42 protein-coding genes and 5 pseudogenes (2 of these 47 only partly in view) are annotated in these 50,000 nt (G+C 59.5%); 17 read left to right on the top strand and 30 right to left on the bottom strand.

What is annotated here, in order from left to right; all coding sequences use genetic code 11:
- Positions 1 to 1,844, bottom strand: partial view of an AfsR/SARP family transcriptional regulator gene (locus G6R31_RS15975; RefSeq protein WP_017871809.1) — the 5' portion only. The gene continues 70 nt to the left of window position 1, outside the view; 1,844 of the gene's 1,914 nt are visible here — the first part of the coding sequence; it begins with the start codon at positions 1,842 to 1,844; its stop codon lies off the left edge, out of view.
- Between the two features lie 414 nt (positions 1,845 to 2,258).
- Here G6R31_RS15975 and G6R31_RS15970 point away from each other — a divergent pair, with 414 nt between their 5' ends.
- Together G6R31_RS15970 and G6R31_RS15965 are read left to right on the top strand one after the other, a co-directional pair.
- A complete protein-coding gene (locus tag G6R31_RS15970) occupies positions 2,259 to 3,404 on the top strand; it encodes a hypothetical protein (protein WP_152423813.1) in 1,146 nt (381 codons plus the stop codon).
- Between the two features lie 239 nt (positions 3,405 to 3,643).
- Positions 3,644 to 4,177 (top strand): hypothetical protein, encoded by a 534-nt coding sequence (locus tag G6R31_RS15965; RefSeq protein WP_152423812.1) that lies wholly within the window; start codon positions 3,644 to 3,646, stop codon positions 4,175 to 4,177.
- A gap of 418 nt (positions 4,178 to 4,595) precedes the next feature.
- Here the strand turns inward: G6R31_RS15965 and G6R31_RS15960 are convergent, their stop codons facing one another.
- From G6R31_RS15960 to G6R31_RS15945, 4 genes are all read right to left on the bottom strand, one after another.
- Complete coding sequence (locus G6R31_RS15960; protein WP_152423811.1) at positions 4,596 to 5,003, bottom strand: hypothetical protein; 408 nt, start codon at positions 5,001 to 5,003, stop codon at positions 4,596 to 4,598.
- Between the two features lie 83 nt (positions 5,004 to 5,086).
- Positions 5,087 to 5,488, bottom strand: coding sequence for a hypothetical protein (locus G6R31_RS15955; RefSeq protein WP_152423810.1), 402 nt, complete (start codon positions 5,486 to 5,488; stop codon positions 5,087 to 5,089).
- A 46-nt stretch (positions 5,489 to 5,534) separates the two neighbouring features.
- Entirely contained in the window at positions 5,535 to 6,581 is a 1,047-nt protein-coding gene (locus tag G6R31_RS15950) for a M12 family metallopeptidase (RefSeq protein WP_081608338.1), read from the bottom strand.
- 427 nt (positions 6,582 to 7,008) lie between these two features.
- On the bottom strand, positions 7,009 to 7,881 hold the full coding sequence (locus G6R31_RS15945; RefSeq protein WP_026138807.1) for a tyrosine-type recombinase/integrase: 873 nt from the start codon (positions 7,879 to 7,881) through the stop codon (positions 7,009 to 7,011).
- 122 nt (positions 7,882 to 8,003) lie between these two features.
- On the opposite strand from G6R31_RS15945, the gene G6R31_RS15940 reads away from it, so the two are divergent.
- A complete protein-coding gene (locus tag G6R31_RS15940; RefSeq protein ID WP_017871804.1) occupies positions 8,004 to 11,009 on the top strand; it encodes a Tn3 family transposase in 3,006 nt (1,001 codons plus the stop codon).
- A gap of 14 nt (positions 11,010 to 11,023) precedes the next feature.
- Here G6R31_RS15940 and G6R31_RS15935 read toward each other — a convergent pair.
- Positions 11,024 to 11,197: pseudogene (locus tag G6R31_RS15935) on the bottom strand (IS4 family transposase); the annotation flags it as partial.
- A gap of 223 nt (positions 11,198 to 11,420) precedes the next feature.
- Here G6R31_RS15935 and G6R31_RS15930 point away from each other — a divergent pair.
- Positions 11,421 to 12,405, top strand: a pseudogene (locus tag G6R31_RS15930) (IS4 family transposase).
- A 19-nt stretch (positions 12,406 to 12,424) separates the two neighbouring features.
- Here G6R31_RS15930 and G6R31_RS15925 read toward each other — a convergent pair.
- From G6R31_RS15925 to G6R31_RS15875, 11 genes are all read right to left on the bottom strand, one after another.
- On the bottom strand, positions 12,425 to 13,468 hold the full coding sequence (locus G6R31_RS15925) for a PDDEXK nuclease domain-containing protein (protein ID WP_017871901.1): 1,044 nt from the start codon (positions 13,466 to 13,468) through the stop codon (positions 12,425 to 12,427).
- Positions 13,465 to 14,358 carry an Abi family protein gene (locus G6R31_RS15920; RefSeq protein ID WP_017871900.1) on the bottom strand — a complete coding sequence of 298 codons (894 nt, stop codon included), beginning with the start codon at positions 14,356 to 14,358 and terminating at the stop codon, positions 13,465 to 13,467. Before G6R31_RS15920 ends, G6R31_RS15925 begins: the two co-directional genes overlap by 4 nt.
- Before the next feature lie 114 nt (positions 14,359 to 14,472).
- Entirely contained in the window at positions 14,473 to 15,621 is a 1,149-nt protein-coding gene (locus tag G6R31_RS15915) for an N-6 DNA methylase family protein (RefSeq protein WP_017871899.1), read from the bottom strand.
- Positions 15,615 to 16,994: an IS66 family transposase gene (gene tnpC, locus G6R31_RS15910; protein WP_081703140.1), complete on the bottom strand. Its 1,380-nt coding sequence runs from the start codon at positions 16,992 to 16,994 to the stop codon at positions 15,615 to 15,617. The genes G6R31_RS15915 and tnpC overlap by 7 nt, the downstream gene beginning before the upstream one ends.
- Before the next feature lie 32 nt (positions 16,995 to 17,026).
- Complete coding sequence (locus tag G6R31_RS15905) at positions 17,027 to 17,518, bottom strand: type I restriction-modification system subunit M N-terminal domain-containing protein (protein ID WP_081608343.1); 492 nt, start codon at positions 17,516 to 17,518, stop codon at positions 17,027 to 17,029.
- A 469-nt stretch (positions 17,519 to 17,987) separates the two neighbouring features.
- On the bottom strand, positions 17,988 to 19,418 hold the full coding sequence (locus tag G6R31_RS15900; RefSeq protein ID WP_017871895.1) for a replication initiator protein A: 1,431 nt from the start codon (positions 19,416 to 19,418) through the stop codon (positions 17,988 to 17,990).
- Positions 19,418 to 20,080 carry an HNH endonuclease gene (locus tag G6R31_RS15895; RefSeq protein ID WP_017871894.1) on the bottom strand — a complete coding sequence of 221 codons (663 nt, stop codon included), beginning with the start codon at positions 20,078 to 20,080 and terminating at the stop codon, positions 19,418 to 19,420. Before G6R31_RS15895 ends, G6R31_RS15900 begins: the two co-directional genes overlap by 1 nt.
- Before the next feature lie 8 nt (positions 20,081 to 20,088).
- Positions 20,089 to 20,445, bottom strand: a complete 357-nt coding sequence (locus G6R31_RS15890) for a hypothetical protein (RefSeq protein ID WP_017871893.1) — start codon at positions 20,443 to 20,445, stop codon at positions 20,089 to 20,091.
- Positions 20,442 to 20,792, bottom strand: coding sequence for a ParA family protein (locus G6R31_RS15885; RefSeq protein WP_017871892.1), 351 nt, complete (start codon positions 20,790 to 20,792; stop codon positions 20,442 to 20,444). Before G6R31_RS15885 ends, G6R31_RS15890 begins: the two co-directional genes overlap by 4 nt.
- Positions 20,793 to 20,944: 152 nt before the next feature.
- On the bottom strand, positions 20,945 to 21,655 hold the full coding sequence (locus G6R31_RS15880; RefSeq protein ID WP_164994036.1) for an IS6 family transposase: 711 nt from the start codon (positions 21,653 to 21,655) through the stop codon (positions 20,945 to 20,947).
- A complete protein-coding gene (locus tag G6R31_RS15875; protein ID WP_164994037.1) occupies positions 21,648 to 21,956 on the bottom strand; it encodes a MerR family transcriptional regulator in 309 nt (102 codons plus the stop codon). Before G6R31_RS15875 ends, G6R31_RS15880 begins: the two co-directional genes overlap by 8 nt.
- Before the next feature lie 154 nt (positions 21,957 to 22,110).
- Here G6R31_RS15875 and G6R31_RS16975 point away from each other — a divergent pair, with 154 nt between their 5' ends.
- Entirely contained in the window at positions 22,111 to 22,512 is a 402-nt protein-coding gene (locus G6R31_RS16975) for a hypothetical protein (RefSeq protein WP_225983063.1), read from the top strand.
- Entirely contained in the window at positions 22,464 to 22,598 is a 135-nt protein-coding gene (locus G6R31_RS17155) for a tyrosine-type recombinase/integrase (protein WP_225983062.1), read from the top strand. The genes G6R31_RS16975 and G6R31_RS17155 overlap by 49 nt, the downstream gene beginning before the upstream one ends.
- Before the next feature lie 74 nt (positions 22,599 to 22,672).
- Here G6R31_RS17155 and G6R31_RS15865 read toward each other — a convergent pair whose 3' ends face one another.
- From G6R31_RS15865 to G6R31_RS15850, 4 genes are all read right to left on the bottom strand, one after another.
- Positions 22,673 to 24,934, bottom strand: a complete 2,262-nt coding sequence (locus G6R31_RS15865) for a hypothetical protein (protein WP_152423826.1) — start codon at positions 24,932 to 24,934, stop codon at positions 22,673 to 22,675.
- Between the two features lie 63 nt (positions 24,935 to 24,997).
- On the bottom strand, positions 24,998 to 29,209 hold the full coding sequence (locus G6R31_RS15860; RefSeq protein ID WP_152423827.1) for an NACHT domain-containing protein: 4,212 nt from the start codon (positions 29,207 to 29,209) through the stop codon (positions 24,998 to 25,000).
- Positions 29,210 to 29,221: 12 nt separating this feature from the next.
- Complete coding sequence (locus tag G6R31_RS15855; protein ID WP_025567861.1) at positions 29,222 to 29,641, bottom strand: DUF6375 family protein; 420 nt, start codon at positions 29,639 to 29,641, stop codon at positions 29,222 to 29,224.
- Complete coding sequence (locus tag G6R31_RS15850) at positions 29,638 to 30,546, bottom strand: radical SAM protein (RefSeq protein WP_081608342.1); 909 nt, start codon at positions 30,544 to 30,546, stop codon at positions 29,638 to 29,640. Before G6R31_RS15850 ends, G6R31_RS15855 begins: the two co-directional genes overlap by 4 nt.
- Positions 30,547 to 30,706: 160 nt before the next feature.
- On the opposite strand from G6R31_RS15850, the gene G6R31_RS15845 reads away from it, so the two are divergent.
- On the top strand, positions 30,707 to 31,417 hold the full coding sequence (locus G6R31_RS15845; RefSeq protein ID WP_164994030.1) for an IS6 family transposase: 711 nt from the start codon (positions 30,707 to 30,709) through the stop codon (positions 31,415 to 31,417).
- 40 nt (positions 31,418 to 31,457) lie between these two features.
- On the opposite strand, the gene G6R31_RS15840 is transcribed toward G6R31_RS15845, so the two are convergent.
- Positions 31,458 to 31,988: a hypothetical protein gene (locus tag G6R31_RS15840; RefSeq protein WP_017872034.1), complete on the bottom strand. Its 531-nt coding sequence runs from the start codon at positions 31,986 to 31,988 to the stop codon at positions 31,458 to 31,460.
- A 1,845-nt stretch (positions 31,989 to 33,833) separates the two neighbouring features.
- Entirely contained in the window at positions 33,834 to 34,466 is a 633-nt protein-coding gene (locus G6R31_RS15835) for a hypothetical protein (RefSeq protein ID WP_017872033.1), read from the bottom strand.
- Between the two features lie 103 nt (positions 34,467 to 34,569).
- Here G6R31_RS15835 and G6R31_RS15830 point away from each other — a divergent pair, with 103 nt between their 5' ends.
- Positions 34,570 to 34,791 carry a helix-turn-helix domain-containing protein gene (locus G6R31_RS15830; protein ID WP_017872032.1) on the top strand — a complete coding sequence of 74 codons (222 nt, stop codon included), beginning with the start codon at positions 34,570 to 34,572 and terminating at the stop codon, positions 34,789 to 34,791.
- A 17-nt stretch (positions 34,792 to 34,808) separates the two neighbouring features.
- Here the strand turns inward: G6R31_RS15830 and G6R31_RS15825 are convergent, their stop codons facing one another.
- Positions 34,809 to 36,041, bottom strand: coding sequence for a transposase (locus G6R31_RS15825; RefSeq protein ID WP_164994043.1), 1,233 nt, complete (start codon positions 36,039 to 36,041; stop codon positions 34,809 to 34,811).
- Positions 36,042 to 36,360: 319 nt separating this feature from the next.
- On the opposite strand from G6R31_RS15825, the gene G6R31_RS15820 reads away from it, so the two are divergent.
- The 5 genes and pseudogenes from G6R31_RS15820 to G6R31_RS15800 form a co-directional block, all read left to right on the top strand.
- Positions 36,361 to 36,561: a ParA family protein gene (locus tag G6R31_RS15820; protein WP_081608368.1), complete on the top strand. Its 201-nt coding sequence runs from the start codon at positions 36,361 to 36,363 to the stop codon at positions 36,559 to 36,561.
- A gap of 20 nt (positions 36,562 to 36,581) precedes the next feature.
- Entirely contained in the window at positions 36,582 to 37,292 is a 711-nt protein-coding gene (locus G6R31_RS15815) for an IS6 family transposase (protein ID WP_164994036.1), read from the top strand.
- A 339-nt stretch (positions 37,293 to 37,631) separates the two neighbouring features.
- Entirely contained in the window at positions 37,632 to 38,600 is a 969-nt protein-coding gene (locus tag G6R31_RS15810) for a XamI family restriction endonuclease (protein ID WP_017872022.1), read from the top strand.
- Positions 38,597 to 40,165: an Eco57I restriction-modification methylase domain-containing protein gene (locus tag G6R31_RS15805; protein ID WP_017872021.1), complete on the top strand. Its 1,569-nt coding sequence runs from the start codon at positions 38,597 to 38,599 to the stop codon at positions 40,163 to 40,165. The genes G6R31_RS15810 and G6R31_RS15805 overlap by 4 nt, the downstream gene beginning before the upstream one ends.
- Positions 40,166 to 40,497: 332 nt before the next feature.
- A pseudogene (locus G6R31_RS15800) lies at positions 40,498 to 41,175 on the top strand (IS701 family transposase); the annotation flags it as partial.
- Between the two features lie 55 nt (positions 41,176 to 41,230).
- Here the strand turns inward: G6R31_RS15800 and G6R31_RS15795 are convergent.
- Positions 41,231 to 41,941 carry an IS6 family transposase gene (locus tag G6R31_RS15795; protein ID WP_164994035.1) on the bottom strand — a complete coding sequence of 237 codons (711 nt, stop codon included), beginning with the start codon at positions 41,939 to 41,941 and terminating at the stop codon, positions 41,231 to 41,233.
- Between the two features lie 36 nt (positions 41,942 to 41,977).
- On the opposite strand from G6R31_RS15795, the gene G6R31_RS15790 reads away from it, so the two are divergent.
- Positions 41,978 to 42,523, top strand: coding sequence for an ABC transporter permease (locus G6R31_RS15790; protein ID WP_318826280.1), 546 nt, complete (start codon positions 41,978 to 41,980; stop codon positions 42,521 to 42,523).
- A 208-nt stretch (positions 42,524 to 42,731) separates the two neighbouring features.
- Here the strand turns inward: G6R31_RS15790 and G6R31_RS15785 are convergent, their stop codons facing one another.
- From G6R31_RS15785 to G6R31_RS15775, 3 genes and pseudogenes are all read right to left on the bottom strand, one after another.
- Positions 42,732 to 43,160 carry a transposase gene (locus G6R31_RS15785; protein ID WP_081703145.1) on the bottom strand — a complete coding sequence of 143 codons (429 nt, stop codon included), beginning with the start codon at positions 43,158 to 43,160 and terminating at the stop codon, positions 42,732 to 42,734.
- Positions 43,161 to 43,175: 15 nt separating this feature from the next.
- Positions 43,176 to 44,374, bottom strand: a pseudogene (locus G6R31_RS15780) (IS3 family transposase).
- Between the two features lie 91 nt (positions 44,375 to 44,465).
- Positions 44,466 to 45,728 (bottom strand): hypothetical protein, encoded by a 1,263-nt coding sequence (locus G6R31_RS15775; protein WP_017872037.1) that lies wholly within the window; start codon positions 45,726 to 45,728, stop codon positions 44,466 to 44,468.
- A gap of 220 nt (positions 45,729 to 45,948) precedes the next feature.
- On the opposite strand from G6R31_RS15775, the gene G6R31_RS15770 reads away from it, so the two are divergent.
- Positions 45,949 to 46,659 (top strand): IS6 family transposase, encoded by a 711-nt coding sequence (locus G6R31_RS15770; protein ID WP_164994034.1) that lies wholly within the window; start codon positions 45,949 to 45,951, stop codon positions 46,657 to 46,659.
- A 59-nt stretch (positions 46,660 to 46,718) separates the two neighbouring features.
- On the opposite strand, the pseudogene G6R31_RS15765 reads toward G6R31_RS15770, so the two are convergent.
- Positions 46,719 to 46,856, bottom strand: a pseudogene (locus G6R31_RS15765) (IS6 family transposase); the annotation flags it as partial.
- 429 nt (positions 46,857 to 47,285) lie between these two features.
- Between G6R31_RS15765 and G6R31_RS15760 the strand changes: the two are divergent.
- Both G6R31_RS15760 and G6R31_RS15755 read left to right on the top strand, forming a co-directional pair.
- Complete coding sequence (locus G6R31_RS15760) at positions 47,286 to 48,593, top strand: replication initiator protein A (RefSeq protein WP_017872066.1); 1,308 nt, start codon at positions 47,286 to 47,288, stop codon at positions 48,591 to 48,593.
- A 144-nt stretch (positions 48,594 to 48,737) separates the two neighbouring features.
- Positions 48,738 to 49,970, top strand: a complete 1,233-nt coding sequence (locus G6R31_RS15755; RefSeq protein WP_164994033.1) for a transposase — start codon at positions 48,738 to 48,740, stop codon at positions 49,968 to 49,970.
- On the opposite strand, the gene G6R31_RS17060 is transcribed toward G6R31_RS15755, so the two are convergent.
- Positions 49,967 to 50,000, bottom strand: partial view of a hypothetical protein gene (locus G6R31_RS17060; protein ID WP_264149127.1) — the 3' portion only. The gene runs 89 nt beyond the window's last position; 34 of the gene's 123 nt are visible here — the last part of the coding sequence; its start codon lies beyond the right edge, outside the window — the gene reads right to left on this strand; it ends in the stop codon at positions 49,967 to 49,969. The genes G6R31_RS15755 and G6R31_RS17060 overlap by 4 nt on opposite strands.

Genomic DNA, 50,000 nt, shown 5'->3' with positions numbered 1-50,000 from the left:
CGGCGGAAGGTCTCGGCGCTAGTGAGGTACGACTGGTAGGCGGCGGCGCGGCCACGCGTTTCCAGGGTGGCCTGGATCAGGAACTCGTGCAGGGCCTCGTCCAGGGGGTCGAGCGGCAGCAGCCGCTCGGCCAGGCTCACGCACTTCTCGAACTGGCCCGTGCGGTACCAGCCATCCATCGTCTCCAACGCCACCTGCGTCACCCACCTTCGCAACCGTTCACGCTCCTCCGTCGCCCAGACGCTGTCTGCGTCCTTCAAAAAGTCCAACTCGTACCGCTCCAGAATCTTCAGGAGAGAATCCTGCGGTCGGGCCAGCTCCGCCGTCAATAGTTGAACATCCCACGTTAAACGTGCGCCCTCAGAGCGTACCGCATAGGTTCCACGCACTTCATCAAAAGGGACGCTCAGCCCCGGAATTCGTTCCTTGATGTGCAGTCGGATCTGGTGGAAGTAGCCCTTGGCCTGCGCGGGCCTCACATCGGGGAAGAGGTCACGTTGCACCTCCGCCAGGCTCGCTCCCCCACTCTTCAGCAGGTAGGCCAACACCTCCACCACCCGTTTCAGCCGCAGACGAATGCTCTGCCCATTGATCAGCACCTCCGCGCCACCAAGGGTCTTGAGGTTCACCTGTCGGAGGTTCTGAACGTCCTCCTTCAGCAGGTGGAGGCGCTCATAGGCTCTTGGCGGAAGACTCTCCAGTCGTGCGGTGACACGGGGCGTCAGGCGAAGTTCGGCTACCAATGTCGGCGGCGTCTCGAAGGCGGCCACCAGATCGGCAGCTTCGCTGAGCGAAGCTGCACAGGCTTCCCCCTGTCCAAACCGCTCCTGCGCCTCAGCCAGGTGAAGCTGTGACCAGAGGGCCTCCCGCCTCAGCTCCCGATCCTGAAAGAAGCTCACCGCCTCCTCCAACAGGCCCAACCCTCCCCGATCCCCCTGGGAGGCCCACCAACTTCCCTCCCGCCACTTCAGGAAGGCCTCGTCACGTGGTGCCCTGACCAGCCGCCTGGCTCGGACGAGCGCAGTTCGAGCCATCGCCTCATCCTCGCGTTCGGTGGCCAGAGCGAGCAGTCCGAGTTGGGCATGCAGTTCGGTACTGGGGCGCATCTCGGTCCGGGCCAACGACACGGCCCGCTGGAATGCAGAGAGCGCCTGCTCATCCGCTCCCTCAATCCGGAAAAGCTGCCCCTCATGATAGGCCAGCACGGCTTCCAGCATGGGGTCATGCGCGCTGGCCTTCCGCACAGTATCGAGCAGTGCGCGCGCCTGAGAACCTCCCCCCTGGTACACCGCACAGGCGGCGAGTGTGGCAAGGGCATAAGTCCGCCGTACGGAGTGCCCGTGTTCTGCGGCAAACTCCAAGTAAGCCGAGACCCGGTGGTCCTCCCCGAAGCGGGTCAGGTGCATGCCGTAGGCATGCGCCACCGAGGCCTGCATAGCCAGTGGGGCATCACTGGCAGTCACCCAGGCCTGCTCGAAGAACCCCAGCACCGTTGGCATCCCCTCCCCCAGCTCATGGCCCACAATGGCCCGTTCGCGGTACCACAGGGCCTGGTCCAACAAGGGCAGCAGAGGCAGGGCCTCCTGAACGAGCGCGAGAGAAGTCAGGGCCTGGGCAAATTCACCTGCGGCCCGGTGCAGGCTGGCGAGGTCGATGCGGGCGGCAGGACAGCCTCGCTGAGCGGCCTGCTCGAGCTGCTGCTGGGCCTGCACGACCTGGCCCTGCTGAGCAGCACAGACCCCGGCCCAGCGGAGGTCTTCTGCCTTCGGCTCGGTGAGCCGGTCGTACTGCTCCAGGCCCCGCCCGTACTCCCCGGCCAGCACCGCCTCCCTCACTGTGGTCATACAAATATGATAACCGTCCTGCCGAACCGCTTCCTGCGGTGCGGATATAAGGCCATAGGCTGGGCAGAATAGGTACAAATGCGGGTTTGCAGCCTACCGCATAAGTCTGCAATACGGCTGCAAACCGGGGGTTGGGTAACGTCAGGTCATTCAAGGAGGTGATGAATGAACCGGTAGCCGCTTGCCCTTGGCGTACTGATTTGCTTTGGAGTTGCCCATGCCGAGCTGGAATGCGGCGCTGGCCCCAGCTTGCCGAATATAGCTAGGTTGGGGTATCCCACGCCCACGCAGCCCTGTCTCACTCAGACGGCAGCCCAGGAAGATCGTCGCCAAGCTCGCGGATGACCTTTTCTGTACCCGCTCGCTACTTATGCCTGCTGTCAGACCCAACACCCCTTACTCAACTCTAAGGAGATGATTGTTGTGCGTCATGCTCAGTTCGCTTCCGCTGCCCTTACCCTTGCCGTTCTGCTAGCCTCTTGCGGTCAGCAACCCACGGTGTCACCCTCAACATCGTCATCACAAAACAGCGGCCAGACCAACCTTTCCACGCAATCTGCCGCTGAAAAGTTCAGGCAGTTTCGCGCCAAGGTTTATGAGGAGAAGAACCCTGTTCTTCTTGCCAAGATTCAGAAACTTCCGGAGAGGATGCGGAAGAACGTCATCTTTATTGATGGCGAGAGGATGTACTCCAACAACAGCCAACTGTTGAAGGAAATGCAACAGTTCAAACAGCTTGAAGGGGAGCGCTGGGTGGACGAGCAAGGACAGTCTACCCAGATGCCCGCTTTTGCCCCCACGCCTGCCAGCTTGAGCGGTTCTGGCACCTTGGGCGCTCAGGCGACCAATGTCCGATGCAAAACGGACAACTCCGGTCCCTTCTCCCGCGTCTTGGCATACCCCGGATATTCGTGGTTCATTGGTGACGTGACGCTGCCTGACAGCTACAATGCGCAGCAAGCCACAGGCGACAGCGTTCACCTCTATACGGGCGGTTGGAGTACCTCGGCGGCTGTTGACGGCGGGTATCAACGGAATGCAGATGGGCGCTATCAGGCCATCTTGAGGGCAACGTACACAGGCTATAGCGGCTACGCAGCGGCCACGCCTCATCATTTCCGGGCCGGTCGTGGGAATCTGGAGTTCTTCACTTGGACTGATGGGTCGGTGTGGCTGCATGCTTACGGCTACTGGGAAGAACGCGGGATCTATGACACGGTGACCATTGGGTTTAGCAGTGTGCCGGGTTTCAACGCGGAAGGCAACGGTGTCCAACTCAAGTTCACGACGAGCATTGCGCAACCCGCCAACACGGAGCCCACCCGCTTCACGAACGGGTCGTACGTCTATTCACAGTGGAGCAACCTGTACCTGGGCGACTACAATCCCAGCAACGGGTACTGGAATCAACACCAGTGGACGCGGACTTCGTACGACACGGAGGAAGTATGCAGCAACCCCAGTCCGCAAACCTACCCCTACGACTCCCGGTACTGGAACAGGGTCTCCAGCGCCTGGGCCAGCGACACAGCGTACAACATCAACATCAATCTGCGCTGATACAGTGGGGCAAGAGGGTCCTCTACCCTTCTTGGCGGCGTTCGGCGCTCCTGGCACTCTGTGCAGGCACCCTGGTACCCGCACAGGCAGGGGGTGGTGCTGAAGGGAATCGCGGCACCGTGACAGTGAGTGCCCAAGCAGGCCGGGTGGTAGCACGGGAGCAGGTGGGTAACAGGGTGTTGTGGTCAGTGCCAGTGCCTTCCAATAGGACGGTTCACACAGCCATCAGGGACCACACGGTGCTCATCGTCACGGCCCAAAACCGCCCCTGGGATGCCACAGCAGCAACGTACGATCTCCGCAGCGGAAAGCGGTGGTGGACGCAGGCACTTGGTGGTCTGTTCACACGACTGTATGTCAAGAACGACACCTTCTTTATCGAGTACATCAGCACGGGTGGAGAGAGTCGAACAAACACCATCATACAACGAGAGAAGGCGAGCCGGCCTCTTGCTGAGGTGCCAGGGAGGATGCTCACGCAGAATGCCAATGCATTGTTATTTAGTTACGAAGGGCCGGTTAATCCATACGAGGCCGTGACACTGAATTACTTCCGGTACAATCTGGAGAAGCATCAACTGGTTCCCCTGAATTACAGGGTACCTCAACGCCCTAACTGTGGTGAGCTGCAAAAAGACACTACCAAGGTTACCGACCGCGTGACCAACCAGTATGTTTACGCAATGCGGAGCGACCTGTGCGGAACATTTGTTGCTCGGTTTGATTGGACGAAGCCAGCCGACACGCCTCCGGTAATCGAGCAAATCCCTTAACCCAGACTCCTGGCGCAGGGCGTCCCCATAAACGAGGGACGCCCATCATCACCCCCTTCCCTTAATGGGATTACTACAAGGCTCGATATCGTTGGCAGGCTCAGGAGTAGGCGATATTAGGCTAAGCCGATAGTTCAGTGCATATCTGATGCGCCTGCTTTCGTCTTCACCAATGGTGTTGCGATTTGCATGAAATCACAATCTAAGCTGGAAAGGTGTATGAGTATGCGGTTGTCATCTTGGGATTCCGATGCTCGTCACGCTTAGAGATGCTCCAGACTTCACGGACGGTCTCCCATCAGCTACTTAGTATGCGTTGTGTAGCAAGGGCCGCTCATGGCGGGAGTAGAAGTGCCGTGTCTATTCGGAGCTATGTCACTTCCACTCCCATAGTTGTAGGTTTAATCAGCTTGGTAATCTATTCAGCCTGGATTATGGGAAATACGCCACTAACGGTGGCCGTCTTGGTAAAAGCATCGGCGGCGGTGCTGCCCTCACTCGATCCGATATATACGTTCAGAGTGTTCGGCTTTACATTCACTTGTGAACGCCCCATCTCTGTCAGCACTCCGTTCTTCATCGCTAGACAATAAGCCGTAATCGTGGTCGGCCCTGGATTCGGATGACTGGTGAATACTCTCCGTGTCTCAGATTGGTCGAGCGTCGTATCAATGTTGCCGACCACAAGCCGAAGTGCAGTGCAGTCAGTGGTGAACGGCGAGGTGAGGCCCGGCATAGCCTGTGCGGTGTAACCTCGTACAGTCGAGTTCAGACAGGCGGTCAGCAGACTCACCAGCGGTAAGAGCAACCAAGCGTTCTTCATCATGTTCTCCCGGTTCGCAGAGTGACGTCTGGTCTGTATCTACGCCGTTATAGGTTCAATAGTAAACCGAGTAGACGCCCGAGGATTCAAGGTTGTCCGATGCGGAACTTGACCACATCGCTGGTCAGCGTTTTCTCCACGCCTTTGGATGTCCAGCGGATTCTGGCCTTGAGGTTATAGTCCGTGTCCTTCCGAAGCTCGATCTGCTTCTGGAATCTATAATCCCACGGGTTCTGCACGTCCGGTGCCAGAGGCTCGCGCTCGCTGGTGCTCCCCAGGACTGTACTGTCGTCCAGGAACTCCACCGTCGCGGGAACGCCCCCCATCGGGCCATAGTCCACGAGCGCGGTCATGTTCACGGTCGTCGAGCCAGCACTGGGCTGGGCAACCTGGAGTGAGATTCGGAACGGCTCGCCGACAGGATCGGTGATCGGCTGGTTGCAACTCGTGACCAACACAAGGGCAGAGCCTAAAAGAAGTCGCTTCATGGGTACCTCGGAAAAGCTGGAGCAGGACGAGCTTGGGCGGAAACCATCAAGGCCGGGGGTTCGAGGGGCTGAGGTAGATGCCGTTGATAGTCTTGATATCGCCCGCGCTCAGCTTGGACTTCCGAGGCAGGTATTCAGAGAATGTTCCCACATATGGTCCTTTCGGCGTGATGCCGTAGACATGTGGGGATTCATAGAGCATGATCGAATCATAGTCGAAGTTCTCGTAGTACCGGAAGTCTTCCCCGCACTTCTTCGCGGTATTGGCGGTGACTGTCACATAGTTGTCGCGGTCACACCGGTCCTGCTCGTGGGGCAGTCCAACGACGTGGCCCATTTCATGCTGCATGGTGCCTGTCCATGCATTCTCGCAGCCATAGCCAACATTGATGTTAATGTAGTTAGGGCCAGTAAAGGCCACTCTGCCTTGGTAACCCACGTATGCCTGCCCACAGTATTCCGTCACATTGACAGGATTCACGCTCACCATGTTGCCGTTAGGTGTGAATGACCTGTACCACTTGATGGCGGTGTTGGAGGCGTTCCACTCGGCAACCTGCTGTTCCAGTTGGTTGATCTGGCTTTCCGTGAAGCCGGGCGCATAGTAGTAGTCCACCCGCTTGCCAGCCCACATGTAGGCGGTGGTTCGGATCGCGCAGAACAGCGTACGCACAGAGCAGCCGTCCGGATTCAGGCCGATACTCTGTGTACTGATGGGCGTCTTGCCGGAAATGAAGTCTTCTACGTACTGGACATACTCCGGCATATTCTTGCTGGGCGCGATGACTTCATCGCCGTAGGCGGCGTACCCGCGCAAGTTCCTGTACAGCAGGGTTTCCCCATTGGAGAAGGTGTGTTCGACCCACCCCTCCGCCGTGAGCTTCTCGGCGAGGTCCGATGAGAGTTGCCGCAATCCAGCAGTGCTTGTTTTGGTTACGGGCATGCCTTTTGGACTCAGCATCACGCTTGCATCCGGCAAGGTGCCGTTGGAAGGCCCGGCCGCAGCGGGAGTGGAAACTCCCGCTTGATTACAAGAAGCCAGCAAGAGCGCCAAGGCCACCGGAATGGAACGGAGCAGGTTACGGTTCTTCATGTGTCCCCCTGGATTTGCCGGAGCCACGTAAGAGCCTCCGCACCCGGTGGATGACCGTGAGTGGCGTAGACCGATGCTCGTGTCCGACTGCTGTGTAACGTAGCTAGGGGGCGGTTTGCACCCGTATTGCAGTTGGCGGCCCTCACTGCAATACGGGTGCAAACCGGACGTTTCTTAGCCTCCAGGGGTCACGGAGGTTTCCCTTGAAACGACTGCTTTGCGCCCTCGTCCTGCTGTGCGCCGGGATTGCCCAGGCCGACCCCGGTGACGGCTCTGGCCCGCCCCTCACCCCTGTGCTGACTCCGATTTCTCAGCCAGCTCCCCCGCCTGCCCCCAGCGTTCCAGCAAAACCGGTGCCTTTGAGCACTTCCCACCCCTGACACCGCCGTTCACTCTCCCAGCCTGCTCCCACCGTCACAAACAACCGTTAGTGGCGGTGCCCCAGGTTTTTCCTCCGCCACTGACGCACTTCCGTATCCGCCGTCTGGTCGCTGACCTCCGCATACCGCAGGGTGGTCTGGATATGCTGATGGCCCAGTCGTTTCCGGATCGTTGCCAGGCTGACGCCGCCGTTCACTAGCTCGGTGGCGTGGCTGTGACGGAGCTGGTGCAGCGTGCAGACCACCCCGGCGCGCTCGGCATACCCCTGCCAGCGTTCCTGCACGCTCTGATAGCGCAGCGGTCCCCCACGCCCGTTCTTCCTGGCCTGAAACAGCGGCCCATGCGTATACCCCAGCGTTCGCAGGTAGCGCCGCAGCGCGTTCACCAGCCTGGGATCGTCCAGCAAGACCGTCCGCTTCCGGTTGCCCTTGCCGATCACCGTCAGGTGTTCGTCGCCCCGCGTCAGGTCGAGGTCTTCCACATGGATGCCCAGTGCCTCCCCGATTCGCAGGCCCGTCTCGAAGACCAGCCTGAACAGCAGGGCATCCCGCGTCTGTTCCGGCGGGATGGCCGCGAAGATGCGCTCGATCTCCTCCCGCCGCAGCCCTCGCGGATGAGGGGGCGGCAGGTGGGGATGTTCCAGGTGGAGGGTGGGGTCATGGTCGAGCAGGTCATGTTGCAGTGCCCAGCGACAGAAACGTTCCAGAGCCGTCTGCTTCCGGCTGCGCGTTGCAGGTGCCCAGTGCGAATGGACCGCGAAGTAGGTCTCCAGGGCCTCTCGCTCCAGCAGGTGTCCCGTTTCCTGCAACCAGCCGGTCAGGTGGCGCAGGTCCGCGCGGTACGCGCGGACCGTCTGCGGACTGCGCTTCAAGTCCGCCAGAAAGCGTTCCGCCTGCGTTTGCAAGGTAGTTGCCTGCATGCTTGCCCTCTCTTCCTGCGATAAGTGTAAAACAGGGGGTCCGTAGCAGGGGGACTGGAGCCGCCATCGATCGAGGAGCGGAATGGAGAATCCAGTGATAAGGCTATTTCTATCAGGAATCCATGCCCGTTGAATTCCTCAGCGACGAACAGGCCGCGAGGTACGGTCGGTACACGGGCGATCCCTCTCCCGAGCAGCTCGACCGCTACTTCCATCTCAGCGACAGCGACCACGCCCTGATCCTGCCCCGCCGCCGTGACCATAACAAGCTCGGCTTCGCTCTCCAGCTCTGTACGCTGCGCTTCCTGGGCGGCTTCCTGACCAATCCCCTGGACGTTCCCGAAAGTGTCGTCCGGACACTGGCCACGCAACTCGGCGTCACCACAGCGACGCTGCCCGCCTACCTCGGCCGTGAACCCACCCGCCACGAACACCAGCGCCTGATTCGTCAGGCTCTCGACTACAGCGATTTCGAGGGTCCGGAGGTCTTCAGCCTGATTCGCTGGCTGTACGCGCAGCTCGAACTCGGTGATCCCCGGCCCAGCGTGCTGTTCGACCTGGCGACCGCCCGGCTGGTCCGCCGTAAGGTCGTGCTGCCCGGCGCGAGTACCCTGGCCCGGCTCATCAGCCGTGTGCGGGAGCGCACCTCAACCGCGTTGTGGCGCACCCTGAGCCAGCAGTTGAGCCAGGATCAGACCCTGGCCCTGGAGGCCCTGCTCGTACGGCCCGAAGACGATCCGCTGACGCCACTGGAGCGGCTGAGAGCCACCCCCACCCGCACCACCGCTGCCGGACTCGTGGCGGCCCTGGAACGCTTGCAGGCCATCCGCGCCCTGGGGGTCGGCAACCTCGACCTGTCCCATGTCCCGCGTGCCCGGCTGGAAGCCACCAACCGGTACGTCCAGAACGCCTGGGCGCAGACCATCGCTCGCCTGTCCCCGGAGCGCCGTCTAGCCTCCCTGCTCTCCTTTGTGCAGTATCTGGAGCGCCGAGCCACGGACGACGCGCTGGACATCCTCGATCTCCTGCTCACCGAACTGGCCCTCCAGGGCGAGAAGACGCGGCGTGAGCAGCGTCTGCGGACGCTGCGGGACCTGGATCAGGCGGCGCTGAAATTGCGGGAGGTGACGCTGGTGCTGCTCAACCGGGAGGTTTCGGACGATCAGGTGCGCCGGGTGGCGTTTGATCTGGTGGACGAGGCGGCGCTGCGAGCGGCAGCGACGACCGTGGGGGACATGGCGAGCGAGGACGACGCGCCTGAACCCGAGGCGTGGCTGAGCCGCTACCACACGGTCAGGCGGTTCTTACCCACGCTCCTTAGGACGTTGGTCTTCGAGGGGACACCGGCCGGGAGGCCGGTGCTGGAGGGGTTGCGGTTCCTGGCTTCCCTGGAGGGGAAGCGTCAGCCGAGTCTGAAGGGGGCACCGCAAGCTGTGGTCCCCAAAGCCTGGCGGGGCCGGGTTTTCCCAGGACGCGGGGAGGTGGCCCGCCCCGCCTACACCCTGTGCGTGCTGCATGGCCTCCAGCAGGCATTGAAAAGGCGGGAGGTGTTCGTCAGCCGGAGTGAGCGGTACGGTGACCCGCGCTCTCAGCTTTTGCGGGGCGACGAGTGGCAGGCGATCAAGGACGATGTGTGCCGGGGGCTTGGCCGCGTACACGATCCGGAGATTGAACTGACGCTGCTGGGCACCGAACTCGACCTGACGTACCGTCAGGTCGCCGAACGCCTGCCCGGGAACACCTTCGTGAGGCTGGAGCGTGTGGGTGACCACGACCGCCTGAGCCTGTCCCCGCTGGAAGCGCAGCCCGACAGTCCCAGCTTGATCCACCTCCGCTCCCTGGTGACTGCGCCCCTGCCGAACATCGACCTCCCCGAGTTGCTGCTGGAGGAACACGCCCGAACCGGGTTTCTGGACGCCTTCACGCATGTGAGCGAGGGGGGCACCCGGATGGGAGGCCTGGCGATCAGCATGTGTGCGGTGCTGGTGGCCCAGGCGTGCAACATCGGCCTGGGGGCGGTGGCGCAGCCGCACGTCCCTGCCTTGACCCTCTCGCGCCTGTCGTGGGTGCAGCAGAACTATCTGCGCAACGAGACCATCGTGGCCGCCAACGCCCGCCTGGTCGAAGCCCAGTCCCGGATTCCCCTGGTGGAGGCCTGGGGCGGTGGGGAAGTCGCCTCGGCGGACGGGTTGCGGTTCGTCGTCCCGGTCAAGACCATCAACGCGCGTCCGAACAGCAAATATTTTGGTGCTGAGCGCGGCATCACCTACTACAATTTCACCTCGGACCAGTTCACGGGGTTCCACGGCATCACGGTGCCGGGCACGCTGCGCGATTCGTTGCTGATCCTGGCGGGTCTGCTGGAACAGCAGACCCACCTGGACCCCCGCGAGATCATGAGCGACACCGCCGGGTCGAGCGACGTCGTGTTTGGCCTGTTCTATCTGCTGGGCTACCGCTTCAGTCCCCGGCTGGCGGACCTGGCTGACCTGCGGTACTGGCGGCTCGACCGTGAGGCGGATTATGGCGTGCTGCAAGACCTCTCCCGGCATAAGATCGACGCGCGTTTGATCGCCCGCAACTGGGATGATCTCCTGCGCCTGGCGGGGTCGTTAAAACTGGGCAAGGTGGGAGCGCTCGACGTGATGCGGACCTTGGGCCGCAGTGCCTCGCTGGGTCGGGCGCTGGCGGAACTGGGGCGAATCGAGAAGACCCTGTACCTGCTGCACTACGTGGACGATGAAGCATACCGGCGGCGGATTCTGGTGCAGCTCAACCGGGGGGAGGGACGCCATAACGTGGCGCGCTGGGTCTTTCACGGGCGGCGGGGAGAGGTGCGGCAAAAGTATCGGGAAGGCCAGGAGGATCAACTCGGGGCGCTGGGGCTGGTGGTCAATGCCATCGTCCTCTGGAATACCCGGTACCTGGACGCGATTCTGAACCACTTACGCGACTCTGGGACAACCGTGTTGGCTGAGGATGCGGCGCGGCTGTCACCGCTGCTTTTCGAGCATGTGAACGTGCTGGGGCGTTATCACTTCGAGCTGTCGCCGTCGCTCGCCCACGGCGCGCTACGGCCATTCTCTCAACCGGATCGGCCAGGCGAGGGCGCGCTGCTGGAGGCTTAGCGTTTGTTTTCGCGCCACTGCTGGCGTGACCCCTTGTAGAGCTTCCAGGTCTTCCGAGCGCTGAAATCCGTGGCGATGATGACGAGGTCACCTGTAGGTGACCTCGTCGCGACCACCCGCATCAACTCCCCGAACACGAACACCTTTTCGCCAATCTCGTGAAAATGACCGTACTGGACGTGCTCAAACCTTCAGTAGATGACAACTTCGGTTCGATGCTGTCCCAGACGGGAAAAACCAACAGTCGGCCCCATCAAGCTTGATGGGGCCGACTGTTCGCGGTTTCCTGGGAGTGTGAAATCGACAGAATCCGCTGTCCAGCAGGCTACCGCACTTACCCGGCACTTCAAAACGCACGCCAGTCACCTCCGCGTCGACACGCTCCAGCGGCTCATCGATGTCCTCTTGGCGATGATTGCCGCGAGAAGCGTCAATCATCACGACCTGAGTGCCCATATGCCGGGGATGAGTACCCCGCAGGGCAAGACAGAGACGAGCAGACCGCACCTTCCGGGATGAGCAGCTGGATATGGGCTTTTTCATCGCTCTGCTCGTCGTCCATCTTCCACCGGGGAAGGTTTTGCTGAGTCTGGACCGCACCAACTGGGAGCACGGGGAGACGCCCATCAACTTTCTGGTGCTTGGAGCCGTGGTTCACGGCTTCACCCTGCCCCTGATTTGGGTGCCTCTTGATGACTCTGGGAACAGTCACACATACGCCCGAATGTGGCTAGTGTTGAAGCTCCTTCGGGCCTTGCCAGCGAAACGCTGGCTGGGTTTGGTGGCCGATCGGGAGTTCATCGGCGCGGAATGGTTCCGCTTTCTTCGTCGGCATGGTATCCGAAGGGCAATTCGTATCCGACAGACCGACATGCTGGACGACATGAATGGGAAAGAATGGTTTGGGCACGTCCAGCACGGTCATTTTCACGAGATTGGCGAAAAGGTGTTCGTGTTCGGGGAGTTGATGCGGGTGGTCGCGACGAGGTCACCTGTAGGTGACCTCGTCATCATCGCCACGGATTTCAGCGCTCGGAAGACCTGGAAGCTCTACAAGCAGCGCTGGTCGATTGAGTGCACCTTCAGCAGTTTCAAGAAGCGAGGCTTCGACCTGGAGCGGACTGGAATGACGGAAAGGAGCCGTCTACAGCGACTCTTCGGACTGGTGACACTGGCCTGGATGTTCTGTTTGCGCCTGGGGGTCTGGCTGAGCCAGACCTGGCCCATCCCCGTTCTGAAGCATGGTCGGAGAGCGGTCAGTCTGGTGCGGCATGGTGCTCAGCATCTTGTGGATGCCCTCCGGTGGAAACCCAAACAGTTCATGGCGGTCCTAGAGGTGTTAATCCAGGCTTTCTGCCCGCCAGGAGCGGCTGAAAGTGAAGTTGTCACCTACTGAGAATTTTATTTTTTTCCACTCACTCGCCATTTTCCCCACTCCCCATTTTCTCCATTTCCTTCTCCAGTTGTTCCACGCTCGGCAGGTTGCCCTGTAGCTCGGCGGGCAGGCTCCCCGCCAGCTCATAGGTACTCACACCCAGCGGCTTATCCACCCCGCGCAGGGCGTACTCGGCAATCACTTTGTTCTGCGTGCGGCACAGCAGTAGGCCAATGCTGGGGCCGTCCTGCTCGTGCCTCAGCAGGTCGTCGGCAGCACTCAGGTAAAAGTTCATCTTGCCCACGTATTCGGGCCGGAACTCGCCTATTTTCAGCTCCACCACCACGTAGCAGCGCAGTTTCAGGTGGTAAAAGAGCAGGTCAAGGTAAAAGTCCTCGCCGCCCACTTCCAGGTGGTACTGGCTGCCCACAAAGGCAAACCCCACACCCAATTCCAGCATGAAGTCGCGCAGGTGCGCCAGCAGCCCTTTTTCCAGGTCGCGCTCCAGGGCTTGGTCGTGCAGGGTCAGAAAGTCGAAGTTGTACGGGTCTTTCAGAAGTTGCCGGGCCAGTTCCGACTGCGAGGCGGGCAGGGCGCGGTCAAAGTTGGTGGTGGCCTGCCCCTGGCGCTCTATCAGGCGGCTGTCTATCTGGTGGGCCAGCACGTTCCGACTCCAGCCGTGCTGAATGGCGGCCTGGGCGTACCACTCGCGCTGGGCAGCGTCCTTAAGGCTTTGCAGCAGGATGATGTTGTGTCCCCAGGGAATTTGGGCAACAACTTGTTGCACCATTTGCTCGTCGGGCCAGGCGGCGGCGAACTGCTGCATGTACTTCAGGTTGCGCGGGCTAAAGCCCTTTATGTCGGGAAACTCGGCCTTGAGGTCACGCGAAAGCTGGTCTATGACTTTTGCGCCCCAGCCCTCGGCCTGCTGCCTGTTCAGAATGACCCGCCCGATGTGCCAGTACAGCAGCACCAGTTCACGGTTGACGCTCAGGGCCGCCCGCGTCTGGGCCGTGCGAATCTGGGCCTTGAGGTCGCTCAGCAAGGCCGCGTAGGCGTTGGGGGGAGCGAGGTCAGGACTCATGGGCCGCCTCCACGGAGAAGATGGGCCGCCCGGCGCTGTACGTCTGCCTGATGAAAAGCGTGCGGTGTGCTGTCGTGATACTCCTGCACCAGATGCTGAAGCCTGCCCCACCACTGGCTTCCCGGACTGACGTGCTGCATGAACGTGTCGAGGACGAGCACGTAACCGTCGAGGATGTTGTGATTGGCAGGTGTAATCGCTCCCCGCAGAGAGGCTGGGCCAGCTCCATTCAGGGGCAGGTTGACGTGAAAAGTGCGGTTCCACGTCCGGGCGTGGTGGGCACAGTGGTTGCGGAGGATGACCAGGGCATAGACCCAGGTGACCATGTACCTGTCCATCCCGAAGGTTTGACAGACAGCCTGCTGCTCACGCCGCTTGAGATTGAGAAGTACCTTCTGCGCCGCACCGAAGCTGATGGCCTGCATCGCCATCCATGCGGGAATATCGGCAGGCGCAGCGTACTTCGCCTGATAGCTGGTCACGAAATCATCCTTATGGCTCCGAACTTCGGCAAGGAGCCGGGCATGGTCGTATCGGTCATCGAAATTGGCCCTATCGGTGTACCAGTGGGTATCACCAGTACGCTGGCACATCAAGTCGTTGAGTCGAGTACGTAGGGCCACTTCTACCCGTTCCAGGGCATCGAGCAGGATGAGTCGGAGGCGGCGGTCGAAGATGTAGAGGTTGAGAACATCATCGAAGGTCACGCCTGAATGAAAGGTATGGGTAGCAAAGTCCTGCTGAAAAGGCCGGGTATACGCACTGAGGCGGTAGTAGCCGATGGCCCCGAGGTAACGCTCGACTCTGGCGGCGTCGGTCATGACCAGCCCCCTGCTCTCAAACTTCAGGCGCTGGTCACTCAGACTCAGGGCAGGTTTAGCGAAGGTCATCACTGCCACCAACAAAAAAATGAGCCGCCGAGGTACGCTTGCAGGGCAGAGGCGCGGCGACTACTACTGTGGGTCATAGTAGCCATACTTTTTAGAGTTGTCAAAGATCTTTGACTAGCCACCATAACCCAGCCGCTCCAGGTTGGCCTTGATGACCGCTTGCAGACGGTCACTCTCGGCAAACTGCTCGCGGAGTTCCGTGCTCAGGCAGGTCATCTTCTCGCCGAAGGGTTCGGTGTCCTCCTCTTTGGGAGCCGCGCCGACGTAACGCCCAGGGGTCAGCACCCAGCCGTTCTTCTCGATGTCTTCCAGGCTGGCGCTTTTGCAAAAGCCTGGGACATCGGCATATTCGCCGCTGCCGTCGCTGCGCCAGTTGTGGTACGTCTCCACGATTCGGGCGCGGTCTTGCTCGCTCAGGTCACGCTCCACGCGGGTCTTCATAAAGCCCAGTTCGCGGGCGTCAATAAACAGCACTTGACCCGAACGGTCACGCAGAGGGCGGCCTTCCTGTCCCTTGCCGTTCGTCTTGCTGTTCGCCAGAATCCACAGACTCACGGGAATCTGGGTGGTGTAGAAGAGTTGCCCCGGCATCGCCACGATGCAGTCCACCTTGTCGCCCCGCAGCATGGCCTGCCTGATTTCACCCTCACCGCTCTGGTTGCTGCTCAGGGAGCCGTTGGCGAGCACCACGCCCGCCGTGCCAGTAGGGGCCAAGTGGTAGAGGATATGCTGCAACCAGGCATAGTTGGCGTTCCCCACAGGCGGCGCACCGAACTTCCAGCGCTTGTCGTCGCGCAGGCGTTCGCCGCCCCAGTTGCTGATGTTGAAGGGCGGGTTAGCAAGGATGTAATCGGCCCGCAGGTCTGGATGCAGGTCGTGGTGGAAGGTGTCGGCATTCTCACGGCCCAAGTCAGCATCGATGCGGCGAATGGCGAGGTTCATGCGGGCTAGCTTCCAAGTGGTGTAGTTGCTCTCCTGCCCGTAGATGGAGATGTCACCGATTTTGCCTTTGTGCGCTTCCACGAACTTCTCGGACTGCACGAACATACCGCCCGAACCGCAGGCGGGGTCATACACACGGCCTTTGTAGGGGGCCAGCATCTCCACCAAGGTCATGACCACGCTGTCGGGCGTATAGAACTCGCCGCCCAGCTTACCCTCAGCCGCAGCAAAGCGGCCCAGCATGTACTGGTAGACCTTGCCCAGCAGGTCGGCCTCAGCCTTCTGGGCGGGCTGCTCAGTCAGCAGGTAACTGCTCAGCACGAGAAGTGGAGTTTAGGTAAGACGCCACGAAAGACGTCAACCAAACCAGTCCAAACCGATAGGCCCTGCTTCTGAAGGGTAGAAATGAAGCTGCGAATGCGGCAGAACGCCTCACCGCCCGCTTCTGAGCGAAAACCACCCGAAACTTTGCGTTTGACACAGGCCATCCTGATGTCCCGTTCCGCCTGATTGTTGTCGAACGGCACGTCAGCACGCTCCAGAAAAAGCAGCATCGCTGCGCGGTGCTGCTGACACCGCAAGGCCAGGTTGCGCCCGGGAAGCTGTTTGGGCTTCCCCCGCCGCTTTGGAACAGGTTCCTGTACCGGATTTGCTTCCAGGCCAGCCAGCACCAGTTCATCGAAGCGCGTATAGAACGCTGCCTTCTGCTCCTCCGTCAGTGTCCCGGACTTCTGGGCGTGGTAAATCTGCTGCAACGCCCGCCGCAGTTCACCGGCCCAGGGTTGCTGGTCGTGCTCATCCAACTTGCGCAGTTCGCGGAGCAGATGAGCATTGCACAGCGCATGCTCCCCAGGAAGACGGAAATAGGTGTTCCAGGCGTCGTGAACCACGACGCCCCTAAAGTCGGTCAACACGCCAGCCGCCTCAATCGCCGCGTAGCCGCGCTTCTCGTGCAAGGTATAGAGCGTTCCCCTGGCAAAACAGGCCACATGGAACCAGTTCAGCTTCCCATTCACCTTGGTGCCCGTTTCGTCCGCATGAAGCACAGCTTGTTGCTTCAGGCCAGCTTTCAGGTCATTCTCAAAAGCCTCCAGGCGTTCTGAGGCCAGGTTGATGTTGAGCGCCACTGTGCCATCGCTGATGGACGCGCCGAACAGCGCGTCCGTAATTTGGGTGACCCGCCCCAGTGGGATGAAATGCCCCACATTCAGGAAGGTCGTGAAGGCATGGAGACGTGGGCCGTACTGCACCTGACCAGGGACATGCTCGGGAAAAGCGGCCTGTCCACGACAACCACAATTTGGGCAGCACTTCACTTCGGCCTGATACTCGGTGATGTAGAGGCGCAGTTCTGGCAAGTCGTGAACCTGTCGAGCGAGATGGTCGGTGACCTCCACCTCATCCCAGACAGTCCCACAAGAGCAGACTCCGGTGAGTGGTAGCGTTTGGATTTCGTCGGGCTGGTCACTGAATTTCAGCGTTTTCCCTGGGTGTCCCTTTTGTCCACCAGAAGAGCGTTCGCTCTTCTGACGCTCGCTCTTGGGTTTCCAGGGCGGGTCTTTGCTCGGTGGTTGATTGGAGTTGCTGCTATCCAGACCAAGGAGGGTCTTCAGAGCCCGTAATTCAGCCTCAAGCTCGGCAATCCGAGCTTCTAATCGGGCACAGTTAGGGCAGCGTTCCTCTTGGATACCCATATTCTACCCGAATTTTGACCCCCGCTGAGCAGTTACGTCAGCAGCTTGCCTTCATCCCCTCCGACCGTGCCACCGACCCCGTACTTGCTGATTTCGTCAATCAGGCCGCCAATCACGTGGTGAGGCAGGCTCGGGCGGGCGTAGCCCGTCGGGAGCATGCCCTTAAGCTGGCGAGCGTTCTCGCGTTCCAAGGCGCTCATTGCTTCGTCTACCCGTTTGCCGATGTCAGGCTGCTTGGCGTTGGCTTTCAGCTCGCTCCAACGGGCTTCACGGGGCACCCAGAACACCCCTTCGGCCACGTATTCATCCCGGTCTTCGGCGGTGTCTTCGTCAGCCTCAGCCAGCAGCTGAGCGTGGAGCTTCTCAAACGAGTCACTGATGTACTTCAGAAAGACAAGACCCAGCACCACGTGTTTGTACTCAGCCGCGTCCATGTGGCCCCGGAGCTGGTCGGCAGTATTCCAAAGGACTTCTTCGAGGCTTGCCGTCTTGGCCTTGCTGGCTTTGCGAGAACTGGTTGTCATTGGTGGACAGTCTAGAGGCGTCTCACAACTTCAGGGAGTAGGAGGGCAAAACGTGTAAAGCGACGACTCTTTCCTGATCTGAGAGTGCCTCTATGACTGAACTACATTGATGATTTTTATTATTAAAAAAAATAATTCATCAAGTCATCATAGCGACGAAAATTGTACTCAGTCCAAGCGTCCCAGACGCTCTTTTTGGGTTTTGCTTCCCCTATTTCCCCCCAAACTTTACGAACCAATCCCCCAAACTTTACGAACTCAGGAGGCCATTTCCCCCCAAACTTTACGAACCAATCCCCCAAACTTTACGAACTCTGCCCAGAAACACGGCAAATTTCAGGTACGCCAAAAAATGCCGACTGGGACACCGTTTTTCCCTTCCCCCCAAACTTTACGAATACCTCCCCCCAAACTTTACGAACCAATCCCCCAAACTTTACGAACCCAGAGGGCCGTTTCCCCCCAAACTTTACGAACCCCCTGTAGCCTCGACTTGGGCATCAGCAAGTAGATCTTTGAGAGCCTCCAGGGTCTGCTCCTGTGGAGCTGTGACGCCGGTGACCAAGAGTTGTACCACTTCGTACGCGCTGACTTTGTTGTGGGTGATGGCACGACTGATTGCTTCAATTTGCTCAGGCGTCATGACCTTGAGCAGTCCGCTGAGCTTGAGCTGGTTGTTCACCCGGGTCAGCTGCTTCGCCAGGGGGAGGGACAGCAGAGCCTGACGCTGCTTTTCCCTCTCGGCCAATGCTTCGGCCTCGGTTTCTTCCACTGGAGCCTGACGCTTGAGCCGATCTGTTGAGGCAAGGCTCTGGGGGGCTACCGTCACGTCGTCGTACCTCTCTGGATGCAGCAGCATGTCCCGCAGTAAGGCCCCCCTGTTCTGTTTATGGCCCGGATAGGCGTCAAAGCGCCGAAGGGCGAGTCGCACCGGTTCAGGATCTGGATGATCTGTCAGGTGCCGCCCAGCCACACCGGGAAACATTCCCCGCTCGACCAGCGCCCGGAGAAGTTCTGGGTCCGGAGCGTGCCGCAGCGGCGTGAAGTGGTACGTCAGGTGCTGCGCTTTGCCCCTTCCTTCACAGGTGACTTCCCGGAGCACGCCCTTTATCTGTAGCTCCTCATGCGCAGGTTGCAGAACTCGGCGAATCTTGTCAGGCTCCGAACTGTAGATGCTCAGGCGCTCGCCCCAATCGAGCAGGGGGACAGTGACCTCGTCCTGAGCCTGCCCGGTCGTCGATTCCCAGCGCAAAGCGTCGAGGACGCGATAGACCGCCCGGACTGGTGGGCTGCTGAGTTCCCGGTAGAGCGAGAGGTTCAGTGGCTTGACGTATCCTTCGCGGATACTCTGGGCCATCTGGTCAGGTAGGCGAATGTCCAGTACGGTGCCAGCATCGTTGCGATCCTCTGTATGGGCCGTGACCTGCCAGAGGTAGTTGAAGGACGTGTCCATGTGCTTTTGCCGACCTTGTACCCACCACCCCTGGAGAATCTGGTAATTGGTGGACTGAAGCCGACGTAGGGACTTGCGAACCTCCCGGTAGTAGTGGGCGGATGTGGCCAGACCTGCGGCATTGAGCAGGCGGTGCAGCGTGGTTCGCAGGGTCCCATCATCAGGGCATGCGTCTTCGATGTAGAGATTGATGATGGCGACCATGACGTCGTTGTCCAGGCCGTGAGGAACGACCTCACCGGTCAGGGCAGTGCAAGTGACCGTAACGATGCGCTCGCCCGCCTCGTAGGTACGTGACCAGCTGGTGTAACTGTCAGGCACCCGTGACTGCGCGCTGATCAGGGAAAGCTGCGCAACATTCAGTTCGTCGTGGCCACCTGCCCGTGGAGGCAGGGCGACACTCAGGGTTGGAGGTACTGGTTGAGCAGGCGTCTTCTTTTGAGCCATTAGAGCCTCTTCAGGACAAGCGGAGCAGTGGGTTGGGGCGTCGCCTGGGTTCGGCCTGCGTTCTCGGCTTCCTGGCGACTGGTCCCTTCGGATTGCCTGATCACTGGAAGAAGGACTGTCTGGTCGCTTACCCCCACCTGCAGCCGAATCTGGGCCAAGACATCCCCCAGAAGCTGCCAGGAGGCCGAGCTGACGGCCGGGGGGGCCACCTTCAGTGTGCTGGTCTCCAATGCGCTTTGTTCAGGCAGCAGAAAGAGTAGTGGCAATGTCTGATCGGTTGGCTGGTTCTGAGCTGGCTGCTGAATGTTGCGGCCACGGCGTGCCTGTAAAGGCGGTTCGGCCACCCGCAGGGCAAGGACGCAGTCAAATAAACCGCCCCTGCACTGCTCATCCCACCCGGCGAAGAGTTCCGGAAACAGCGTGGGCATGCCAAGCCGTTGACGCCGAAGGTGGAATTCAAGGTGGGCGTGGTAACGCTGACTGGGTAAGACGAGGAGATTCCCCGGCTCATTGTTGCTGCTGTCCCCGTCGCGGTGGTGAACGATCTCGCGTGGCAGAAGCGGGCGACCCAGTAACTGCTCAGCCAGCAGCCGGTGCGCCAGAACTCTCTTTCCCGTGTTCGGATCACGGGCCAGGGCATAGGTTTTTCTCTTGCGCCCCATCTTGGTTCCTACTCGCTTTCCTCAAGCTCAGCCATGAACTTGGTCCAGACCTTCTCATCACGCAGCAGCCTGATCAGGGCCGGAACGGCTTCCTGCATCGTAAGGTCAGGGTAGTCCTCCTGAGCACGGAAGATGTGCTGCTGGAATTCACGGTGAATGGCCAGGGGAACGCGGGCACCCAGCATCTTGGTTCGGCTGTCAGAGGCCATGGTCGCTTTGACCGCTCGGGCCTTTTTGGGGGATGCCGTGGCCGGGAGGACGGGTTTAGGAGTGACTGGCGGCTGGGGCTGAGCAGAGGGCTGGGCAGGAGCCTCGTCCTGGCTCTGCCGCACCGCTGCTGCCTTCTTGAGGTCACTGAGGGTCATGCGTTCGCCTCCATTCTGCCGAAGAGTTCTTGAACGACCTCGCCGTAGTCCTCCCAGCACTTGTGGGCCAGTTTATTGGTCTTCACGTCGCGCACCAGCAGTGACTGCTCACTGGCGTCTTTGAAGGCTTCTGATGCCCGGACAGTGGCATTCAGGACAGGCAAGCCTAGCTCCTCCAAAACGCGCCGTGCCGTGTCAAGGCGTTTGCCTGGGCGTGCCATCGTGAATAGGACTCCAAAAGCCTGGTTGCCCATAGCGCCCAGGGCCTCCGCTGTCTGTGCCATCGCATCAAGACTCATGTACTCCACGTTGGTCGGTAGCAGTAGAAAGTCGCTGGCCTCTGCCATCTCCTGAAGCTCCTCGTTCTCCAGACCACCCCGGGAGTCGATAACCAGGGTGGTGAACTCATCCGCACGTTTGAAGGCGGCGTCCTGCGTGCCTACGGTTCTGGCAACTTAACCTGAGTGAGGCCGGAGTAGCTCAGCAGGTGGCTTGAGAATCAAGCCACCTGCTGCATCGCCTCTCGCCAGCGGAGAAGAGCTGCGGATTGATGGCTTCGTCTGAGTGTGGCGGGAACGGTGGTTCGCGTGTGTCGATGGAGGTTCGAGACTCGGGCGTGCAGGGCGAGGAATTCTTGTGTTCGTTTCCGGCGCTTGAAGCCCAGTTGGCTTCGTTCTTGCTGCCGGGTGGGTCGATGAGATTGCTCCACCAGATTGTTACAGCGGGCGGTGGAAACGACCTGAACGTGCTCCACGTCGTGGAGCACGGGAATCTCACGCAGCGCCGCCCCATAGCTCCACAGCTTGTCGGTATGGATCACCTCCGGCACGTCGTATTCCCCCAGGAGGCGGACAAAAAAGGACTTGGCCGCCTGGGTGTCTCGGTGTTCCTGAAGCAGAATGTCCAGCACGTCCCCGTATTCGTCGACCGCTCGCCACAACCAATGCTTGACCCCGCCGACCTTGACGCAGACCTCGTCCAGATGCCATCGAGAACCCCGCCGGGGTTCTCGATGGCGCAGTTCCTCGGTCAGGAGTGGGGCGAACTTGATGTTCCACTGACGGAGGGTCTCGTGACTGACCTGAACACCACGCTCGTGAAGCAGTTCCTGAACGTCCCGCTGGCTGAGGGGGAAGCGGTGGTAGAGCCGCAGGGCATACCCAATGACACTCAGCGGGAATCGATGTCGATAGGGCTTCCGGTCAGTCACAGCTCGGCAGCCTATCAGCGTTAAGTTGCCAGAACCCGTCACGGACATCCGTGCAGGGCTTCTGACCCTCCGCGCGGAGGCTGAGGATGCGGGCAATGTCACCGAGGGTGAATCCAACGCGCTGGGCAGAACGGATGAACTGCACGCGTTCCGCGCTGTCTGCGGTGTACATCCGGTAGCCGCTCTCTTTGCGTTCATGCTGGAGAAGGCCGAGGTCGGTCCAGTAGCGCAAGGTCTTGACCCGTTCACCGGTCTCGGTGGCCAGTTGTCCGATGGAGAGCGGAGCTGGTTGAGGGGTCATGACTCGAGTGTGGCAACTTCGCGGGCGCAGGACCGTGGACTGTATCGCTCAATACGAGCTTGAGCCTTGGCTTAGCGGGAAATTCTGCTCCAACTCTAGTGCGACCCCAAGGACCTCGACGAAATGGTCCGAGGCCGAGGCCCTGGAGTACGTTATGACGGGCATCGTTCCCCCCCTGGGTCCACAAGCCAACTGGAGTGGCCTGGGTCAGGTTGGAGCAATGCTGACCTTAACGTTCCGGGCACCCGTCACGCGTGATGAGGTGATCGAGGCGTACGACCAGGCCTTGAGCAGCAACATGTTCTCACCGGTAAAGGCGCGTCGGCTTTCAATTCGGCACCAGGCCGTCCTGCAATTGGTCCATGACATGCCCGATGCGACCTGGGGTGAGCGGCTGAAGCGGTACGAGGAGTGGCGCAAGCGTTACCCCGAGCTGCCGGCTTACCGAGGCTCCACGGCGCAGCAGGCCATCCGCACGGATTACCGGCGCGCCCTGGAGCGAGCAGACTGGCAGGACGTCACGGGCACCAGGGGGGACACCGTCTACACGCCCTGAGACACACTGCGGGAACACGTCTGGTACGGGCGGGCTTCCAGCTTCAGGATGTGTTCGAGTATCTCGGGCACGGCGACACGTCTTAAGAAGCACATGCGCCAGGCTTGATGTCTCCGGCACCGGCCCTCGCTCCATTCTGATTTACCCATGCCTCATCGGCCTACTTAGGCCTCAGCCTGCGTCGGCCCAGGGTTTCCAGCGGACCTTTGAGAGCAAACATCTGGCCGTCCCCCGCCTGCAGCACAGTGGAGATGAGGTCCGGTTGCCGTCTGCCATCCGCCATGAGGATAGGCACGTAGGGATCCAGAGAGATGGGCGCCCACGCAGATAGTTCCAGGAGGCGGTTGGCGAACTGCTGGGCGCCACTCACTCCATCAAGCAAAACCAGAAATTGGGCAAGGCTAAGGAACATGCGGCGCCCATGGCGCTCCTCCACGACGGTCGGATCCACCTTAACGAGCCCCTCGAAGGCCCGTCGATACTGCGCCGAGCGCTGGTTGGCCTCCACCAACGCTCGGCGCTCTTCGTCATCGAGGGTCCGGTGGGCTACGAACTCCCCACCCTCCGCCATGACGACCAGGGCCTCCTGAAAGGCAGCAGTGGTCTGCAAGCCGCCGAACTCACCTAAGGAGAGGGACAGGGTAATCACGTCATCACCCTGGTCGACCAGTTCAGCCTCATGCCCGTCAGCGTCCACTAACCGCATGTGTCCATGCCGAATCAACGCGGCAGCATTGCGCACTGCCTGTGCCGCGGCGTATACACCACTGTTCGCAAAATCTTTAAGGAGGTAGACGTCCTGACCCGTTCGGCCTGCCCAAGTCAACACCTTGGATTTTGCCTCGATGAAGACTCGTAGGTTGGCGGCCTCTACCACCGCGTCACACTCCACGTCTCCTGGGATGTCCTGAGCCTTGCCGCCGACTGCCCTAACGCCATGAGCGGCAAGCTGCTCGCGGAGGAACGGCTCAATGGCGTCCCCCAGCTTCTGCCGGATGTTGACCCTGGGCTGCTGTGTTTCTCCCCACCGCCGAGCAGCGCTTTCCAGCACCTCAAAAAAGGCCTGGGCTCTCCAGGGGGCGGCGAAGAGCAGATACCGGCCACCCTCCTCGATGAGCGGCCTGAGCGCGAAGCTATGCTCGGAATTCGGACGGGAGTCGGGGTCATGCAGCCCCTGGTTCACCCGGTTGGCGGGAAGTGACGCGGCGTCTAGCAACGCGGCGAGCGCCGCGTCAGAAAGTTCGGGACACCGTTGCCGGGCTGTCTCGGCCGAAAATACTAGGGGCACTCCTTCTCGTTGTCTCTGCCACTCCAGCAGGCGCTCGGCAAAAACCGCCGCATCACGGACGCTGAACCCCGAATTGGTCTGGAAGCTGTCAGGAAGCCAGCCAAAGGACGCGGTCATCAGTCGGGGAGTGTCCGACGGCCGCCACTGGGGGATAGTGAAGAGGTGATCGTACAGAACGACGTCACGGGCGAAGCCCGCGAGGTCGTGGAAGAGTAGGCCCTCGAACCTGTTGTAGAACTGCACGTTGTACACCGCCGCTAGGTTTCTCAGCACCCCGAGCAGCCGTGTCCACAGCTTCTCCCGCCGCCCGTCCCAGGGTTCGGCAAGCTCCAGTTGGGTCACGCTCACGGCCTGAGACGCTAACTCCAAAAGGTGGTTCCACGGGATGTCAGGTATCCCATCGTCACGCGCCAGCACAGCATTCCGTCTGGTGAGGTAGCGCTCACTGCGATCATCACGCTCCAGCAAGCTGAAGACCCGCTGAATAATCAGGGCCCCACCGATCTTGCGGATCAGTGCACGTGCCAGGTCACTTCCCTGGTGCACAGCGGTGCGCCACTCTCCCAGCAGTTGTCCGTCCCTGACCCGCAGCCCCGGTGTGCCGAGGGCCTGAAGGGCACGGACCTGCATCTCCGCTCGCCGGTACCTCGACCGGCCCACTGCTGGGAGCCGACCTGACGGCCGCCACGCCGCCTCGAAGGCAATGATTTCGGCAGCGACCTCGAACGCTCGTTTCCAGGCCTCGACGTTCGACAGGGGCTGCATCTGATACCCGGAGGGGCAACGCTCCAGAAAAGTTTCCAGCAGCCTCAGCTCCATCTCGACCGATCTTCCCTGCAACTGTTCTTCGTAGACGAGCACGTCACCGAGCTGTCTGAGCTCAGGCACGACACTCAATTCACCTTGAATTGCCCCAAGCATCCGCGTCCTCAGGGCATCCGAGAGGTCGGATGTAGAGAAAAAGTAGGGGTCTTCTTGAGGAACATCGAGAAACCGATACCAGCCCGAAAGTTCTATATCAGCGACCGAATTGTGAAACTGGCGGTACCGCCGGACGATAATCGGTACATTGCGAGCTACTTGGCGCAGCTCACGTATAGAGAAGTTTTTGGGGGACACAGGTGCCTCTGACATCTCTTGCTCCATATTCTTTCCAATGAATCGCCCTGATACTTCAAGATAGGATTTTAACTGATCTCAAGGTATATGATCGAGAATCGCAATTTCTCTGTACCCGTTGTAATAAACTTCCCCTTTATCACGTGTTCGCCAGTTACTCTGGAAGGCGTCCGTGCTTCTCGATCGCTCCCCGTGAACGAACCAAATGACGCTCAGGTTCTTCGCCTTTGCCAACTCCACTACTGCATCTGCCCGGGCGTAGGTGAAGTTTTGCCAGTTGGTCCAGAAACTCCCCTGCTGGGATTCGAGATACATCGCTTGAAGGCGACCACTGACATCCTCAAAGTCGAAGCTTTTCGGTCTAGGGTGCCACCTATGGAAGGCGGTTAGCAGCCGGGCGGGCACGGTGGCGCGCCACGCCGGATTCGCCGCACTTCTGCCCTCTGGCCAACTTCCGCTCGCAACCGGGCTGAGTACCCCCACTGGGCATCGCCTGATTACCTCTCTTTCCTGACGGCGGGTGACGGGGCCGAAAGTGAGGTGGCGTTGCTCCATCTCCTTCAGGATGGCCCGCTCCCATGCTCTCTTCTGGCCCTGTTCTGTCTTCCGCTTGGCGGCTGCACCTTCTCCTATGGAGATCAGTTCTCTGACTTCTGCCATGCCGATCTCTTCACCGTCACGCAAAAACCAGCCCACCTCCTCTTCCACGAGCTGCTTCCCCTCGTTCACATGGAAGTCGAGTTCGATCACGGCAGGAACTTCGGGGGGGAGATGGGCGGCGTAGGTGCCCGCCAGGCTCGGAGGCTCAGGGAACCAGTTCAGCTTGGCCCGTGGGTCGGCACACAACTCCCGCAGTTCATTGACCCGTGAGGGTTCGACCAGCAGCGTCCGGATGAAGGTTTTGATCATCCTTCCGGCGTTCTGGTCCTCCTGCCGAAGCTCACCGTCCAGTAAGAGCCATGGCCCCGGCGCTCCATCAATCTCGCCCCTTATCAACCAGGGACCAAGGTCTGGGGCGCTCGGGCTCAGCAGCCACTCCACAGTGTTACCTTGATCCGGACCGAGCAGCGACGGACCCGCAAACGTAACGGGGCGCGGCGGCCCCGGGAAGCTGGGGTCGAGGGAGGCGAAGTCCTCCACGGTGTGCTCCTCAAGCTGCCCAGCCTCAAACCTTTTGCCTGCCAGCTCGTAGAACGCGATCCAGGCGTACTTCTTGCCGTAGCGCTCGGTCTTGCCACGGTCTTCCTCGCGGCCGTAATTCCGCCGGGCGATCTCCCGATCCACGCTGGAAAACGCCTGGAGGGTGTATCCGAGGTCGTAGATGCGCCACAACACCTGCGATCTGACCAACTGGTAGTCGCCATGGTCGTCGTCATAGGGAGCCCTGCCGGGCACGAGACGGCCGAGGGTGTAGTTGTGCCAGTCGAACCCGAGCGGCGAGTCCCCCTCCTTGTAGCGCCCCTCGTCAAGGTCCTCGCTGACCCCCCATTCGCGTTTGAGGTCCTCAGGGAACGGGGGATGGGCCCTGCGCCGCTCCTCAGCGAGGACGTCCGGGTGCCGCTCCAGCAGAAAGGCCACGATCCGGCGAGCGTAATCCAAGGTCATGATGTGGGTGGTAGCGGCTGCGGCTCCCGGCGCGAAGAAGCGGTCGTAGACGACCCGCCCGAGGGTAGGCAGGTGTTCCCGAATGACCGGGTGGTCGGACGACACGTGCCGAAATGGCAGCACGGCTGCGAGAGCCGCCGCGAGAATGCGCTCGACCACGTAGGGGTCGTTGACCTCGACCATCTGGGTGACGAGTTCAACGAAGGGGGCCGGGCGCTTCTGCCCGTACCAGTGCAAGGCGCGGGTCGCAAAGTCACGCAGTCTCTGCACCGTGGAGGTCAGCAACCAGCTCATCCACTGTGCCTTCAGATCATCCACCTCATCGAGCGGCTCCGCCTCCCGCCACCGCTGCTCAGTGGCGGCGATCCACCGCAACGTCTCCTCCTGTTCCCCCCGAATCCACTCCGACCAACTCAGATCGCGTTCAGACACAGACAGGGCGTCGAGCACCCTGTGCGCGAAGTGGGCGTTCAGCGGGTGCTCGGTGAGGGTCCGGCTCTCCTTCAGAAACTTCAGGTGCCCGCGCAGCAGTCCAGGTTCGGCCTTCAGCAGGTCGGCCAGGGCGAGGACTGTTTCCTGATCCAGGAGACCCGCCTCCAGCCCCATAGTCCCGAGCAGTGCCCGCCGGCGAAGGGGCTCGTCTACCAGTTGCCACACCTGGGTTCCCCGAAAGCGGCGCGGGAGCAGGGTGATCAGGGCCTTGAACACGTCACTTGCAAGGGGATGCGTCCGATCTTTGGAGAAGAAGAGATCGGCCGTCTCCGGCTGGCGAAACCAATTTGCGAACGTCTTCGCGCTCTGGCCCAGGATCAACGCTTCCGCGATGACGTGCCCTGCCATCAGGTCGTAGAGGAGGGTGATCTGCGGCCCATCGTGCTCCCCGTGTCCTGCACCCGTGAGCAGTACGCCGTTGTCCTCCAGAAGTCGCACCATGCTGAAGTGCCAACCAATATGAGGTGGGTCGAGATGTGTCCTCAGAGCCTCTTTCCCTATGGATCGGCGACCTGAATCCCACAATATTCGCCCGATGGTGCGGAGGGCGCCGTGAATGTCCTCGGCATGCATTCGGCGCGCTGAGGACGAGAGTTCGGCAATCCGTTGGGCGACTTGGTCGAAGTACCGCTCGAACAGGGCGCTGAGGGTACGCGGCATGCTTTCGGCCCTCACCGTGTCCCGTCGTTCGGGGTTGGTCACCTCGCAGTACAACCTTAAGGTCAGGGGATGATTGATCAAATCACGATGGAACGTCGCCTCCCCCGGTTCAATCCGGTAGTGTTCGAAGTACAGGTGCATGGCACTCCGCAGGTCGTCCTGGAAACCCTTCAGAGTCAATTTCGGGAGTTGATCCGGGAGTGCTTCCTCCTCGAACGCCGGACGAACTGTGCAAACGACCAACACGCGTGGGTAACTTCTGAGCGTCTCACTCAAGGAAGCGAGTCCTGCCCGCCAGAGCCGGGGGTCTTCTGCTTCGTTCAGGCCGTCGATCACTAGCGGAAGGCGACAGCCGGAGCGCAGGGCAGCCGCATCAAGGGCCGCCACTAGGGCTTCCATGTTCGGACACTGCCTGCCCGCAATGACCACTCTGGAGGCAAGGTCATCAAGTGAGCCGCGGGCCGCAAGATTGTTGCCGTGCAACAGGACACCAGCCGGATGCTTCCCCTGAGGGAGGCTAAGCGCAACTGCCAGTTCCGTTTTCCCCATCCCCGCTTCCCCGACGATCCCAACCATCCTGATCTTCAGGTGCCGCCCCAGCCCGGTGAAGTGATCCAGGAGTTGATCTGCGTGCGCGAGAGCATCCGTCACCTCCAGACCTAGCGGTGAACGAGCGGCCCGGAGGCGGCGAGGAAGGACGCGGGATGGTCCACTGAACGGACTGACCTGGGTGGGCAGCAGGTCACGGAGTGCGTCTAGAGTGCCTTCCCTCAACAGGCTCACCACCGCTTCTGCGGACGCGGCGACCTGGCTAGCCTCAGTGATGAACTGCTCCACCTGTGTGGTGTAAGCGGGAGGCGCATTGTGACGATTGGCTTTCAGGAAAGCAATTTCCTTCGCCAGATGGGCGAGAACCTCTGAAATTTTATCCCAGCTCTCGGGGTCCGCGAGAGCTGCACGCAGCGCCCGTTCGGCGTTCACCATCTGGTGCACCTCCGGCTGCCAACGCTTCTGCACCGGTGCCAGGGCGCGGCCATGCAGCTCGTGAAGCAGGCCGGGGGTCAGGATCAACTCGCCGAAGTAGGTCTCACGGAGGATAGCCGCCTGCCCATTGAGATACTCGTCGATCTCTGCCGCTGTCCACGACAGCAATTGCATATGGGTCGTGATGCCGTCGAACCAGGCCCGGTCCCCAGCGGTGAGAGGGTGTCGCGTCCAAAGCACCCAGTGGGTCAGACCTGGGAAGTGCTGCTTGGTCGTATCGATGGCCTCGACGATCTTCCTTCTCCTGGTTGTTCCGAGAGACCGGCCTGGTGGTAGGTCGTACCACCGACACTGCCACCCGAACCAGTCCTGCGGTTCCCCGAGACCACCCGACTTCTCCACCCTGAGGTCGAACTCGATTCCAGGCTGGTTGGCCAGTGCCCTGAAGCGTCCATAATCCTCAAACTGGCGCCGGATGATGGCCCGACACAGCATCTCGAAATTCTGGTCCGCCGCGCCGGGCAGGCTTTCGAAGGTCGTCCAGTTCAAGCCGGGCATCCGTCAACTCCCACTGGTATCAGGGCCCAGATCCGTGCCGTGATGATGGTGTGCCGAGTACACCTCAACCTTCGCGCCCTGGTCGACGAGGATTTTCAAGAACGCGGAAACATCGATCTCATCGGTTGTCAGCACGAGACGACGGCCCTTGACTTCAATACTGACGTCGTACCTGAACTGCTCCATCTCATGCGAATTGAGGATGAAGAGGTCCAGCTCACGAAGGAGGGTGCGCAAGCTTTCTCCGAACTCCCGGTTGTTCTCGCCAACTCCCAGAACTCCCTCATCGACGGCGATATCAACCTGACTGGTGATCCGCCGAATGAGCTGCTGCACATTGTCGGCGTCTGCTTCTGTCTCGAAACTCCCGACCATTACCAGATTCATGGAATGTTCCGAACCGTAACCCTGCCAAATTTTCATTGGCTCTCCCCTTTGGATTGCAACTGAAGCTTGCGAAGTGCGGAGTAGAAAGTACCTTCCCCCAAGGTGACTCCTAGCGGGCTAAACGATGTTGGCAGCAGCTCGCCAGCCGCATTAATATGTACATACGAGTCAAGGGGCCGTTCCTTGGGAAGAGCACGACATATGGGAAAGGACGCTGCTCTGGACTCGCCCATAGTGAGAGGGACAGGTCCTCTATATGTCTCCACCCACATTTTCAACAGTTCAAGGGTGTCTGCCCCGATGCCAGCGCGACCTACGGTGGATTCCTCTGGCAGGAGGAGCAGTTCTCGTGCGCCGAGTGTTTCAGCCAGTGCCGCCACAGCAGGCAGGTCACCGACTGTTTTGGTGTTCACTACCATGTTCAACCCGAGAGGGGCCAGTGAGCGGGCTGTTTCAAGCCGTTTCAGAAGCCCTTGGAAAGACCTTTTCCTCATCGCTTCGTAGGTGGCCCCGACTCCGTCGACACTGACGCGGATGAAGTGAACATAACCATCCAAGTGTCGGGCCAGTTGGGTATTCAGATGATGACCGTGCGTTGTGAAGGTTACAGCTAGCTCGGTTTGGGCAGCCGTGAAGCTGACGATTTCTGCGAAATCGGGATGAAGAGTTGGCTCTCCACCACCAAAACCAACTCCGAAGCAACCTAACTCGTCAATCTCAAGCAGCCATCTTCTTAAACGCGCGAGTTCCAATCGATAACGAGACTTTGGCGCGTAACAGTAGGAGCAGGAGAGGTCGCATACGTTGGTTAAGGCGATGGATACCTGCCGGGGCGCAATGGACCACTGCTCTTCTGGAATGCTGCACTCGTCAAGGAGCAAGTTCCATCCTGTTGTGCGATCAAAGAAGTGGATTCCATCTGGACCAAAACGCGTCTTCACTCGGCTCCTAGCGTATCAAACATGAGGCGCAAACGGAGGCTTAGACGAGCGTAGAAAGCGTCAGCTCTTAAGTCGCCACTTCTCGACCCTTCCAGTAATAGACTGTATCCATCTGACGTTCACCGGTTCTGGCAACTTAACGCTGATAGGCTGCCGAGCTGTGACTGACCGGAAGCCCTATCGACATCGATTCCCGCTGAGTGTCATTGGGTATGCCCTGCGGCTCTACCACCGCTTCCCCCTCAGCCAGCGGGACGTTCAGGAACTGCTTCACGAGCGTGGTGTTCAGGTCAGTCACGAGACCCTCCGTCAGTGGAACATCAAGTTCGCCCCACTCCTGACCGAGGAACTGCGCCATCGAGAACCCCGGCGGGGTTCTCGATGGCATCTGGACGAGGTCTGCGTCAAGGTCGGCGGGGTCAAGCATTGGTTGTGGCGAGCGGTCGACGAATACGGGGACGTGCTGGACATTCTGCTTCAGGAACACCGAGACACCCAGGCGGCCAAGTCCTTTTTTGTCCGCCTCCTGGGGGAATACGACGTGCCGGAGGTGATCCATACCGACAAGCTGTGGAGCTATGGGGCGGCGCTGCGTGAGATTCCCGTGCTCCACGACGTGGAGCACGTTCAGGTCGTTTCCACCGCCCGCTGTAACAATCTGGTGGAGCAATCTCATCGACCCACCCGGCAGCAAGAACGAAGCCAACTGGGCTTCAAGCGCCGGAAACGAACACAAGAATTCCTCGCCCTGCACGCCCGAGTCTCGAACCTCCATCGACACACGCGAACCACCGTTCCCGCCACACTCAGACGAAGCCATCAATCCGCAGCTCTTCTCCGCTTGCGAGAGGCGATGCAGCAGGTGGCTTGATTCTCAAGCCACCTGCTGCGCTACTCCGGCGTCACTCAGGTTAAGTTGCCAGAACCTCCGTTTCATAGTTGTTCTCCTCCTGATTGAGACTGGCCAATGGTGCAGTCTGTGGCCGAGCAAATCGCGCGTATGGCATCGTCGGCCAGAATGGATACGGCTCATCACTGTGAGTGCTCTTCCAAACACGCGTGCTGTGCTGCGCCAGAGCAAAAACATCGCTGCGGATACCCGAAAAACCTGGGTAGTGGCACAGATGTTCAGCCAGCCGCAGCACCTGCAGACGCGCCGTTTCTGGGGGTAACTGGTAGGGCCGCTGCCCCAGAGCAGGCACGCCGCCGCGCCCGGTGATCAGGCGATTGATGCGCTGCCGGTAGTGTCCGCGTGCCTGCTCGCTGAGCCGCCAGGTAACTGCCCCCGACGGCGACCGTGCCAGCTGGTAGTTGCGCCAGATGAGGGGCCAATCCGGATCCAGCGCCAGTTGCCAGTTTTCACGGCTTTCCAGCGGTATGACATTGCTCAGAAGCAGCATCGTGACCGTCTGTGCATCAGGCGGCATGATCACCAGGTGCACAGCGGGGAGTCCCGCCCGCCGCAGGGCCGTCCGGGTTCCGTGATCGGCCGAGATGGTCGGATACCGCTGTACCTGACGCGCCGCAATCTGAGAGGCGTTGGCAATGGGTGCTGTAATGACGGCAACCCAGGGCGATGCACGCGCTAGTTGTGCAACTGCGCGTAGACCGCTCGTAACGGTGGTGTGGTATCGCACATACCTATAGATGAACGCGCGAGGGTGTACTACGCAACCCCCCCTCCCACCACTCACAAAAATTTTTGAGATGCCACAGGCTAACAGGCACCCCATGGGTATCCTGTCAATCTCCTCCTCAGTCAAACGACCATTGAATTAGGGGAAAATGAAAAGTAGCGTTCTGTGCATGTAATTTCAGTGCGTATAAAGAATGTTCCTATTTGGGGCACAAAGGCCGGTACGCTCAACCCATGGTGCTGTCCTCGCAGACAACCATGAGGCTGACTCGCCATCAGGCTCAAACCGACGTAGCTGCGTGCTGGGGAAACCTCGCTGGCGCGGCTGCAGCAGGGGCTGGGTGGTGCAAACCCACCCTTCTACCTAATCCCTCGGTGATGTTGGGCGACACGGAAACGGGCGATGTGGTGACACATCTAACCCTGCCATTTTGGAAATACGGGGTGGGGCGCTGGGAACGGTGCAACATCTCCCCCACTGGTGGGCGTCAGCATGTCGGTGACGGCATGAGACTGAACGGCGTGACGTTGGGTGATGACCAACGCGCAAAGGGTCAGTTTGTACTGCAAGGGGCAACCTGGGCAGATAGACGGATAGCTCAAGCCAGTAAGGGCCGCAAGCACTGTGGCTATGGGGTGTTCAGACTGCGGTCTGTAGGTGCAAGTGGTCAGGACTGGATGGACACATTCAGGCCGTCGAGAGACGTGGACAGTGTGGGCGAGGGTAAACCCCGAGTTCGGAACATTTGCGGGGCTAAAGGTCTTCGGACTGACTGCACAGCGAATCGTCCACACCTGCTGGTCGGGCTACACCTCCGCGAAAGCGGGCAGAAGAGTTGGCTAACGTGGGAAGCTGCTGGCTACACGTCAGACACTCGTTTTTTGAGTGGGCGGCCAGGAGTGGGAGCGGTGGTTACTAGGTTCAAGCCGAACGAGTTGGGGCTGCCCTTCAAGTGCGGTGTGCTGACTGCAAAGTCAGGCCGAAAACTACCATCGGTGAAAGGTCAGGGACTCCGCCTGGCTGGGAACATCTGCGAGGATTTACGGCACGCATTGCCGAGCACCAGGACGCGACGGGTTGGCCCCCGGAACGTCAGCATGCTGCGCAGGGTGACTCCTGCTCGGGATGTGGTCAAACATGCACCGATCGTCGAGCCTCGAGCGTCGGACTCACGAACGTATCAACAGAGCTCAACCCTCACCACTGGACGGTTACGCGAACCGTCGGCAGGGACCCTGTACACCGGGTCACTGGTGGGCGTTTTGACCTGCATGTGTTCGCGGCACATGGCATCGGGTCAAACAACCTCAGACGCAGGATGCACACCGCCACAGTTGCGCTCCCTGCTCCGACAAAAACCGACGTGCTGGAGTCACACTCAGCCACTGGACAGCGTCCTGATGCGCCCACACTGGGCCGCACTTAACAACGTCCGTCGGGCGTTCCTGCCACCCGGAGTCGTTCTCCAGGATGTCGGCAGGTCTCTGGTGCCGGGTCACATTGACAGCCCCCCAGCAAGGGGCGGGCCTTCGACCAGCTGGAAGCGGAGTCGCGCTGCCTCAAAACTCTGATTACAGTCGTTGCGGATGTGCAGCGCTGGGCCCCTGAATACCAGTAGTATTCAGGGGTTGTCTTTTGCCTTAGCTCTTTTTACTTGCTCGGCATGGTGGCTTCGTCGTACACGGTAATGCTAGGACGTTTCAGGTCGATCCGAACGCGGTTCCAGAAGTGGTAGCCACCACTCTCAGCGCGTACGTACATGTCTACGACCCGTGCGCTCGCCGGATAGCTCACTGGGGTGCCCTTGTCGTTGAAGAAAAGTGGCTTGAGTGGCCCACCGTCAATCTTGACGGCAGCCGTTGTTTTGGAGGCCCAGTTTGGCTTCGCCTTATAAGCCAGCGTGCGCTTCGAGGGGTTAAATTGCAGTGTCTGCTCCTCGGGAGATCCACCGAACACGAACTGATTGGTGATGTCGAGCCGCCCTTTGGCGTTCGCTGGCACGTACTTGCTGAACAGCTGCCCAAATAGCGCAAACGTCTTGCCCGTGATCGTCACGGTTCCCGCCTTGCGGTCAGGGGTAAAGGTCAGTCCGCAGACCGTCTGCGGTCCAACCGTACTGCCCTCCTTCAGAAAGCGAAAATCCTTGTCTTCGGGGGCATTCGGGAATACTCCTACGGTCGTGTAGGAGAGACTGGTACCGGTCAGCAGCAACGTTTTGCAGTTTGCCTGCGCTGCCTGCGCCGTGCCAAGAAGAAGAAAGACGGATGCGAGCAGTCGGTTCATAGGGTGACCTCCAGGCATTGATCTCTTCTATTTTACTCAGATTGATAATTTTTTTACCAGGATTAACTGGAGCAGAAACAGTCGTCCGCACGACGCTGGAGGGATGACAGCCAAGGGCACCCCCTCGCCCGCACGTTTGACCTTCGGGAAAAAGCTGAGGGCCATCCGCCGCGCCAAGGACATGACGCTTGAAGACCTCTCGGAAGCCTCAGGCGTCAACTGGAGCTACATCAGCCAAGTTGAGTCTGGCCAGCGCAACATCGCCGTGGATAATATGTGGCGCCTCGCTCAGGGCGTCGGCGTGGAACTCAAGGAGCTGCTGTAACAATGGTTCGTGCAGTTTTAGGCGGCTTTGAGGCCAAAATTTAGCGGACTGAACGGCAAATGCTCTAATTCTGCAAAGCGGGCCGAGAGGTCCAAGTTGGACAAAATCACCTGGGCCAGCAGGGCGTTATACGCCCTGCGTTTCATGTCTTCGAGACTGAACACCAGATCCTGCCCGCCACCGGCCGCCCGCAGGACCTCCAGCCGACAAAGATTCAGGGTCAGCAACACCACATTCCAATGCGCTTCAATGCCCTGCTGTGAGCGCAGTTGCACATCCTGGCTCCCCAGGAACTGCTTGGCATCCCGGAAGATCAGTTCAATCTCGAAACGGCTCCGGTACAGCGCCATGATCTCATGAGCGGGCATCGTCACAGCGGTGCTGAACAGCACCGCGTAACCCGTCACTTGACCCTTTTTACCGACCTGCTGGATGACGACTGCACGCACTTCTCGCGCCCACTGCACGCTCCAGACCACCTGAGTCCACACCCGCTCGGTCGACGTTTCAGAAACGAGGTCAAAGCGCTGCAAGTCGCTGAAATCCACCTTGCCGTCGAACTTTTTTGGCCGTCCGCGTCGTCTGGGATGCTCGCCGGTATAGAGATACTTGAGGTTGGCGTTGCGAGGAAATCTGGAGATGAATGGGAGACCGTGACCGGTCACGGTCTCCACCATGGATTCTTTCGCATAGTTCCCATCCGCAACCACAGCGGCCAGATCAAGCCGTGGAACAGTCTGGAGATCGAGCAACACGTCATCCAGCTGGTCAGCGGCCTGTTCCAGACGACTCGGGGCCTCAGACCCGGTCCGGGTCTGACGGACATCGACCGTAAATGCCTGTCGGTGCTGGACGTCAATCAGGGCACAGCAGGATTGCTCGATCCCACGTTCGGTCCGTGCGGCACAGCCATTCCAGAACGAGCCGAGGTGTGCGGTGTGCTGACCAGATTTGCGGTGAAAAGAGGCGTCGATGGCCAGAACGCACAGTGGGCTGATCAGCCCACTCTCAATCGCCGTGCTCACAGTCGCCCGGTGTACTGCGCCCCAGGGAATGGCCCCGGGGTCACTTCGGTGCAGCCAACGACGGATCGTACTCTCCGAGCAGGCCGCATATCGGGAGAGGTTCAGGACGTTCAGCCGTCCAGGAACAGCGAGAAATACGCTAAGCAGCACGGTCAGAAAATTCCGCTGCGTCTTGCGCAGCGGGACCGCGCTGAGAACGTACTGTAGGATGGCCATTAGACCCATTGGAAGCGGTGTGTTCACAGCCCCATTTTCGGTGGGTCTTTCTTTGTGACCTCAAAACTGCACGAACCATTGCTGTAAGGGAAAGGAACAAAACTCTGGCATGGAGAAGGCAGCAAAAGCCTCCACTGAGCCCGAGCCGAGGCAGTGCCCGAGCCGAGGCAGTATCTGAACTACATCCTGAGCGAGGCGCTAGCCACCTGACTGCCCCCGTGAAGGGGGGTATTCACCTCTCCTCAAATATATATTCACAGATATACTAGTATATTTGTATACAAACCTACTTGTATGTTTGTATGTATATATATATATACTAGTCACCATGTCGAGACTTCTCATTTCGTTGGCTTCCCTGAAAGGGGGCGTTGGAAAAACCACGTCTGCTATTCACATTGCGGGACATCTCTCCAAGCAGGGGAGAGGAGGAGTTGCGGTCGTTGACCGTGACCGCACGCGCAGCGCGACAAGCTGGAGTCGCAGTGGCAACCTCCCCTTCTTCGTAGGCACGGTTCTGGCAACTTAACGCTGATAGGCTGCCGAGCTGTGACTGACCGGAAGCCCTATCGACATCGATTCCCGCTGAGTGTCATTGGGTATGCCCTGCGGCTCTACCACCGCTTCCCCCTCAGCCAGCGGGACGTTCAGGAACTGCTTCACGAGCGTGGTGTTCAGGTCAGTCACGAGACCCTCCGTCAGTGGAACATCAAGTTCGCCCCACTCCTGACCGAGGAACTGCGCCATCGAGAACCCCGGCGGGGTTCTCGATGGCATCTGGACGAGGTCTGCGTCAAGGTCGGCGGGGTCAAGCATTGGTTGTGGCGAGCGGTCGACGAATACGGGGACGTGCTGGACATTCTGCTTCAGGAACACCGAGACACCCAGGCGGCCAAGTCCTTTTTTGTCCGCCTCCTGGGGGAATACGACGTGCCGGAGGTGATCCATACCGACAAGCTGTGGAGCTATGGGGCGGCGCTGCGTGAGATTCCCGTGCTCCACGACGTGGAGCACGTTCAGGTCGTTTCCACCGCCCGCTGTAACAATCTGGTGGAGCAATCTCATCGACCCACCCGGCAGCAAGAACGAAGCCAACTGGGCTTCAAGCGCCGGAAACGAACACAAGAATTCCTCGCCCTGCACGCCCGAGTCTCGAACCTCCATCGACACACGCGAACCACCGTTCCCGCCACACTCAGACGAAGCCATCAATCCGCAGCTCTTCTCCGCTGGCGAGAGGCGATGCAGCAGGTGGCTTGAGAATCAAGCCACCTGCTGAGCTACTCCGGCCTCACTCAGGTTAAGTTGCCAGAACCCGAGCGGGAGAGATGAAAACACGCCCGGAGATAGGCTCCGGGCGCTCCCTTTTCAACCCCTGTCGGTCATAGTTCCAGACAACTACCCGGTGTTTATGATCTGGATGGATGGGAGGTGCGACCGGCGTACGTGATGAGCAACATTCCCAGCGAACTCCTCAAAGACAAGGCTCCTTACCCTGTTTTACACCTAGACGAGTTGATCACATTTTTTGGAAAGTGGCTTGTGGTGTGCGTGCGACGCCCACGGAGGCACTTTCGCTATGGCATACACTGACTACTGATGCCCGTTAATCTCGATAAACCTCAGCAGTGGAAGGCAGATGTGACTGCTTCGGTTGATCTTTACAACACATGGTTTATGGCCTTTGCCCCGGATGCTTTCCGCACCGCCCGCCAGAAGACGGCAGGCACTGTACTCGAAGACCTGCAACACACCCAATACTTGGCTGACCTGACCCTCACCACGCTCAGGCAGCGTCCGGGCGTGCTCCGCGTTCTCCGTATGTGTACTGCGCCCCCACTTGCTCTCGACCGACTGGTAGGTCTCTCGGGGGTAAACAAGAGTCTGGTTCAGACCATGGAGGCTTCGGAAGTAGGCATTCCAAAGCTCCCACAGCGAATGGCAAACGACGTTCTTGACGACCAACTTACTCGCATTGCTGTGGTCATTCGCCGCTTGACCGACGACTACATTTTTCCTTGGCTGGCGGGCAATAGTTCGCCTTCAGAGGAACAGGTGCAGCGGGCCGCCGCCATCGTGGCGGATCGCCTGTGTGGGGTGCTGGCTGACCCCATCATTCGTAACGCCCAGGAAGTGCGGCAGCTTGCCCTTATTCGCACTTGGTTGACGGCCCGGAATTACGTGCAGCTTCAACCGGGTCTGACCTTCCGCCAGATGCCGCCGGGGACGTTCTCCTTCCGCCTGAACGTGCCGGTCGAGCAGCCCGAGACAGGCAAGCCGATCAACCTTCCAGTCGATGCGGTGATTCAACCTCATACGGCTCAGGAGGGCGATTTCCCCATTTTGATCGAGGCCAAGTCCGCTGGGGACTTCACCAACACCAACAAGCGGCGGAAGGAAGAGGCACAGAAATTCGCGCAACTCCGCGCCAAGTATGGGCCGGATGTCCGGTTCGTTCTGTTCCTGTGTGGCTACTTCGACGCTGGTTACCTTGGGTACGAAGCTGCCGAAGGGATCGACTGGATTTGGGAACACCGACCTGACGACATGACACACTTGGGCCTATGACCACCATCGCCCGCCCTAATCAACATCACCGGGAGGAAGTGACGCAGCGAAGGCGAGCGCTCCAGTACCTTCTAGATCGTAAGCGCAGCAAAGAGGAACGCAATCGCCTCGGACAGTTCGCTACGCCAGATCAGCTCGCCCTAGATGTGGCACAGCATGCACTGAGCTACTTCCCTGATCGCTCTACTGTCGAGGTGCTGGAACCTGCGGTGGGACTGGGGAGCCTTTGGGAGGCCCTCCTGAAGAAAGCGGAGGGGCGCGACCTTCGTGGCACGGCATTCGAGGTCGATAGCGAAGTAGCTCAGGAAGCGCGTTCGCTTTGGGGGAAATTGGGGCTGGTGGTGAATGCCGGGAACTTCACGTCCCAGCTCCCACCAGCGCCAGAAGAACAGTTCGATCTGCTGATCAGCAACCCGCCCTATGTTCGGCACCATCATCTAGATCAGTTGGAGAAGAAGCACCTTCGCCGCCTGGCGGAGTCGCGCTCCGGCGTGCAGCCAAACGGCTATATGGGCCTCTATGGCTACTTCATGCTGCTGGCTCATTCGTGGATTAAACCTGGCGGAATCGGAGTCTGGCTGATTCCAACGGAGTTTATGGACGTGGGGTACGGGAAGGCCCTGAAGGAATACTTGCTTAAGCAGGTGACCTTGCTGAGCATCCACACCTTCACCCACACCACCACGCAGTTCGATGACGCACTGGTATCGTCGGCCATCGTGACTTACCGCATGACGCCTGTACAGCACGGTCATGAGGTGCGCTTCACCTCAGGCGATCAGCTCCTTAACCCAGCGAATGAGACCTCCTGGCCGATAGAGGACTTGACCGCTGACCAGAAGTGGTCAGGGCTGAGCCTTCAGCATGAAGTGGTTGAGAATAGGGGAATCACCCTAGGTGACCTTTTTGATGTTCGCCGGGGCATTGCGACTGGCGACAACACCTACTTTGTTATGGATGAGCAGCAGGCTGATGCCCTCAAACTTCCCAAGAAGTACCTCCGCCCTGTCCTGCCCAGCCCGCGTCACCTGAAATCAGACCACATTCTGGGGCGTGACGACGGTTTTCCAGCTCTCGATACAGTGCAGGTCTTACTGGATTGCGATCTACCGCCTGATCATGTCAGAGAGCAATTTCCTGAACTTTGGGCCTACTTACAGGAGGGGAAGCAAAGAGGCGTAAGTGCTCGTTACCTCTGTGAAAAGCGCAATCCCTGGTATCGACAGGAGCAGCGTCCGCCGCCACTATTCCTGTGTACCTATATGGGACGAGGACGGGCGGGCGGAAATCCTTTCAGGTTCATCCTCAACGAGTCCCAGGCGACAGCTACCAACGTTTATCTGTTGCTGTACCCGAAAGGGGAGATGGCATCATTGTTAACCCGTGGTCGCGCCGTTCAACAGGCTGTGTGGGAGGAACTCAACGCATTGGGCGGAGAAGTGGTGAAGCGTGAGGGGCGAGTCTACGGCGGCGGGCTACATAAGGTAGAGCCTAGCGAACTTCTGAAGACCCCAGCAGAAACCGTACTTGAAGTGGCTCGATATGCCATAAATGGCGCAGCTTAAATCCCGTACTACATGGGGTTAGTGTTAATGGGACTCCGTTGGGTTGAAAAACCCGTTCGATGGACATAGGTTTTTCAAGGGCTGAAGAAGGTCAACCCGACCCATGAAATCGAATCTTTTTGAGCAGTTAACGGAGTCCCATTATTTGTGAAGAGAATCGACAACATATTGCCAGGGTAAATACAGCGTAGGAAACCCATATAACTCTGGAGACGATGAAGTCCTTCGGTGCGCTCATCAGCGAGGCCCACGTGAGGCTATCCTAGCTGTACTTTGGGGATATTCAGGTCAGGAACAAGGAGTCCAGCATCACCGATGCTGGACTCCTTGCTATGCCACGGTCTCTGCCACCCTGGACCCGACACTTTCCTACTTGGTTTGCGCCCTTCCTGACGCACTTCCGTCACCGGGCCCAGCGTAACTGGGCACCTCTGTATGTACGAGGACTGTGCAGTGCAGCTCATCGAAAAAGCATGCAACCCCTGGCAGCTGTCGTGGCACCGGGAAAGGAAGACCACATTCAGCAGTTCATCACCGACAGTCCCTGGTCCACCGGTCCCTTGGAGACCCTCCTGGCACAACGGGCTGAAGAGATGCTGGGCGGCAAGGACGCTGTGTTGATCATTGACGACACGTGCTTGACGAAGTTCGGCACCAAATCGGTCGGTGTCGCTCGTCAATATTCCGGACAGGTTGGCAAGATTACTACCTGTCGATGTCTCGTTTCCCTGACCCTCGCCCAACATGAGCTTCCCGTACCAGTCGCATTACGGCTCTTCCTCCCGCAGCAATGGACCCGTGATCCGGCTCGCTTGGAGGCAGCTGGTGTTCCTCTGGAACACCAGCTGCCTCAGACCAAGTGGGAGCTGGCCTTGAAGGAATTGGACCGAGTGAGCGAACACGTGACCTTCGGTATGGTGTTGGCGGACGCGGGATACGGCGTGAACGCCCAATTCCGTCATGCACTGACCGAACGAGGCCTGCTGTGGTCTGTCGGCATCACCCGGACGGTTCTGGCAACTTAACCTGAGTGAGGCCGGAGTAGCTCAGCAGGTGGCTTGAGAATCAAGCCACCTGCTGCATCGCCTCTCGCCAGCGGAGAAGAGCTGCGGATTGATGGCTTCGTCTGAGGGTGGCGGGAACGGTGGTTCGCGTGTGTCGATGGAGGTTCGAGACTCGGGCGTGCAGGGCGAGGAATTCTTGTGTTCGTTTCCGGCGCTTGAAGCCCAGTTGGCCTCGTTCTTGCTGCCGGGTGGGTCGATGAGATTGCTCCACCAGATTGTTACAGCGGGCGGTGGAAACGACCTGAACGTGCTCCACGTCGTGGAGCACGGGAATCTCACGCAGCGCCGCCCCATAGCTCCACAGCTTGTCGGTATGGATCACCTCCGGCACGTCGTATTCCCCCAGGAGGCGGACAAAAAAGGACTTGGCCGCCTGGGTGTCTCGGTGTTCCTGAAGCAGAATGTCCAGCACGTCCCCGTATTCGTCGACCGCTCGCCACAACCAATGCTTGACCCCGCCGACCTTGACGCAGACCTCGTCCAGATGCCATCGAGAACCCCGCCGGGGTTCTCGATAGCGCAGTTCCTCGGTCAGGAGTGGGGCGAACTTGATGTTCCACTGACGGAGGGTCTCGTGACTGACCTGAACACCACGCTCGTGAAGCAGTTCCTGAACGTCCCGCTGGCTGAGGGGGAAGCGGTGGTAGAGCCGCAGGGCATACCCAATGACACTCAGCGGGAATCGATGTCGATAGGGCTTCCGGTCAGTCACAGCTCGGCAGCCTAGCAGCGTTAAGTTGCCAGAACCATCCAGCCCAACATGTCCCGGATTGCCGAGAATGTCCGCACCGGGAACATGGATTTCACGCTGCTCAAGCCGATTGACGCGCAATTCAATGTATCGGCGCGGCACCTCAACGTGTTGCGCTTTCCCGACCTGCTGATTGGCGCCGGGCTGCTGGTCTACGCGGCGGCGGGCCTGCCCGTCACGCCGGGCGGGGTGCTGGCGGCGGCGGGACTGTACCTCTCGGGGCTGGTCATCGTGTACTGCATCTGGCTGGCGCTGAGCACCACGGCCTTCTGGTTCGTCAAGACGCAGAACGCCACCGAACTGTTCAACGGCGTCTTCGGCGCGGCGCGGTTTCCGGCCACGTCGTTTCCGCTGCCGGTGCGCTTTTTTCTTACGTTCGTCATTCCGGTCACGCTGATCACCACCGTTCCCGCGCAGGCCGTGACCGGGCAGCTCACGCCCGCGCTGGCGCTGGTGTCGCCGCTGCTGGCTCTCGCGCTGTTCGTCGCCACGCGGCTGTTCTGGCAAAGGGCGGTGGCGAGCTACACGAGTGCGAGCAGTTGATGTTCCGGCGCCGGAGACCGCTGCCCCCCCCTTCCGCTGCTGGCGGAGTGGCGGGACAGAGCTTCACCGTCGGCGGCGGCAGGGGTGGGGGCCGAGTTCGGGGGGGGCAGTGTAAAGAGGGCGGAGCAGGAGCATTTTTTCGGCCTTCTCTGCTCGTGGGGTGAGACCCGGGCAACGGCTTGCAGCGGGGTGTTCATACGGATTCCGATTAATTCCTGCACAAGGGCCACCAGTGGAAAAGGGTGTGTCGGGTGAGGAGGTCAGGCTGAGTTTCCAGCCAAGCGCACTGTTCGCCGAGTGTTGTTTGAAGGTCATCCAGGCTTTCGAAACATTGGTTTGCTAGCGTTGCATCGGTCAGTTTCCAGAGCCGTTCAACGGGTTGCAACTCGGGAGAATAGGGCGGCAGAGTCACCGTTTGTATGCCTGCTGGATGTCCCTGCAGTGCAGGGACATGAAAGCCGCCGCCGTCCTCAACGACCAGGACATGATGTTCTGGCCCTGCACCGACACTCTGAGCAAAAGCAGCCATCACCGCCTGATACGCGTCCTTGTTGAGCACTGGAACCAGGTAGAACCGACTTTCTCCAGACTCGGGGTTCACAAAGGCGTAAATGTAGAGCCATGGGCTTGCCCCGATATTGCGTAGCTGAAGTTAAGCAGCAGTAGCTTGCCGTTCGAACTCGTAGGGCGTCAAGTACCCGAGAGTCGAGTGGCGACGCTGGCGGTTGTAGAAGACCTCAATGAACTCGAACACGGCCTGACGGGCCACCTCCCGAGTCTCAAAGATGTTCTCGTCCATCAGCTCCCGTTTCAAGGAGCTGAAAAAGCTTTCCACCACGGCATTATCCCAGCAATCCCCCTTGCGACTCATACTTCCTCTGGCCCGCATGCGGGCCAGTGCTGCCTGAAAGAGCCCACTCGCATACTGACTGCCCCGGTCACTGTGATGCACCAGTCCGGGAGACGGAAGACGGCGCCGGGCCGCCATCTGTAGGGCCGCCAGTGGCAGTGTGGCAGACATCTGCGTGTCCATCGCTTAGCCCACCATGGCCCGCGAATGCAGGTCCAGGGTGACGGCCAGGTACAGCCAGCCTTCCCGGGTCGGCAGGAACGTCAGGTCCGACGCCCACACCTGATTCGGCTGCGCAACGTCGAACTGGCGCGCCAGCAGATTCGGGCAGACCGGCAGGGCATGGCCACCATCCGTGGTTCGCACAAACCGTCGTTTTCCCTTCGCTCGCAGACCCTGTCCGCGCATCAGGCGGGCGACCCGCTTGCGGGACACCCGCTGCCCCTCGGACTGCAACTCCGCATGAATGCGCGGCGCCCCGTACCGTCCTTTGCTGCGCTGGTAAACGTCCTGGATGCGCTGCTCCAGCAGCGCATCTTGCTGCGTGCACGTCGAGATCGGCCTTCTTCGCCAACTGTGGTACCCACTCACCGACACCTCCAGCAAGGGCGCACATCACGTCCAGGCGGTACTGCGTGCGGTGAGCGTGGATGAACTGGTACTTCAGCGTGTGGTTTCTTTGGCAAAGAAGCGGGCAAGCCCCATACGGGTGCTGTTCTGCCCAAGACAGGCCGTGGCTTTTTTAGGATTTCACGCTCCTGACGCAGGATCTCGTTTTCCTTGCGGAGCCGCTGGATCTCCTGCTGCTCGGGGCTCAGGGCCTGACGGCCCTGTCCCGGGAACGCGCTTTCCCCGTGGGTCTGCTGCGCATTCCGCCATTTTCGGAGGAGGGAGACACTGATGCCAAGATCGCGGGCGGTGCCGGAAAGGTTGCCGCTGGTTCGGGCGAGCTGCACTGCATCTCGTTTGAACTCAGCGCTGTGGATTCTGCGGGTGGTCATGATGGTGCCTCCTCTCGTGGGGGCTTATCTCCATCTGCGCAAAATCGGGTCAACCTCAAAGCGCTCGTCACCCGATTCCCAATGGCTCCAGTCAAACCCCTTTGAGTCGCGTCTCGTAACTATGAATCAGAGCGTCTAGATCAGGGCGCCGTTCGGCATGCTGATCAATCCGACGCTGCCGCCCTGAGCGGTCGAAATACGGCTTCACGTCCAGGTAGGAAAAGTCGTGGCGCTGAAAGACTTCCTGCAGGTCGACAGCGGGAAAAGGCATGGCCTGGCCATCCGGGAGCAGCAACGTGCCCTTGAGGCTATAAGCGTCCATCAGGTGAACCAGGTCCTGGTCGTAAGTCAGCAGATACTGCAGGTAATAACGGCCCTCAACCGCGCCTACCCCCTGATGCATCTCCATACGGCGGGCAGTGAGGAGGTCCCAAGCCATGTTTTGGAGGCTCTCGAGGAGTTGCGGGTGCGACCGCTGAACACGGCTGAAGAAGGACAGGCGGTGTCCTTCTTCGAACAGACGAATGCCGTACACCAATTCCCGGGGCAGCATGGTGCAGAGTTCCTCATCGAAGAAACGCAGTAGTTCCTGAATTTTCGCTTTGACCGGGCGTTTGGGCTGCTTCAGGTGAATCCAGCTGATCACCAGTAGGACCAGGTAGCATAACCGCTGAAGGGAGCGGTAATAGGCTTTGAGGCTGTCCGGGCGGGTTTCGATATACACCAGGAGGCGCTCGACCCGCTGGTCGATCTCACGGTCACCCGCTTGTGGCCGCAATACGCCAGTGGCGAGGAAGTAAGGCTCATCAAGATCCTTGACGATCTCGATGGCTTGCAGATTGGCCCGGAAGTTCCGACTGGCATACACCTGGGTGCGTGTCAGGCGATCTGCGTTTTCTTCGATATAGGCCCAGAAGTCCCAGTTCCAGCCGCGGGCGCTCAGATAGGTCAGGGCGCTGCGGATGGCATGCGCCATAGGGTGGCTCGCGCCTTCAATGGCCAGGGCGAGATAGCGAACGACCTGCGTGTCGAAAGTGATGCTGTAATCCTGCACGATGGTCGTGCCACCCGGCGCGAATGTTTGCCATACGGTGCGGTTGTCAAGGTAGACCAAGTGGTCACTGCGATAGAGCCCACGCAGGTAGGCGCCATCTGGAAGGTCAAGTTGGTTGGGAACGGGAAACCTAATGCCGTCTGGAAGGGCAAGGATGAGCCGGGAGTCCTTCAGCGCTCGCCGGTGCCAAAACCAGGTGCCAAACGCCTGAGCTTTCGAATCGGCCCGTGCTAGGCGTTCTATGACTGGTTTGACATACAGACTTGCGGCGTCCATTCCAATGCTCAGCTTACCGATCACTGCACCTCTCTCCGCTCCTGGATCCTGTCACTGCGGTTCTATCCGAGGAGAGCCAAGTCAGTCATCACTCCAAGAAAGCCTGTGACTGAACGGGGAAGCAGGATGGATGGTCAAATCCGCCCCATACTGCACTCTTAAATTACATAATTTTGCACAGTTAGAATTATGCAATTTTAGTATGGCAGGTTCTGGCAACTTAACGCTGATAGGCTGCCGAGCTGTGACTGACCGGAAGCCCTATCGACATCGATTCCCGCTGAGTGTCATTGGGTATGCCCTGCGGCTCTACCACCGCTTCCCCCTCAGCCAGCGGGACGTTCAGGAACTGCTTCACGAGCGTGGTGTTCAGGTCAGTCACGAGACCCTCCGTCAGTGGAACATCAAGTTCGCCCCACTCCTGACCGAGGAACTGCGCCATCGAGAACCCCGCCGGGATTCTCGATGGCATCTGGACGAGGTCTGCGTCAAGGTCGGCGGGGTCAAGCATTGGTTGTGGCGAGCGGTCGACGAATACGGGGACGTGCTGGACATTCTGCTTCAGGAACACCGAGACACCCAGGCGGCCAAGTCCTTTTTTGTCCGCCTCCTGGGGGAATACGACGTGCCGGAGGTGATCCATACCGACAAGCTGTGGAGCTATGGGGCGGCGCTGCGTGAGATTCCCGTGCTCCACGACGTGGAGCACGTTCAGGTCGTTTCCACCGCCCGCTGTAACAATCTGGTGGAGCAATCTCATCGACCCACCCGGCAGCAAGAACGAGGCCAACTGGCCTTCAAGCGCCGGAAACGAACACAAGAATTCCTCGCCCTGCACGCCCGAGTCTCGAACCTCCATCGACACACGCGAACCACCGTTCCCGCCACCCTCAGACGAAGCCATCAATCCGCAGCTCTTCTCCGCTTGCGAGAGGCGATGCAGCAGGTGGCTTGAGAATCAAGCCACCTGCTGAGCTACTCCGGCCTCACTCAGGTTAAGTTGCCAGAACCCTCGTGACTGACCTGAACACCACGCTCGTGAAGCAGTTCCTGAACGTCCCGCTGGCTGAGGGGGAAGCGGTGGTAGAGCCGCAGGGCATACCCAATGACACTCAGCGGGAATCGATGTCGATAGGGCTTCCGGTCAGTCACAGCTCGGCAGCCTATCAGCGTTAAGTTGCCAGAACCTGCAGAACTGTTCGGAAAGTGTCACAGCAAGATTTATCTAGCTGGAGATGATCCTGGGATACGGCCAGGAGCTGTGCGCATTGCCGCAAGTTTGGTGTCCGAATCCCTCAGTTCTGTCTCGTGAATCCCTCAGTTCTATCGCACATATCCCTCAGTTCTGTCGCTAGTGAAGATAAAAAACCACGCTTATGCCGGGTATGACCGAGATACTTTTGAGGGAAAAGCGAGACAGAACTGAGGGATTCACGAGACACTTTTGAGGCAGAGACGAGACAGAACTGAGGGATTCGTCCGCTCGTTTCCCGACAAACACAGTGTTATTGGCTTAAATTTTGCCCCTTGATTGACAATCAAATCAATTCTTTTTTCTTTTGACTGTAAGATCAAATCAAGGTGGAACTGGAACTCCGGATCAATGAACTCGACCTGACCAGGGCAGGGATCATCAGCGTGCAACGCGACCTGGCACCCACTGAGACGACATGGGTTACGGATTACACCATTGGCGACGTGATGTACCGCGTGATGGGCAGTGCCTTCCATGGCCGCCCGCATGGCCGTGACGGAGATATCCTTCTCGCGCTCCAGACCATATTTTTCAGGGCAGGCTGTCCTGAAAATAACGAAATTGAGATCTCTGCGGCCCAGTTGCTCGCCGCAAGCGGTCATTCTCGTAACGGCCAGTACTACGCATCCCTACGTGACGCCCTCATGCGGCTGAGCGGCGTCAAGTGGACGCTTATTCGTACCCAATTCGATGAAAAGCGTAAACGCCACTTCGGTCAGACGACGACCACAGGAATCATCGCTGAGATGGAGGTCATGGATCAAACCACTGGATCGCACCGACCTTTCGATCAACGCGAACTCTCGGACAGTTCACCTATCAAGATTACGTTTGTTCCCAGCTTCGCGGCCTCCATTCGGGATGGATTATTTCAGATGCTGGATGGCGAACTTCTTTCACGCCTGGGTCAGCCGCAGGCGAGGAGTCTTTACCGGGTTCTTCAGGCGCATCGCCTTACCAGCTCTGGGTCACTCGCCAGTGAACTCACTTTTCAGCTCAAGGACTGGTTGAGCGCCTGCGGCCTTGAGAACGAACGCCTCGATAATGCCCGTCGCACGTTGGATGCTGCCCATGAACGCTTGATGGCCGAGAAGTACCTTCAGAATGTCTCGTTTGAAGGCCGTGGCCGGGCTGCAAAGCTGGAATACACCTTCTCAGCTCCTCCCGAGCCGGAACTGGTGGATATCCTCATCGCTCGTAACGTTACCCGTCCTGTGGCTGAGACTCTGGCGGCTGATCATCCAGATCGCATCCGTCTCGCGCTTCGCATCATTGATGAGCGCCTTACTGGTGGCTGGAAACCCCGGTCACTGGCCGCCTCTATTGTGGACGCGGTACGCAATCCCAAGAAGTGGGGCTACATGGCCGCCGATGCCCCAGAAAGCCCCAGGAAGGCTACGGTAAAGCGCAAGCCGTCCAAAGAGCCAGAGCCAGAATCGGAGCACGCCCAGGATCCTCGTGGGACGTCGTTGGTTTTGCTCAAGCTGCATCTGGGGAGGGCTGTATCGAGTAAGGCTATTGCTGCGGTCAACGAACTCGATGATGCTGGGGCAGCAGCTTTACTCACCGCGCTCCAGAAAGGCAAATCGGAAGCGTTGCGTCTGGCACAAGCCATTTTGCTCGTGGAGCTGTAAGCAGGCTACTGCCCCCATATCCGAATCGCGTCTTGGTCGGCTTAAACTGGAAAAAACCGACAAAGGTACGATCAATGGTTCGTGCAGTTTTGAGGTCACAAAGAAAGACTCACCGAAAATGGGGCTGTGAACACACCGCTTCCAATGGGTCTAATGGCTATCCTACAGTACGTTCTCAGCGCGGTCCCGCTGCGCAAGACGCAGCGGAATTTTCTGACCGTGCTGCTTAGCGTATTTCTCGCTGTTCCTGGACGGCTGAACGTCCTGAACCTCTCCCGATATGCGGCCTGCTCAGAGAGTACGATCCGTCGTTGGCTGCACCGAAGTGACCCCGGGGCCATTCCCTGGGGCGCAGTACACCGGGCGACTGTGAGCACGGCGATTGAGAGTGGGCTGATCAGCCCACTGTGCGTTCTGGCCATCGACGCCTCTTTTCACCGCAAATCTGGTCAGCACACCGCACACCTCGGCTCGTTCTGGAATGGCTGTGCCGCACGGACCGAACGTGGGATCGAGCAATCCTGCTGTGCCCTGATTGACGTCCAGCACCGACAGGCATTTACGGTCGATGTCCGTCAGACCCGGACCGGGTCTGAGGCCCCGAGTCGTCTGGAACAGGCCGCTGACCAGCTGGATGACGTGTTGCTTGATCTCCAGACTGTTCCACGGCTTGATCTGGCCGCTGTGGTTGCGGATGGGAACTATGCGAAAGAATCCATGGTGGAGACCGTGACCGGTCACGGTCTCCCATTCATCTCCAGATTTCCTCGCAACGCCAACCTCAAGTATCTCTATACCGGCGAGCATCCCAGACGACGCGGACGGCCAAAAAAGTTCGACGGCAAGGTGGATTTCAGCGACTTGCAGCGCTTTGACCTCGTTTCTGAAACGTCGACCGAGCGGGTGTGGACTCAGGTGGTCTGGAGCGTGCAGTGGGCGCGAGAAGTGCGTGCAGTCGTCATCCAGCAGGTCGGTAAAAAGGGTCAAGTGACGGGTTACGCGGTGCTGAACAGCACCGCTGTGACGATGCCCGCTCATGAGATCATGGCGCTGTACCGGAGCCGTTTCGAGATTGAACTGATCTTCCGGGATGCCAAGCAGTTCCTGGGGAGCCAGGATGTGCAATTGCGGTCACAGCCAGGCATTGAGGCGCATTGGAACGTGGTCTTGCTGACCCTGAACCTCTGTCGCCTTGAGGCCCTGCGAGCAGCAGAGGGCGGACAGAATCTGGTGTTCAGTCTCGAAGACATGAAACGCAGGGCGTATAACGCCCTGCTGGCCCAAGTGATTTTGTCCAAGTTGGATCTCTCGGCCCGCTTTGAAGAATTAGAACATCTGCCGTCCAGTCCGCTAAATTTCGGCCTCAAAGCCGCCTAAAACTGCACGAACCATTGGGTATAGGCCGCT

This window comes from Deinococcus wulumuqiensis R12 (assembly GCF_011067105.1).
Classification (GTDB): Bacteria; Deinococcota; Deinococci; order Deinococcales; family Deinococcaceae; genus Deinococcus; species Deinococcus wulumuqiensis.
This window is presented reverse-complemented; position numbering and strand designations above follow the sequence as displayed.

Excerpts from the sequence above, each read along its gene's own strand:
- G6R31_RS15940 (WP_017871804.1), top strand. The coding sequence starts at position 8,004 with ATGCCCGTTGAATTCCTCAGCGACGAACAGGCCGCGAGGTACGGTCGG.
- G6R31_RS15950 (WP_081608338.1), bottom strand. The coding sequence starts at position 6,581 with ATGAAGAACCGTAACCTGCTCCGTTCCATTCCGGTGGCCTTGGCGCTC.
- G6R31_RS15960 (WP_152423811.1), bottom strand. The coding sequence starts at position 5,003 with ATGATGAAGAACGCTTGGTTGCTCTTACCGCTGGTGAGTCTGCTGACC.
- G6R31_RS15855 (WP_025567861.1), bottom strand. The coding sequence starts at position 29,641 with ATGAAAATTTGGCAGGGTTACGGTTCGGAACATTCCATGAATCTGGTA.
- G6R31_RS15905 (WP_081608343.1), bottom strand. The coding sequence starts at position 17,518 with ATGACAACCAGTTCTCGCAAAGCCAGCAAGGCCAAGACGGCAAGCCTC.
- G6R31_RS15890 (WP_017871893.1), bottom strand. The coding sequence starts at position 20,445 with ATGACCCTCAGTGACCTCAAGAAGGCAGCAGCGGTGCGGCAGAGCCAG.
- G6R31_RS15755 (WP_164994033.1), top strand. The coding sequence starts at position 48,738 with ATGGGTCTAATGGCTATCCTACAGTACGTTCTCAGCGCGGTCCCGCTG.
- G6R31_RS15825 (WP_164994043.1), bottom strand. The coding sequence starts at position 36,041 with ATGGGTCTAATGGCCATCCTACAGTACGTTCTCAGCGCGGTCCCGCTG.
- G6R31_RS15805 (WP_017872021.1), top strand. The coding sequence starts at position 38,597 with ATGACCACCATCGCCCGCCCTAATCAACATCACCGGGAGGAAGTGACG.
- G6R31_RS15900 (WP_017871895.1), bottom strand. The coding sequence starts at position 19,418 with ATGGCTCAAAAGAAGACGCCTGCTCAACCAGTACCTCCAACCCTGAGT.
- tnpC (WP_081703140.1), bottom strand. The coding sequence starts at position 16,994 with ATGGGTATCCAAGAGGAACGCTGCCCTAACTGTGCCCGATTAGAAGCT.
- G6R31_RS15970 (WP_152423813.1), top strand. The coding sequence starts at position 2,259 with ATGATTGTTGTGCGTCATGCTCAGTTCGCTTCCGCTGCCCTTACCCTT.
- G6R31_RS15925 (WP_017871901.1), bottom strand. The coding sequence starts at position 13,468 with ATGAGTCCTGACCTCGCTCCCCCCAACGCCTACGCGGCCTTGCTGAGC.
- G6R31_RS15955 (WP_152423810.1), bottom strand. The coding sequence starts at position 5,488 with ATGAAGCGACTTCTTTTAGGCTCTGCCCTTGTGTTGGTCACGAGTTGC.
- G6R31_RS15810 (WP_017872022.1), top strand. The coding sequence starts at position 37,632 with ATGCCCGTTAATCTCGATAAACCTCAGCAGTGGAAGGCAGATGTGACT.
- G6R31_RS15945 (WP_026138807.1), bottom strand. The coding sequence starts at position 7,881 with ATGCAGGCAACTACCTTGCAAACGCAGGCGGAACGCTTTCTGGCGGAC.
- G6R31_RS15885 (WP_017871892.1), bottom strand. The coding sequence starts at position 20,792 with ATGGCAGAGGCCAGCGACTTTCTACTGCTACCGACCAACGTGGAGTAC.
- G6R31_RS15875 (WP_164994037.1), bottom strand. The coding sequence starts at position 21,956 with ATGACCCCTCAACCAGCTCCGCTCTCCATCGGACAACTGGCCACCGAG.
- G6R31_RS15865 (WP_152423826.1), bottom strand. The coding sequence starts at position 24,934 with ATGTCAGAGGCACCTGTGTCCCCCAAAAACTTCTCTATACGTGAGCTG.
- G6R31_RS16975 (WP_225983063.1), top strand. The coding sequence starts at position 22,111 with ATGACGGGCATCGTTCCCCCCCTGGGTCCACAAGCCAACTGGAGTGGC.
- G6R31_RS15835 (WP_017872033.1), bottom strand. The coding sequence starts at position 34,466 with ATGAACCGACTGCTCGCATCCGTCTTTCTTCTTCTTGGCACGGCGCAG.
- G6R31_RS15895 (WP_017871894.1), bottom strand. The coding sequence starts at position 20,080 with ATGGGGCGCAAGAGAAAAACCTATGCCCTGGCCCGTGATCCGAACACG.
- G6R31_RS15830 (WP_017872032.1), top strand. The coding sequence starts at position 34,570 with ATGACAGCCAAGGGCACCCCCTCGCCCGCACGTTTGACCTTCGGGAAA.
- G6R31_RS15820 (WP_081608368.1), top strand. The coding sequence starts at position 36,361 with ATGTCGAGACTTCTCATTTCGTTGGCTTCCCTGAAAGGGGGCGTTGGA.
- G6R31_RS15920 (WP_017871900.1), bottom strand. The coding sequence starts at position 14,358 with ATGACCTTCGCTAAACCTGCCCTGAGTCTGAGTGACCAGCGCCTGAAG.